Origin of the sequence: Microcystis sp. LE19-8.1F, assembly GCF_027531715.1 — a bacterium.
Lineage (GTDB): Bacteria > Cyanobacteriota > Cyanobacteriia > Cyanobacteriales > Microcystaceae > Microcystis > Microcystis wesenbergii_A.
The window spans coordinates 1-57,671 of sequence record NZ_JAPZSO010000084.1; the positions used below are offsets into that span (position 1 = coordinate 1).

The following is a 57,671-nucleotide window of genomic DNA, read 5'->3' on the forward strand; positions in this document are numbered from 1 at the left end:
ACCCCACACCCCACACACCACACGCCAGACGCCAGACCCCCCACTCAACACCACACTTCCCCATCTCCCCACACCCCACATCCCCATCACCCCACACCCCACACCCCATAACCCCATCACCCCATCACCCCACACCCCACACCCCACTTCCCTCAATTGACTGATCACTGAATTGGTCCGTCGATACTGCCGGTAAAAAATTGCTTGAGTACGGGGATTTCGGAGTGATAAGCCTCTTGAGTCGGTCCAACCCATTGAAATTGACCTTTATAGAGAAAAACGATGCGATCGGTGGTATTTTCGATGGTGCTGTGGACGTGGGTGACAATGAGATGGGCCCCACAGGCTTTTTTTACCTTGAGAAGTTCCATAATTACCGTCTGGATGCGGGTAGAAGCGACGGGATCCAGTCCGGCAGTGGGTTCATCGTAAAGGAGAATATTCGATCGATCGGCGGCGATCGAGGGATCGCTGATAATTGCTCTGGCTAAACTGACCCGTTTTCGCATCCCTCCGGATATTTCAGAGGGATAGAGGTCGTAGGAACCGGACATACCCACTAAATCGAGTTTTTCTTCCACTAAATCGCGGATTTCGGCTCGTTTTAGCTTTGAGTTGCGATAGAGAGCAAAACCGACATTTTCCCCGACGGTGAGGGAGTCAAAAAGGGCCGATTGCTGGAAAACTAGACCAACACCGAGGGGATCTTCCCCCTGTTCTACGGTTCTCTGGCGTTTTGTGCCGTAGATGTACACTTCTCCCCGATCGGGGGCCAGTAATCCGGCGACTAAGCGTAAAATCGTCGATTTTCCCGTCCCGGACGGACCGATCACGCCGATCGCTTCCCCTTCGTACACTTTCAGATCGACGTTATTTAAGATTACTTTCTTGCCGAAAGCTTTGGTTACTCCCCTTAATTCGACGATCGGTTCGCGCATCACCATCTAGAATATCTTTACAAAAATGCCCTTTTATTGTAGGGCAATGACCCGATCTTTCTTTTTTTTCTTTTCTGGTTTTATGGTTCGCGACTCTATCTGCATTTCGGGAATCTCTCGCAATTCTTCGGCATCTAAACGATATTGTTCGCAGACAAGACTGAGACGAATACCGGAACAGCTAACGGGATTAACTGAATGGGTGAGATCTCCTTGAAAGAGGATCAGGGTGTTAGCACAAGGACGAATCTGGGCCACGGAACGATTGCCTGTTGCTAGTACCAGTTCCCCCCCTTGAATATCCCTAGGAACCTGCACATAAAGGACGCTAACTAGGAGCGGAGGATCGATTGTTTTACAATAGGAGCGCAGGGAGCGATCGATATGGGGATCGACGCGTGAACCGGTTTGTAGGAGTAAGGGGTTAAGATAAAAAGCGTTGCAGTCAGCTTGTAAACTGCGATCAAGATAGGGTTTAAAATAGGGAAACATTCGTTCGACTTCGCTGATTTGTGTGCGTCGAAAAGCGATGGAAAAGCCTTTGGTTTTAACGAAATCTCGATTTAAATTGTTAACTGTGAAGTGGGGACAAGCGAGAATCTGTCCTTGTAGTTCGCTCAGATAACTGGGAGTGAAAGCGTCGGGATATTGGGAATAGTAAGGCACGGATAGAATCGCAACGGGATGGCAATCTTTAGGATAGCTTGTTTTTAGGGGAGATGGGGATAATTTCGATAGCAGCTATTCAATTATCTTTTTTTTCTCAAAGTCCGATAATTTGCTCAAGGAAATTTTTAATAAGCTTGATGCTCTCTAATTCTAGGGTTTGCTTATCTAGCCAGCGATTATCTTGTAGGGAAACTTGTAGGGCTTTACCCGGTCTTAATATACTACTAATACTGGATATAATTGCTTTCTTTTCACCTGCTGGTTTATCAAAATATTTGAGGTCTTTTTTAGTTAACTGATTCCTGTCAATACTTTCTATGTAGGTTTGAGAAAGATTGAGTAAATTAGGATAATTTATCCTAGCACATTCGAGAAGAATATCTTCTAAAGTTCCTTGCTCACGATTGTTAGGAGCGATGAAAATACCACAGCGAGGAGAATAATGGGTAACTTCGCCAAGTAGGGCAGGCGTTCGTAAGTTTGACAAATCAAGAGATGATAAGCAAGCAATTAGTTTATTGAACCTTTCTTGGGGGGTTTCATTATCATCAGCATCTAAAAAAATCCCCACACTAAAAAGCCGTGCAACTTGAATAAACTTTAGACTTTCTTCGATGGTTTGCGCTATGCGTGTAATGCCGATAGAACTATGTAAAGCGATTGATAGTTGCTCATTTTGAACAAAAGATGGTACTGGTACTCGTTTGGTTAAATCACCGTCTAGTGGATAAGCTGTCGGGATAAGTGTTTCCCAAAATTTATCCAATGAAGATAAATGAATAACTCGCTTTAAGTCATAAAATTTAAGTAAACCAATTAAGAATTCGACATCCTGCGGACCTTCGACAACAATATAGCAGTATCTCACCATCTTTACCTCACATCTAACCCACGTTCCCAACGCAATCTATGCAATAAATCGCCCGAAAATCTTTGAGGTTTTTCCCTTGGAGAATTTAATCGAAAAGCTACCATGTCTTCTATGGCCTTTTCTGACCGTAGCATGGCATCAACTGCTTCTAAACTATGGGTAGTTACAAAAAGTTGAATTCTTCTTTGATTACAGGTGTTAATTAACCAAGAAAATACACGACTTAAGGCAGAAATATGAATAGATGTCTCGATTTCATCAATTAGAAGTACCCCATCGGTAATTGTCAACAAACTAAGCACCATAACTAAGGTTCTTTTAAATCCGTCACCAAACACATAGAGAGGAGCAAAACCAAGCTGTTTATGTTCTATATAAAGAGTTGGTCTATTGTTGGGTGAAAGTATTTGTAGGTCGGTGATTTCCTCGTCAAATAACCGAATTAAATCTAGGATGTCATCTTTGTTATTTTCTTCCTTTAGGATGATTTGTGAGAGTCTATCTAGAATTGGTTCCGAGGACAAATAAGCAGGAAATATGGTGGCATTTTTCACCAGTATTTTTTGTCGTTTCCTTTGAATAAAACGCTCTTTTTCCCAAAACTGAAATACTTGTTCCTTATCTATCCCAAGCAGACTGCCTTGCTCTAAAATATGGGCGGTAACACTTAATTCTAACCCATTGATAACCAGATCGGTTTCCGAATCGGTGGAATCATCATTGAACTTTTCTGGGTTGCCTTTTTCGTTGCTCGCACCGTAAATATCGGTGAGATTAGCTGCTAGATTTTTAATCGGTGAATTTCCAGTACACTTGATCGAAATTTGTCCTTGATAGGATGCGTTACTAGCAAGATTATTCTGACGAAAGAAAACCCATTTAATTGCTTCCAAATCCGGTCGCATTAAAGATGTTCTGCCTAGATATAATCGACGTTGAGCCACTTCTAGCCACTGAAAGGGATCGAGGGGATTACAAACAATTGAAACAGCTTCGAGAATGCTAGTTTTGCCAGAATTATTATTACCGACAAAAATGTTCACCTGTCCTAGAGAAGACAGTTCTATTTGTTCAAAACCACGATAACCACTGATTTGTAAACTTTCAAAAAGCCGAGTCATTTTTACTGGCTCCTACAATATTGCCGATAACAACTGAAATAGCTAGGATCAAAGATAAAATTTGCAATTTTTACGATAAAACCCTTGTATTATAACTCATTTGTGGCTCTTTTTTTGACTAGCAATCATTTTCCTGCCAACCCAGTCGCGGTGACAACCCACCGTTTACAATAGTTAAGAACCAACGGCAAGCAAGAATTAACGATGCGGATTTCGATCAACTGGTTACGAGAATTAGTCAAAATTGTCCAATCTCCCCAAGAATTAGCCGAATTATTGACAATTGCGGGAATAGAAGTGGAAGAGATCGAGGATCGCCGAGAATGGGCAAAGGGTGTGGTTATTGGTAAAATTATCGATCGCCAACCCCATCCCAATGCGGATAAATTAAGTGTCTGTCAGGTGGATATCGGTCAGGAAAACCCTAGTACAATTGTCTGTGGTGCGCCCAATGCTAGGGCTGATATTCTAGTTCCTGTGGCTACTTTGGGAACTCATTTACCAAAAATCAATTTAACGATTAAACCGGCTAAATTGCGCGGGGTAAAATCGGAAGGGATGATCTGTTCCCTCGCAGAATTAGGATTAACTAAAGATTCTGAAGGAATCCACATTTTTAGTCAGGAAAATCTCCCTTTAGGTACAGATGTTCGTCCCCTTTTAGGACTCGATGAGGTGATTTTAGATATTTCTCCCACCGCTAACCGTGCCGATGCTTTGAGTATGATCGGAGTCGCGCGGGAAGTGGCGGCTTTGACAGGAGGAGAATTAAGCCTACCAAAAGTCAAATTACAGGAATTTTCCCCTAAAAAAGATTTAACGCTGGAAATATCAGAAAATACAGCCTGTCCTGCTTATATTGGTACGGTGATCGAGGGGGTAAAAATTGGCCCATCTCCGCTATGGTTGCAACAGCGTTTACAGGCTGCCGGATTGCGATCGATCAATAATGTGGTCGATATTACTAATTATGTCCTCTTGGAGTGGGGACAACCCTTACACGCTTTCGATCGCGATCGTTTACAAAGTTTTGCCGGAGGTAAATCCGTTACTATTGGGGTCCGTTTTGCCGAGGAAGGGGAAAAAATCATTACCCTTGATGGTCAGGAAAGAAGCTTAAAAGAGCTTAATTTATTAATTACTGCCAATAATCAGCCTGTAGCTTTAGCGGGGGTGATGGGAGGTCAAGATACAGAAGTTAACGAGGAAACCGTTAATCTTGTGCTAGAGTCGGCTTTATTCGATCCGATCGCCATCCGTCGTTCCTCAAAAGCGCAGGGTTTACGCAGCGAATCTTCTGGACGCTATGAACGCGGTGTTAATCCCGCCGCTTTGGAATATGCTTGTCAAAGGGCGATCGATTTAATTCTAGAGTTAGCTGGGGGAACTGTCAGCAGTCAGGTTAAAGCTGATTATCGTGCCGATCAGTCCAGTCGTTCGATCGAATTGCGTTTAGAACGTTTACAGCAGCTACTGGGTCAAGTTACCCTAGATGATGGTGCGATCGGTGAAATTCTCGCCGAAGATGTGGAGCGGATTTTAGGCAATTTAGGCTGTGAATTGCAGTTAACCTCGAAAAATCCTGTTCTGTGGACTGTAACAGTGCCAGACTACCGTTATCGGGATTTAGAACGGGAAATTGACTTAATTGAAGAAGTGGCGCGACTGTACGGATATGATCGCTTTGTCGATACTTTGCCGGCAAAAACCGCAGCCGGAGGATTATCCTTTGAGGAAACTATACAGCGTCGAGTGCGGGAAGCTTTTCGCGCAGTGGGTTTGACGGAATTAGTCCAGTATTCCCTAGTTAAACCGGAATTAGCGGAAGTTGTCCTCGCTAATCCCCTTTTTGTCGAGTATTCTGCTTTGCGGACTAATCTCCTAGACGGTTTAATCGAAGCGTTTGAGTATAATCAGTCTCAGGGTAACGGTTCCTTAAATGGCTTCGAGATCGGGCGAGTTTTCCGCTTAGAATCGGATAATATCAACGAATACGATGCAATTGCTGGTATTTTCGGCGGTGATTTCTTCCCTGCCGGACGTTGGCTGCGATCGGGTAAAGAGGTGGCCATGACTTGGTATGAAGCAAAAGGCATTTTAGAAGCAGTATTTGATCGCCTTTCGCTGACAGTAAGCTACGAAAAATATGCCGAAGATGCGCGTTTTCATCCCGGACGAACAGCCTCTTTATGGATTGGTAAACAACGCCTAGGTATATTCGGTCAACTACACCCGCAATTGCGTCAGCAAAAGGGATTAATTGAGGCAGTTTATGCCTTTGAAATCCAGTTCCCGATCCTGTTAGCAACTCTTAGCGATAGTGCCAAAATTACCCCGCGTTTACAGGTCTATTCTACCTATCCGGGGGCGGCGCGAGATATCGCCTTCTTTGTTTCCACAGATATACCCGTAGATAGATTGACAAAAACTATCAAAAATGCTGGAGGTAATCTCTTAGAAAAAGTCGAATTATTTGATCGCTATCAGGGGCAGAATGTGCCAGAAAATCATTGTAGTTTGGCCTTTAGTTTAGTCTATCGTGCCAGCGATCGAACTTTGACCGATGAAGAGGTGGAACCCTTAATGACAAAAGTGCGAGAAGCTTTAGTTAAACAGTTCCAAGTTTCTTTAAGAAGTTAAATTCAGCGAGCAATTATCAGTTATCAGACATCGACCTTATATTATCTCAAGACTAAAAGTCGGCGTTGCTGAATCAAGATAAGTAGTCATGCAAAATAAATTTCCTAGTGAAGATAGGCAAGAGGCAAGAGGCAAGAGGCAAAAGCTTTGTCGAAATGTGTAATTAATTTTGCTCAGGTACTTATGAATAGTAATTGTGCATCGTATCGACAACAAACGCTTATTAGATAGACTGGGAATATAGAGATAAAAAAGAGGAAAACTGATGATTACTATACGCAAAGCTGAGGAAAGAGGCCACGCTAACTATGGTTGGTTGGATACCTATCATACTTTTTCTTTTGCCCAATATTATGATCCCCAACAGATTAATTTTAGGAGTCTCAGAGTTATTAACGAGGATAAAGTGATTGGGGGAAAAGGATTTCACACCCACGCACACCATGATATGGAGATTTTAACCTATGTTTTGCAGGGAGAACTAGAACACCAAGACAGTCTCGGCACGGGTTCCGTGATTCGACACGGTGAAATTCAACGGATGAGCGCGGGAACAGGGATAAAACACAGTGAATTTAATCATTCTGCCACTAATCCCCTCCATCTTCTGCAAATTTGGATTATTCCCGACCAAAAAAATCTAGAACCCGGTTATGAACAAAAAGCGATCGAATTTTCTCCCCATACCCTACAATTAATCGCCTCTCCCACCGGTGCTGGCAACGCGGTTAAAGTCCATCAAGACGTTAATCTCTACGCGGGAATTTTGCCCCTAGGCCAGTCCCTCACCCATTCCTTAGCCACTGGTCGTTATGGCTGGTTACAGGTGGCTAGAGGGCAAATAAACCTAAATGGCGTGCATTTACGAGCGGGGGATGGAGCGGCAATTAGCGAGGAAACTTCTTTGGCTATTCAATCTCTAGAAGACTCGGAAATTTTGCTTTTTGACCTAGGGTAAGCTAAGACGCATCTTAACCGCCTATCCTTAGATTAGCCCACCCCCCTTGCCCCCCCGACCCCCCCGATGTCGGGGGGCAGGGGGGGCTTGCCTCTTGCAAGAGTGCCTTTTGCCTCGTCTCAACAAGCAATTTAAATGCGCGGGCAGCTTAGTGGGTTTGAGTGTTAGGAACCCTAGGGGCTAAGTTTTGCCGCCAATTCCCCGTCCGACTTTTAGCCATCAATACTGTCCACCACGCTCAGAAAATCGTTGTGGATTAGCTCGGCGATAAAATTCTCCGGATCGGTGATCGGAACAGTAACGCCTTGACTGGCCACCATCTGTGCGGCCATCCGAGTCATGAAGTCCTGTCTTGTTTCGGTCATTCTACCCTGACATTGTTGCAATTTTTCCACCAACTCCAGTGGGGAATCGGCCACCAGTTTATCTCCCTCGCGGGTGACATAAATTGTCATCTTTCCTGCCTCCTAAATGATCGGGAACGAGAATTCGGCACGACTAAACCACTTCTTTTCTCGCTATCATTATTGCCAGTTAGTTAGTCCCATCCTCGTCGGTCTTTCCCTATTTCCATTATTTGTTCTGGCTTGTCGCCGGGTAATTATTATTATCGCCAAAATAAAAGGATAAATTTGTCAATCTTTGTAACGAAAAATCCAGAGAACCTGTTCTCACGGTATCGCCCCGAACCTTTGCGGAGAAATTTGTTACAATGAATACAAGGGGACTCCCCGCACCATATCCCATCCCTAGATAGTAAGAAATTGGCGGGGTGGGGAGCGGAAGCCAATAGTCCCGATAGGGGGGGCATTTGTCAGAGTTTCCCGCTTCCTTTAGTTTTAGGGGGAAAAGCCATGAAATCTGCCACATTATTATCGCCCGATCGACCGCTGCCAGAACTTCTCCGGTCAGCTATCCGAGAACGTTTTCCGGGGAAAGCGATCGATGATCTCAGCATCCGCTACTATGAAAGCGTCGAGGATGTGGGGTGGGAGTATTTTAACGAGAGGGTGTTGCCGGCCTGTAGCGATGAGCCTGTTGTCCGCTATCTCGGCCCGTTTATATCCTACGTCCGCCTAGGAGAAGCCTTGGTTTTGGATCGGCAAGATGGTCTTGTGGTTTACGAAACCGATCGAGATGTTCCCTGCACGGAAACCGGACCTTTCTGGTTGGTGACTCCTAAATCGCTCTGAAAAAGCCAACCCAAGTTAAGCAGCTGAATTGGGAAAACTTAATAGTTAGGGTTGGCTGAATAAGTCTAAAAACCTTGTTGGGTAAAACTTTTAGACTTTTGGGAGGTCAAAAAGTACCGGATATGGGAGTGATCGGGGGGAGAATTAAGGGACTTTTTCCCTGAAAATTGGGTAATTGACCCCCTCAAAATCGGTAAAACCCTACACCCCACACCCCACACCCTGCCCCCACGAAAAACTTTTTGCCGCAAACCCTAGTTGAGACTCGACGGGTGGAGTCGGCAAGCGACAAAACCCGTCGCATTTTTATAACGCCTGCGATCGCAACCAAGCCACGGGTAAATAGAGCATTTTCTTGGGTAAAGGCACGAAGGCACGACGGGCAAAGACATCGTAATTATTTGCTTCAATTACGTCTAAAATGCCTTGATAAAGCAGTAAAGCCGCCCAAACCGGCCAACGGGAATCGGGATTAAGGGCGCGAATCCCCCTTTCGGCGGAATCGTAGTAATAACGGGCGCGCTCAATTTGGAAGCGCATTAACGCCTGCCAACGGTCATCATTAACCCCTTTGAGTAAATCGTCTTCGCTGTAGTTAAAACGCTCTAAATCCTCTAAAGGTAGATAAATCCGCCCACGATGGACATCTTCCCCCACATCCCGCAAAATATTGGTTAATTGATTGGCAATACCCAGATCGATCGCTTCTTCTTGAGGGATATAGACGCTTTGATTGCGTCGCCAAGGAGCCGAGCGATCGCCATCTTCCAATCCTAACACCGCGCTGGACATTAACCCCACCGTCCCCGCTACCCGATAGCAGTACAGTTTTAGTTCATCAAAGGTTTGATAACGACTGCGATAGAGATCCATCTGTTGCCCGGCGATCATATCCCGAAAGGGTTGGATATCCATGGGGAACTTTTCTAGAGTATCCACGAGAGCGACATCGGCATCCTCAAGGGCAACCCCAGAAAAGACTGTTTCTAGCTGTTTTTCCCATAAATCGAGGGTTTCAGAGGTAGTTAACCGGGCTTGGGGGCCATCGACCAGTTCATCGGTACGACGACACCAGACATAAATTGCCCAGATCGCTTGACGTTTTGGTTTCGGCATCAGGAGAGTACCGAGATAAAACGTTTTGGAATACTTCTCTGTAATCCGGCGACAGAGTTCGTAGGACTCCGCAAGGGAGACGAGGGGTTTGGTGGGGTGGGTCGGTTTTGGCAATTGGAGCATTCTGCTGGGGCGGAATGATTGACTTAGATTAACGGCGAACTGTGGCTAATGATATAGCATTGTCTCACTCAAGGCCATTTTCGTCATTAGTCCCTAGCCAGAGAATTAACGAGCGCTGGACACTGGTGTAGATTGGGTTTTATTCGGGTTTAGCGGTGCTGCGGGGTGATCTTTGCTGATCACTGCTGCCGCTAATTTCCCCGATAAAACCGCTCCTTCCATGCTTCCTAAATATTTTTGCATGGTATAGTCACCGGCGAGATAAAAATTCTCGATCGGAGTTTTTTGAGAAGGTCGATAAGCTTGTCGGCCAGGGGTGGCTTTATAAACCGATCGGGGAGTTTTCACCAGATGATATTTTAACAATTGACTGGGATTATCGCCAGTAAAATGTTGGGGAAAGAGTTTTTCTAGTTCTTTCATCGTGGCGGCGATAATTTCTTCATCGGATTTAGTAATCCAATCGTGAGCGGGAGCGAGAACTAATTCTAACATCGAGCGATCGGGGTTAGCGTATTCTTTACAGGTGTTGCTCATGTCAGCATAAACACTGAGTAAGGGCGAACGGGAGAATAATAAATGATCGATGTCGGTTAGTTTGCGATCAAACCAGAGGTGTAAATTAATAACAGGAACCCCTTCTAATCCTTCTAATTTTTGAAAGAATTTATCCTCTTGCCAAGGCTTAGGCAGTAAAACTTTTAAAGGATCTACAGGCATCGCAGAAACATAAATATCGGCTTCAAAAAGATAATCTTCCCCACCGTCTAAACCGCGCATTAAGAAGGCTTTAACCGTGCCATCTTCATTTAAGAGAATCTCTTTTAACGGGGCATTTAAGCGCACTTCGCCACCTCTAGCGCTGATGTAATCGACTAAAGGTTGGCAAAGTCTTTCTGTAGGTGAACCATCGAGAAAAGCCATTTTTGAGCCGTTTTTCTCCTGTAAAAAGCGGTTGAGGGCTGTTAGTAGAATCGTGGCGGAAATCTCGTTAGGATCGATAAAGTTTAGGGCTTTCGACATAGCGATAAACACTTCTTTTTCTACCCTAGGGGGGATGTTTTGTTTCTCTAACCATTCCGACCAAGAATATTTATCCATCTCCTCGACGTAACTTTGTCCTTTAACAATGGCAGGGATTAAACCGAGTCCAAATTTAATTTTTTCCTCCCAAGTTAACATATCGTTATTGCGGAGAATGGCAACAATACCGTTAATTGGGGCGGGAATATCAGGGAAGTCAAACCGCGAATAGGTCCCAGGTTTTTCCGGCTGATTGAAGATCATCGAGTGTTCTTTCCACTGTAGGCGATCCTCTATGCCTAATTCTTGGAATAATTGCAGCATATTGGGATAAGCGCCAAAGAAGATATGTAAACCGGTTTCGTACCAGTCCCCATCGGCATCTTTCCAAGCGGCAATTTTTCCCCCTAATACATCGCGACGTTCCAGTACGATGGGCGTATGTCCCGCATCGACAAGGTATTTCGCACAAGATAATCCGGCTAGTCCCGCACCAGCGATCGCAACTCGCATCGTTTCCTATCTACTCTCTAATGTCTTGTCTTTATCACATTCGCTATTATACTTCACATTTCGTTACATTTTTTTCAGATTGTCGAGAAGGCAAAAGGCAGGAGGCAAAAGGCAGGAGGCAAAAGGCAGGAGGCAAAAGGCAGGAGTCAGGAGGCAAAAGGCAAAAGGCAAAAGGCAGGAGGCAGGAGGCAAAAGGCAGGAGGCAAAAGGCAGGAGGCAAAAGGCAGGAGGCAGGAGATTATTTTTATTTATTCTCCCCCTGCAACGCGCACAAAGTGGTCTCCCCACTTCCTTGATAACTGCTGACTGCTTACTGATAACTGCTCACTGATAACTGCTCACTGATAACTGTTTGCTGGTCACTGATAACTGATAACTGATATTGTGATATGTAATTAGCTTAATTCGCTTACCTTTTTAGTTCACGCGTACACCCTCTTCAATCGATCGCTATGACTTTTCCCACTACGTCACCCCAAGTCTCGGAAATAGAGAATAATCGTGCTTGGCATAATTTAACTGGCGAACAAACCCTAGAAATACTGAGAACCAATGGGGAAACCGGCTTAATCGAGGCTGAAATTGTTAAAAGAAAGGATATTTTCGGGTTAAATGAACTAAAAGAAACGGGGGGACGTAGCCCGTTAATGATTCTCTGGGAACAGTTTACTAACATTATGTTAGTGATGCTGATTGCCGTGGCGGTGGTTTCGGCGGTTTTGGACCTGAAAAAAGGGGAATTTCCCAAAGATGCGATCGCTATTTTTACGATTGTTATTTTAAACGGTATTTTAGGATATTTACAGGAAAGTCGGGCAGAAAAGGCATTAGCCGCCCTTAAGCAGTTATCCTCGCCGAAAGTCCGGGTTATCCGTAATGGTAGCACCTTTGAAGTGGCGGCCAAGGAACTCGTACCCGGGGATATCATGTTACTGGAAGCGGGGGTACAAATTGCCGCCGATGGCAGATTATTAGAAGCACAAAACCTGCAAATCCGCGAAGCTGCCCTCACGGGGGAAGCGGAATCGGTGAATAAACAAGCACAAAAGGTTTTACCGGAAGATGCCTCTTTAGGCGATCGCATTAACCTCGTCTATCAGGGTACGGAAGTAGTACAAGGGCGCGGGAAAGTGGCGATTACCAGGACGGGAATGGATACGGAAATCGGTAAAATCGCCGCTTTGTTGCAAGGAGTAGAAAGTGAACCAACTCCCCTACAGCAGCGAATGTCGCAGTTAGGTAACGTTTTAGTGAGTAGTTCCCTAGCTTTAGTGGCTGTAGTCGTGCTTGGGGGCGTAATTCGCTTTGGTTGGCAGTTTTTTGAATCATTCCTCGAAACTTCCCTCAGTATGGCTGTGGCCGTTGTTCCCGAAGGTTTACCGGCAGTGGTAACGGTGACCTTGGCAATTGGAACCCAAAGAATGGTGAGAAGACAAGCTTTAATCCGTAAATTGCCAGCAGTGGAAACCTTAGGCTCGGTAACGACGATTTGCTCCGATAAAACCGGAACTTTAACTCAAAATAAAATGGTGGTGCAGAAAGTCAATACTTGCCACCATGTCATTACTGTCGCGGGGGAAGGTTACGCGCCCATCGGTGAGTTTAGTGGTGCTAGTGAAAGTGATCCCGAACTACAGGCAATTTTAACGGCTTGTGTGCTGTGTAATGATGCACTTTTGCAGAATAAAGAGCAAGAATGGTCAATTTTAGGCGATCCCACCGAAGGAGCTTTACTGACGTTAGCGGGTAAAGGAGGACTATATCGGGAAGCATTGGAACCAAAAAGCCCTCGTTTAGGCGAATTTCCCTTTTCTTCCGAACGAAAGAGAATGTCAGTAATCTGTGAGAATGCCCAGTTAGGTTTGGGGGATTCTGCCTATTTAATGTTTACCAAAGGCTCACCGGAATTAATTCTCGAACGTTGTTCTCTGATCCAAGTTGGGGCGGAAAGTCAACCCTTAACAGCAGCACAAAGAAGCCGTATTTTGGCACAAAATGACGAAATGGCGGGTAATGGCCTACGAGTCTTAGGTTTTTCCTATAAACCGATGACAGAAGTGCCGGAAGCGGAAAGAGAAGATAGTGAGGAACAATCCCTGGTTTGGTTGGGATTGGTGGGAATGCTCGATGCACCCCGCAAAGAAGTTAAAGAAGCGGTTGCCCTCTGTCGTCAAGCGGGAATTCGTCCGATTATGATTACTGGAGATCACCAATTAACGGCCAAGGCGATCGCCATTGAATTGGGCATTGCGGCTGCTGGGGAGCGAGTAATCACCGGTAAAGAATTAGAAAAAATGTCTCAGAATGACCTAGAGGGAGAGGTAGATGGTGTTAGCGTCTATGCTCGTGTTTCTCCCGAACATAAGCTGAGAATCGTCCAAGCTTTGCAAAAACGGGGCAAATTCGTCGCCATGACGGGGGACGGGGTGAACGATGCTCCGGCACTAAAACAAGCGGATATCGGTATCGCCATGGGCATTACCGGAACCGATGTCAGCAAAGAAGCCAGCGATATGATTTTGCTGGATGATAATTTTGCCACCATCGTCGCCGCCACCGAAGAAGGGCGCGTGGTTTACAGTAACATTCGGCGCTTTATTAAATACATTCTCGGCAGTAATATTGGCGAGGTTTTAACGATTGCAGCGGCTCCTCTGCTCGGTTTAGGCGGTGTACCCCTTTCTCCCTTGCAAATCCTCTGGATGAACCTTGTCACCGACGGTTTACCGGCTCTTGCTCTGGCAATGGAACCCGCCGAACCTAATGTGATGAAACGTCCACCTTTTAGCCCCCGGGAAAGCATTTTCGCCCGCGGTTTGGGTTGGTATATGATTCGCATCGGCATCGTCTTTGCCATTCTCACCATTATTATGATGTACTGGGCTTACCGATATACTCAAGCAACCCCCGAAATCGGAGATCCCGGACGTTGGAAAACCATGGTATTTACTACCCTCTGTTTAGCACAAATGGGTCATGCTTTGGCGGTGCGTTCCCATACCCAGTTAGCTGTGCAAATGAATCCCTTCTCTAATCCTTACATTATCGCCGCCGTGGGTTTGACAACGATCCTACAATTGTTGTTAATTTATGCTCCTCCTCTACAAAACTTCTTCGGTACTCAATGGATTAGTGGCACGGAATTATTAATCTGTTTTGGATTTAGCGCCTTAATGTTTGTTTGGATTGAGTTAGAGAAGTTATTTATTCGCTGGTTCATGACGAAAAAATAAATCAATGCCAACACCAATTATTCTGACTTTAACGGTTTTAGTCGTTGCTTTAGTCGCTTTCGTGGCGGAATGGCTACCAGTAGATTTAACCGCTTTATGCGTGGCGATTGTCCTCATTCTCTTGGGTTTAGTTACTCCCGAAGAAGGTATCGCCGGATTTAGTAATTCTGCCACGGTGACAGTGATGGCGATGTTTGTGCTTAGTGCCGGAATTACCCGCACGGGAGTGATTCAAGTAATTCGCGATCGCTTGCTGGTTTGGGGTGGCAAAAGTCCCCACCAACAGGTATTTGTCCTAGGGGCATTAGTGGGGCCGATTAGTGCTTTTATTAATAACACGGCAGTGGTGGCGATCTTTTTACCCATCGTTGAAGATTGGTGTAAAAAACAAAAAATTTCTCCTTCTAAGTTATTAATTCCCCTTTCCTACGCCACAGTTTTAGCGGGGATGATTACCGTGGTGGGAACTTCTACTAACATTCTCGCTAGTGGTATTTCTGCCAAGCTGGGTTATGGGGAATTTAGCTTATTTCAATTTACTGCTTTAGGATTAGTCACTTTTTTAGCAGGTTTGATTTATTTAACAATTTTTGCCCCAAAATTACTACCCGATCGCAAATCTTCCGCAGGGGAATTTTTAGACGATGATTATGGTTCTAAAGTATATCTGAGTGAGGTAATTATTACCCCTCGTTCTAATCTTATCGGTCAAACTTTATCCCAAAGTGGACTACAAAGAAAGTTTGATTTTGATGTGTTGGAATTAATCAGAAATAAGGTACATTTACCCCAACCTTTAGCCGATAAAGTTCTCAATGCTGGCGATATTTTAATCGTTCATAGTAGTCGGGAAGAACTATTAAAAATTAAAGATGAACGAGGCTTAGAAATCTTTGCCGATGTCAAATTTCAGAAAGGAGATATTGAATCGACAATTACTACAGGTGAGGAAAAATTAGCCGAGGTTTTGATTCTATCTAATTCCCGTTTAATTGGGACAACTTTAAAAGATCTAAAATTCCGTCAGCGTTATAATGCAACAGTTCTAGCGATTCGGCGTGGTTCGGAATTACTACAAGGAAGATTAGGGAAAATTCCTTTAAAATTTGGCGACTTGCTCTTAGTTCAGGGACCAAAACAGAGTTTTGTGGGGTTACAAACCACGCGAGAATTATTAGTTTTAGAAGAAAAAGAGCTTGAATCATTGCGACAGGATAAAGGCATTATTGCTTTAATGATTACTTTGTTAGTGATTATTATTGCCGCTTTTGATATTCAACCGATTCTTGTCACCAGTTTAGTCGGGGTGGTTTTAATGGTAATTACTGGCTGTCTAAAACCGGGAGAAGTCTATGGTTCCATTCGTTGGGATATTATCTTTTTATTAGCGGGTTTAATTCCCCTGGGTACTGCCATGGATAACTCGGGAACGACTAAATGGTTGGCAGATAATTTAGTGGCTATCGGCGGTCATCTTTCGGGGTTTTGGATCTTAGTTTTCTTCTATCTAATTACCTCAGTTTTAACTGAAATCCTCTCTAATAACGCCGCCGTGGTGTTAATGATTCCCGTCGCCGTGGAAGTAGCGAAAACGTTGGGTTTAAATCCTTTGGCATTTATGTATGCTGTCACCTTTGCTGCTTCTAATAGTTATCTAACACCGATTGGCTATCAAACTAATACCATGGTTTATGCACCAGGCGGCTATAAATTCCTCGATTTTACCCGTTTGGGTGCGCCCCTAAATTTAATTTTGACGATTTTAACCCCTAGTTTAATTGTCTTGTTTTATGGCTTGAAATAAAGAAAGAAAGAGATCGAAGAATCTTCGATCTCTAAAAAGAATTTGATAGTAGTCAAAACTATTTCGATTCGGCGAAGCGTTTACGCAGGGATTCGGCTCGCTTTTTCGCTACGGTATTGTTAGGATCAAATTTGAGAGTTTCTTCGTAGGTTTCGAGAGCTTTTTTAGCCATCTGTTTCTTTTCGTAAACATTGCCAAGATTATTGAGAGCGATCGAGTATTGAGGATAAAGTTTAATTGCTTCTTTGTAGTTACGAATCGCTAATTCTAATTGTTCTTGGGCAAAATAGGAAAAACCGAGCGCATTGTAGATTAGAGCTTGATTTTCTGGTTCGATGTTTTCTTCCTCAGAGATTTTTAAAGCCTTTTGTAGTAAACTCAATGCTTGAACATAGAGTTTTTTATCGAGATACAGACTCCCTAATTCATAGTATTCTTTAGCTGTACCTTTTTCTTTTTGCAATTTCTTTTGTAGCTTGTTAAAGGTTCCTTCCACTCGACGGGTTTTAAAGATTTGCACGATGACAAAAATTCCTAAACCAATCACGAAAATTAGCAATCCAGAAACGTAAATAAGCGGCAGGGTATCTTCCATAATTAGCGATCGAGCAATCAATATTTTTATACTTATTCCCTCAAATTATAACAGGATTTAGTCAGTGATCAGTGATCAGTTATCAGTGATCACTGATCAGATTTGAGTTTTCAGTTCACTGATTACTGATTACTGTTCACTGTTCACAGCAAAAAAGCACCCTATCTCCCCATTTCCCGAATTCTCAGGGGTAAGCCCCAATAGTTCACCCGTTCTGCTAACCAGCCGGTGGATTCTAGCCGCTCGATCGCTTGGTTGACGCGTTCTCGGAGACTTTGGTACTGTAAACCTTTAGGGAGAACGACTCCTAGAGCGATCGCGCCCAACTGGATCGGTAATTGACGATAATTGGGGAATTGCCGCACCCAACCGGTTAAAAGACTATTATCAGCCGCAAAAGCGTCTATTTCCCCCGTTTCCAGTAAATTAAAAGCTTCTTGATAGGAAGCAACCCCGCGCAGGATAGCGTTAGGCAAATTGGAACGCACAAGGGCGATTGTCGTCGAACCGTTGAGTACGGCGATTCTAGAGTTAGCTAGGTCTTCTAAACGCTGAAATTGCTGGTTTTTCGTCACAAAACCGCTGCTATCGAGGTAATAAAAGGGGCTAAAATCCACTAAGCGCTGACGTGCAGGAGTAATCGCCACACGAGCGATCGCCAAATCCACCCGATCATCAATAACCACCTGTAAACGTTCTTGATTACTAACGGGTTGGAGAATAATAGCACTGTCAGAACCGAGAATTTCTGCGGCTAGACGTTTAGCGATGTCGATTTCCAATCCTTGCAGATTCCCCTGAGAATCAAGGAAAGCGAGGGGAGGGAGATTATTTTTGACAGCGACAATTAATTTTCCCCGGCGTATAATCGTATCGAGATCGGTGCTAAAACTTGGAGCTACACCTAAGAGCAAAAAACCAAGAATAAATAACAAATTTTTCATACTGTTTTACCTAAACTAACTCGATTTCTACCTTGATTTTTAGCGGCGAACATGGCATGATCAGCCCGCTCGATCACCGCTTCTAGATTATTATCTTCAGGGCTAAATGTTGCGAAACCGAGATCAAAGCAAAACTACTGCCAAAAAGAAAATCTAGTCTCAAAAATAAATGCAGGTAAAAATAATTGCCCAAATAGCCTAAAATAATTGATATAACCAACAGGGGCAATGATTTGTTACCCAATCTGGGCAGGTGCTTTAATGCCATGGCGAGCTAGTGGTGATAGAAAAAAAGTCATTCATTATAACCATTGTAAAGGTCAATCCGCCTCTAGTTTCTAGAAGTCCGCTTTTTTCGACTAGAATAAAAAAAGCCAGTCAGAATAGCCACAATTAAGAAAATTTCTCCTCTTAGACTTGACGTGAAAGAGTCCCTCAACCCTACTTCTTTGGATCTCAAAACCATTTTTCCCTTTAAACTCGACGACTTCCAGCAATCGGCGATCGCATCTCTCGCTGCCGGTAAATCAGTGGTTGTCTGCGCTCCCACGGGTTCCGGCAAAACTTTAATCGGAGAATACGCTATCTATCGCGCCCTAGAAAGGGGCAAACGGGTTTTCTACACCACTCCCCTGAAAGCTCTTTCTAACCAAAAATTCCGGGATTTTCAAGAAAAATTCGGTCGCACCCCCACCGATGGCGATGAGGATTCCCCGCTGCTGTTTGCGGAAGTGGGATTAATTACCGGCGATGTGGTGATCAATCCCTCAGCATTAATTGTAGTCATGACTACAGAAATTTTTCGCAATATGCTGTATAGGACTCCGATCGGTCAGGTAGGCACTTCCCTAGAAAACGTGGAAACCCTGGTTCTCGATGAATGTCACTATATCAGCGATCGAGGTCGCGGCACCGTTTGGGAAGAATCAATTATCTACTGTCCCCCTAGTATCCAATTAGTGGCCCTCTCCGCCACCATCGGCAACCCGGGGGAACTCACCGACTGGATTAACTGGGTGCGGCAACTGCCCCAATCCGGCGACAATAAACAGACCTCCAGCTGCGAGCTAATTAACTCCGATTTTCGCCCCGTCCCCCTGCGCTTTTATTTCGCCAATAAAGAGGGATTATTCCCGCTGCTCGACCCAAAACAGAGCAAAGTTAACCCGAAACTACACTCAAAAGTCGGCCACGGCAAACCCCGACGCTTAAAACGAGAAGATTGTCCCACCATCGCCTCGATTGTCACCACTCTGCGGGACAAGGATATGCTCCCGGCCATTTACGTCATTTTCAGCCGTAAAGGTTGCGATCAGGCGATTCGAGAGCTAAAAAACCTCAATCTCGTTAATCCAGAAGAAGCTAGAGCCATTTACTACCGTTTACTCATTTTCTTCCTGGAAGATAATCCCAATCTGCAAGAACTCGCCCTTTCCTTCTTTGCCGTCGAAAATCCGCCTCTACACCAAAAATTACTGGCTTTTTTCGCGAATAACCCCCAGTCCGACGAGCAACTCCTCAGCCTCTTAACCGCCGACCCCGAGACGAAAAATCAACTGTTTGAATTCCTGGCCAGTGCTTCCCAATTGGTGCGCGCCGACCAAGTGGAACCCCTCACCCGGGGCTGTGGTGTTCACCATGCGGGGGTTTTACCCCTCTGGAAAGAGTTAGTCGAACAACTCTTTGAAGCCGGTTTAATTAAGGTGGTTTTTGCCACCGCTACTCTCTCGGCCGGGATTAATATGCCCGCCCGCACCACCGTTATCTCGGCCCTCTCCAAACGCACCGATGATGGCCATAGTATGCTGACTCCCTCGGAATTTGTCCAGATTGCCGGCCGGGCCGGTCGCCGGGGAATGGACGCGGTGGGCCATGTGGTGACAGTACAAACGCCCTTTGAAGGGGCAAAAGAAGCGGCTTTTCTGGCCACCGCCCAACCGGAACCTCTGCAAAGCTGTTTTGCGCCCAGTTACGGCATGGTCTTAAATCTCCTGCAAAAACACAGTCTAGAGGAGGCCAAAGACCTCTTAGAGCGCAGTTTCGCCGAATATCTCGCTCGTTTGAAGTTAAGCCCCGAACGACAACAGATTACCGCCTTAACCACCGAATTAGCTAAGTTGGATATGGAATTAGCCGGGATCGAGCGGGAGCAGGTCTTCAGTTACGAAAAGCTACGGGAAAGACTGCGGGAGGAAGAAAGACTGTATAAAATCCTCGCTAGTCAGTCAGAGGCACAGAAAAGACAGGAAATACATCTAAAATTGCCGAATATTCCCGTCGGAACTATCCTCCATCTCAAGGGCAAACACATTAAGGTTCCCGTCCCCGTCCCCGCTATCTTTGTCAATACCCTGCACGGAGCCGGTCAAGTGCGAACCCTTGTTTGTTTAGGCAGTGATAATCGCTGGTATTTAGCCGCCTATGCCGATATTAGCGAGATCGATCGAGGTTTTCTCTCTCCTGCGGAATTAGGCGAACTGATACCCCCTTCTCTAGCAGCAGTCTCCCTAGGGGGTTGGCGCAAGGGTGAGGAAAATACTCAGGCGATCGCCGATTTAATCCCCCAACAAGTGCAGGGCATCCCACCGGTGACGGAACTGGCAACACAAGCACAAAGAATTGAAATTGTCAATAGTCAAATTGCCGCTCATCCCCTGCAAAAACGCAAAAATCCAGGGCGATTGATGAAATTATACTACGATCGAGAGATTGCTCGCGATAAGTTACACAAAGCCCAGATTAAATACCAGAAACAACAATCGCGCAAATCCTACTACTGGGAAGAATTTCTGAATCTAATCGAGATTTTGCGAGAATTCCAAGCATTAGAGGGTTATTTGCCCACTCCCCTCGGAGAAGCGGCGGCCACTATTCGCGGGGAAAATGAACTCTGGTTAGGATTAGCGATGATGTCCGGAGATTTGGACAGATTGACTCCTAGCCAACTAGCCGCCGCCATCAGCGCCATGATTACGGAACCCCCTCGCCCCGATACTTGGTGCAATTACCCACCTGTGCCAGAAGTTATCGATATTTTGCGGCAAGGAGAAGGAAATTCCCCCGGTCTGCGAGAAGTTCGCCGTTTACTCTATCAAGCTCAATCTCGCTACGATATCACCATTCCCGTCTGGTTAGAAACCCAACTGATGGGGATTGCCTCCCGTTGGGCCCAGGGGACATCCTGGCCGGAATTGTGCGAAAATACTAGCCTCGATGAGGGAGATCTAGTGCGATTATTACGGCGCACCGTCGATGTTCTCTGGCAAATTCCCCAAATTCCCCGGGTTTCCCAAGTTCTTAAAGATAATGCCCGTCTCGCCGTCACAGCCATGAAGCGCTTTCCTTTATAATAGACCTCTTGTAGAAATCAAAAATCGTTGTTAGGGTTAGGAGCCAGTAGCCAGTAGTCAGTAGTCAGGAGAATTAAAAATAAGCATTAATCAATTAAATGGTATATTTACAGATTTTATGCCATTTAATCCTTATTTTTGACGTTTTTGAACCCTGAAAAATTAATTATGCAAGAGGTCTAATATTGATCGCTCTTTTAAACAATGGGAGATGGTAAGGAAAGTAACTGTTGGTGGATCTGCTCGATGAGGGCGAGGATTTGCTGATAATTGTGGTGCAATCCCTGATGATAGAGGTGATTTGCTCCTTGATTTAAATCCGCTAAAGCTGATTGATAATAACCCAATTGATGCCGCAGTAATCCCCTTCTAATATAAGCATCGGCATAAAAAGGATCGATGGCAATCGCCCGATTTAAATCGGCGATCGAGCGGTCGTATTCACCTAATTGGTGAGCGGTACAAGCTAGATTATAGTAGGCTGAGGCGTTATTTTTATTTAACCGGAGAGCTTGATTAAAATCCGCCTTGGCTGAGGTAAAATTGTGGAGGGCTAAATGAGATAAACCTCGATCATTATAAATAGTGGCTAAAGTGTCGGGTTGCCAGTTAGTAATTTGACGCAAGGATTGATTAAAATCGGCTAGGGCAAGGGGATAATTTTTCATGGCCGCCTGAACTAAACCCCGATTATAGTAGGCTTGATAATAGGTGGGTTTTAACCGGATAGTCTGGTTATAATCGGTCAGCGCCTGTGAATAATCTCCCAAACGATAAAAAGCTAAACCCCGATGGAAATAGGCTAGATAATTATCGGATTGCTGTTGTAAAGAGCGGGTGCAGTCTTGCCAAGCGTGCAGATAATCCTGCAAATAAATCTGAGTTAAACAGCGATTACTGTAGGCTAGGGCCAAGTTATTTTCCTGTTCCAGCGACTGATTGAAATCCTGCAAAGCTTGCTGATAATTACCTGCCTCTAGTTGTTCAATTCCCGATCGCAACCAGTAGGATAAATGTACTGATTGAGCCGCTTTTCCCTGCCGAGGCCATCCCCCCAGCACAAGCGAGCAGAGCAGTGCAACCATAACCAATCCACCGAGGCGAGGAAGAAAATTTTTCAAAACCGTTGACATAGGAGTATCTTTGTGCATATACTCCCAATTCTGAGGAAACTTTCTCGATCGATCAACAGACAGCCTGTCAAACTAAATCCGTTGAATATAGACTACATATTAGGACAGGCAAAAGGCAAGAGGCAAGAGGCAAGAGGCAAGAGGCAAGAGGCAAGAGGCAAGAGGCAAGAGGCAAGAGGCAAGAGGCAGCTTTGTTCTCCCCACACCCTACACCCCACACCCTACACCCCACACCCCACACCCCACACCCTACACCCTACACCCCAAAGTCTAGGACTGGTCTATGTCTCTAGAGGCGAGGGCTGCGATAAGCTAATAAAGGAAAGATTGTCACCGAGCAATTATGGTGGCGTTACTCGCTAACGCAGTTGACACCCGATAAATGATACAGGAGTTATCTATGGAAACTATTTTTATCCCCCACCTCCTCAAATCTCCTGATCGACAAAGAGTGATCATCATCGATAATTTTATCCCCGGTCTAGAAACCTTGACACCGGTGCGGGGGACCTTGCTGGTTAGACATGGGGGGAATTTTTTGGAAGTATCGGTGAAAGCAGAAACCATCGTCACCTTAACCTGCGATCGCTGTTTACAGCAATATAATCATCGTCTGCAATTAAACACTTCCGAATTAATCTGGCTAGACAAAAATAAAGACTACGATCACTCCTATCCTCTAGAGCGAGAAATAGCCTACGAAGACCTCTCGGAAACCCTCGATCCTAACGGGGATTTTGACCCGCAAATGTGGTTATACGAGCAGTTGTGTCTAACTTTGCCCCCCCGTCAACTCTGCGGAGCCAATTGTCAACCACCCGATTTTTTTCTTCCAGAAAATACTGCCATCGATGGTCGTTGGGCCTCCCTAGAATCCTTGAAAAGTCAGTTATCTCAATCGCAAAATTGAGCCTTGATGCCGATTTTTTTCGGGTTTCGAGCCACGAGAAAAGCGATCGAAACCCGATTCTTTACCGGCCCCAAATCTTTTTCAGGACAGTTTCGGGAGTAATATCGGCGACTTTTCCCGTATTAGCTTCAATATATCGATGAAGCTCTCCCCCACTCGGTAAAACTCTCTTAGGCAACGAAGGAAGCAGCAGAGAGAGGGTATAGGTTCCCACGGCCACGGCTAACTGTAAAGGGACACTTTCGGTAGCTAACAATAAATTAGCACCGGCGATCATGGCCGCCATTTTACCGATATCGGCCGTTCTGGACACTTTTAAGTTATTATCCATGGCTTTGAGGGCTAAAACCCAATCTTCATCCAGTTCTCCCTGGATTGCGACAATTGGCAAATCCGGTTGTTGATGGCGAATACCTTGGATAATTTCTAGCCAACTCTCTAGGGGATAAACCGTTTCTAGTCCTTGGCTGATGCTGAGATCGCTACCGCCGGCGTAGAGGAGAATATAGCCGCTATCCTTGATATTGAGGCGTTGCTGCTCCATTTGGGCCCAATCGATATCATCGCGATTCAAGGTTAGTTTTAAAGGTGGACAGGGTGGAGCAATCTTTAACCCTTTGACCAGTGCGTGATAATTATCCGCTAGATAGCCTTCCGTTGGCCGGGGTACTTGTTCCGATAAGAACCAGCTGCCATTATTTTCATAGCCTATACGGTTAGGAACACCATTTAACCAGAGTAAAAGGTTGATAGCAGGACGATTAGTGAGACTAATGGCGATTTCGTACTCCCGGTCTCGAATTACTCCCAAAATATTTAAATAATCCGCTAATCCGTACTGATCTCGATAGTCAAATAAAAGCACTTCCCTAACCTGGGGACAGAGACGATAGGCAGCTTTTGCCCTAGGTTCGACCAAAACATCAATGCTGCTTTGGGGGTAAGTTTGCCGGAGGGTTTCTAGAGTGGGAAAAAACAGCAGTTGATCGCTAATTCCTCCCGGTACAAGGGTTAATATTCGCATTTTATCTGGATATACCTGAATCGATCAGCTTAATTCTAGCAGTGTCCCTCGTTATTCACTAAATCCGGGCAGCGATGTTTTTTCTCCACAGAATGCGATCGCAGATTCTCTAATTTCCCCTTCCTCTTAACTATTACCCGAAGGATTAGAACCGTACATAGCATTTAAAACCAAAGCGGGGTCAACGTATTGATTGCCGTACATCAGTCCCCAGTGCAGGTGTGGTCCGGTGGTGCGTCCGCTCATTCCCACTCTAGCCATACGGGCCCCTGCCGGTATATCCTGACCGAGAGTAAGGACGATTCCTCCTGACCTGTCAATCAAAAAAGTACCACGGCTATCGGATTGAACCGAACCCATGAGATGACAATAAATATGCGTCCATTGACCGGATTGCATCTTAATCATGGTGCCACAGCCTGTATTATCCGATAATTCGACGATTCTGCCGGTCCACCAATTGCGAATATAACTGCCCAAGGGTGCGGCCATATCTAACCCGGCATGAAATTGTTGACTGCCATCCATGGGAGAGAAACGATAACCGAAACCGGAGGTATAGGTTTGAAAGTTTTCCACGGGGAAGGAGGCCCCGGCCCAAGCATTTTGAGCTATGAGAGTGGGATTAGCTTTAACGGGGTGTAAACGGTCAAATCCTAGAGAAATTAACGTGACAAGACAGCTAATTGCTAAAAAACGCAGGAATTTAACAGGCAGATATTTGAGCATGAGACTTACTCCAGACACCAAAATTAAATATACCCCAGTTTCCGCTGCCGCTAATTTTACCGGCGGCTTTTAACCGATATTTTAGTTAAGTTTTGAGTTATATTGAGCATTGGTTAGCGGTTGACAACATTTCCCCTCAGGCTGCCGATTCCCCGACTCCCCCACTTACTTTTTACTTTTTACTGACTCGTACCATGTTAGACCTAAAGCAAATTAGAGAAAATCCAGAGGAAGTACAGAAACGCTTAGATAGTCGGGGAGGTAGTTATGATATTGCCCCTATTATCCAGTTAAATCAACAACAGAAGGCTTTAGAGTTGGAACGCAGCAGTTTACAGGCCCGGGGGAACGAAATCGGTAAACTGGTGGGACAAAAAGTTAAAAGTGGCAGCGATGTCAACAGTCCCGAAATTTTGGCAATGAAAACAGAAGGAAACGAGATTAAAAGTAAACTAGCTCAATTAGAACCGCAGGAAAAAGAGATTAAAGCGGCCATTGACCAAAAAATCTTAGATTTACCCAATTTACCCAGTGAAACCACTCCCATTGGTAAGGATGAACGGGAAAATGTGGAAGTTAGACGCTGGGGAGAAGAATATAAACCCACCAACCCGAATATTTTGCCTCACTGGGAAATTGGGGAAAAATTGGGCATTTTAGACTTTGAACGGGCAGTAAAGATCGCCCAGAGTCGTTTTGTTAATCTTATCGCCCTCGGGGCAGCCCTAGAAAGAGCTTTAATTAATTTTATGCTCGATCGCCATATTGTCGCCGGTTATACAGAAGTTTTACCGCCAATTCTGATTAATAGTGACTCCCTGCGCGGGACGGGACAACTGCCAAAATTTGCGGAAGAAAGCTTTAAATGTCGAGATGATGAGCTTTGGTTAGCACCAACGGCAGAAGTACCCGTTACTAACCTTTATCGCGATGAAATCCTCTCATCGGAGCAATTACCGATCAAACACTGTGCCTATACCCCTTGTTTTCGTCGGGAAGCGGGCAGCTATGGCAAGGATACGAGGGGCTTGATCCGTTTGCATCAATTTAATAAGGTGGAAATGGTCAAAATCGTCCATCCTGACGCTTCTGCTCAGGAACATGAAAGTTTAGTCGCTAATGCGGAGGCAATCCTGCAAGCTTTACAGTTGCCCTATCGGGTGATTGAATTGTGTAGCGGTGACTTGGGTTTTTCGGCGGCCAAATGTTATGACTTAGAAGTGTGGCTACCTTCGGCTAATACCTATCGGGAAATTTCCAGTTGTTCTAATTTTAGAGACTTTCAGGCACGACGGGCAAATATTCGCTTTAAAGAAAAAGGGCAAAAAGGCACTAATTTTGTCCACACCCTCAACGGTTCGGGATTAGCGATCGGTCGTACTATGGCCGCTGTCCTAGAAAATTATCAACAGGCAGACGGGACGGTAAAAGTGCCGGAAGTGCTGCAACCCTATCTAAAACGGGAAGTTATTTGTTAAATTTTCTAAAAATGCTTGACAAAATGTCTTTATAGTGAATTTGAAAAAGTTGCTCTTAACCCCACTCTACAATTGCCTGTTTTAAGGCTCCTTCTGGCAAATTGGCCGGATCAAAGGACTCACCCGCTTCTATTCTCTCTAAAGCTTCAAAAAAAGCCCTCACACCACTGGCCGGTCCCGATGGGTGGTCCATAATTCCGGTTCCCGCATTGAGGATAACATTACGTCCGTAATCCCCAAGGACCTGGGGAACAATACCTGGACGAATACCGGCCGAGGGAACTGGAAAAACGTTTCTATCGCGCAAAATATCGCGAATTTTGCCTTCCTCCCGGGGATCGAAGGGTAAACTACCGTAAGCGGCGGGATATAGCACCGCATCGGCTCCTGCGTGGGCCATCATCGTCCCCAAAACCACAGAATAGGCTAATCCCGTATCGCTACCGGCACACATCGCTCCAGCAAAGGCAGGATGGGCGAAAATAGGCACATCGATCGCTGGATCACTGGCTAAAGCTTCTAAAACGGAAAAACCGTAGGTAAGAACGTTTAATAACAGGGCATTAGCGCCATGTTTCACCAATAAACGGGCTTTTCTCTGCAATTCGTCCGCTTTTCCAGTGACATTGACAGCATAGAGAACATTTCTACCGGTTTGCTGCCGCACTTCCTCCAAAACTCGGCGACAACAATCTAGGCGCTCGTGGGTGGGAGCCACGGGAAGATCCGCCATGATTTCATCATCTTTAATCACGTCTAAGCCAGCAAAAGCCACTTCTCGCAGGATATCGGCGTGATCTTGGGCCGATAGTCCTAAAGCGGGTTTAAAAATTGCCATTACTAGAGGTCGATCATAAACCCCCAAACGTTGCCTAATTCCTGTGATTCCCAGCTTGGCTTTCGTGCCGTAGCTTTCGGGGAGATACACCCCCACCACTTTTCCGGCTCCAGCCATGGAATATTTGCCGAAAATCATGGTTAAAAGACTGGCGATGTCATTTTCAACGTTTATCTGGGGAAAACGCACCCTAGCCACCTTATAACCGTCGGCTTCCTCCCTGATCCCCACCACTTCCGCTAGGTGTTGTTGCAGCTGCTGTTGACGATGACTGTGGCGATCGCTCCAAGTGCCAGCGGTTTGACCGATAGCGATCGTTTTTGCCTGTTTTTCGGCATTAATAGCGGTAGGAAAGCGATAATCGACAATGATAGTCATGAAAAGTCAAAAGCTAAAAAAGGGAGTGGGAATTATCAATTGTAAATTATCAATTATGAATTGGGGAGGTGGGGAGATGGGCAGAAAACGCTGCCTCTTGCTTATCCTAATTAAGGGGTTCATTTTGTCCGATTACTTAATAACTGGTATATTTTGAGCATTGCCTAAAATATAAGCTATTTGGTTCTTCGTTACTTGGTATGGTTCGATAGGGGGGCATAAATCGACTAAATCCTTATCTGGTAAGAGACTTAATTGATTAGTTCGCTCTAGATCAAAAACAATTGACAAAAATCGCTAAATGCCTTTCTATATAAGGGTTACATCCCTTATAACCCCCGTCGATTGCATAACACAAACCGAAGAGCCAGCTATTTGAGGTTATAATCCAATAGTTTAGGCTCTCTTATTGTTGGTGTGATAAGTTTAAATTATATAAGAGCGATCAATCTTTGTGTCCTTTGTGTCTTTGTGGTTCGTTCCACTCGCTCGCCAGCAGGACTGTATCTTAGAATACATTTTACCCACCAAAACCAAGAGAGCCTAATTTACTTAAAATTAATTAATCAATTGGATGATGTCTAGAAAACTGGCGAACAAAATCCTTAAATTAGCTAATTCCCTATCTAGGTCATCGAAGCGATCTCTTTTAATTGTCACCGATTGCCTTATTTTTTGTCTGACCATCTATCTAGCCTTCTCTCTCAGGTTTAATCTTAGCCTCGAATATCAGCAAATTAGACCTTTTTTCGGGGAAATATTCAGCTTAATTGCCATTAAACTTCTAGTTTTCTATCTTAAAGGTATTTACCGTCCCGTAGTACGTTATACAGGATTAGAGTTTCTTTCCTCCGTACTGCAAGCGGTTCTCTATAGTTCAGGGGTTTTAATCAGTCTTGCCTACTTTCAAAGGGATGCCTTTTTGCCGCGTTCAGTCCTGATTATCGACGCATTGTTAACCCTAGTATTGGTTATTGGGGTGAGACTGTTGATTCGTTCTGTCTTTCACCGTCTGAATATTTACGTCAGTAGTGTCGATAGGGAACCGACAATTGTTATCTATGGTGCCGGGGTTGTGGGTTGTCAATTGGCACGTTCCCTACAAAATGACCCCCACTATCGTTTATTGGCCTTTGTTGATGATAATCCCGATTTGCAGCAGCGAGTTATCCAAGGCATTAGGGTTTATCCCCCCTCTCAATTGGCACTACTGCACCAAAAACGGGCCTTTGACTGGGTTATTCTCGCTATTCCGAATGCAGACAATACCAGAAAGCGGCAAATCATCGAAAGTCTAGAAACTTTACCCATCGTCATTAAAACCGTCCCTCCCCTCTCAAAAATTTTATCGGGAGAAGCGGCCATCAATCAGATTCGCAGTGTCGATGTCTCGGAATTATTAGGACGGGAAGAAATTCTACCCCATCCCGAACTTTTGGGAAAAAATGTCACGGGTAAAGCGGTGTTAGTCACCGGGGGTGGCGGTTCCATCGGTTCGGAATTATGCCGACAAATCGCCCTCCTCAAGCCAAAATGCTTGGTAATCTACGAATTAAACGAGTTTTCCCTCTACAAAATCGATCTCGATTTAAGCGAAAATTATGCCGATTTAGCCAAGTATGCCTATCTAGGCAATGTTCTTGACCGCAATCATCTAGACCGGGTCATCCAACAACACCAGATTGAGACAATTTATCACACTGCCGCCTATAAGCACGTTCCCCTTGTGGAAGCCAATGCTAGTCAAGGGATTTACACTAATGTTTGGGGGACTTTAAATGTCGCTCAGATCGCGATCGAGAATTCAGTTAGTAATTTAGTTCTCATTTCCACCGATAAGGCCGTCAGACCGACTAACATTATGGGGGCCAGCAAACGCTGTGCTGAGTTAGTCGTGCAAGCTTTGGCCGCTTTACCCCATACTTCCACCTGTTGCGCTATCGTCCGCTTTGGCAATGTTCTTGATAGTAGCGGTTCCGTGGTGCCGCGTTTCCGGGAACAAATCGCCCAACGTAAGAATATTACCCTCACCCATCCCGATATTATTCGCTATTTTATGTCTATTCCAGAGGCGGTGCGTTTGGTTATACAAGCGGGAGCCATGGCCCGAGGGGGTGAGGTATTCCTGTTAGATATGGGTGAACCGGTAAGAATTTACGATTTGGCCCTACAGATGATTCGTTTAAGTGGCTTGGAATTAGGGCAAGATATCGATATTGAAATCACAGGATTAAGACCGGGGGAAAAACTCTACGAAGAATTATTAATCGATACCGATAAAGCTCGTCCCACCGCTCACCCAAAGATTTTTTGCGCTCATGAACACTTTCTTGCTTGGGACAAATTGCGAATCAAATTAGAGCAACTGCTTAATTATATTCAAGTTAATGACCGTCAGGGCTTAGTTAAGTCCCTACAAGATTTAGTTCCCGAATATCAGCCGGCGCAGCAAATAGCCAGTAATTTGTCAAGTAAAAAGTGAAAGAAAGGAGTTTTAGCGAGTGCATCCCACATTTGCAGAAATACCGACAATTAGCAATTATCAGTGACTCTTAAATTAGTACAAAAATATGAACAATCGCGTGTAAGCATCCCACCGAAAAACTAATGCGCTCCGGGGTTTGGGCCCCAACGGGGGGTTTGGGTAGGGTTGATTCATGAATCAACCCTACTATCACTCAACCCTAGGGTTGAGTGATAAAACCGAAAGTAACGCCCAATTTTAGGAGAAAGTTTCCCCTTAAAAATCCCAAATTAGTAGATTTACAAAAATGAGATGCACCCGTTTTAGATATCCTCTTGTTGCCAAAATTTATTAATCTAATTGAACCGAATGCTCTTGTTTTAATTGCTTTTGGATAGTTTTTACCGTCTGCTCAATTTTATTGATTCCGCGAGAAGAAGGCCGATTTACTCTATCAGCTAGAGGAGAAGTTTGTTGAATAGCAATGCTTAAATAAAGAGGAAAAGCGAGGGTAAAGGCTAAAAAAAGACGTTGTAACATGATCCACTCCCACAAAAGTTTTTCAGCGATTATTTAGCCGGCTGAAACTTCTAACAGAATAACGACTAACTAGGAAAATTTCAGCTAGTTTGTGACAGTCCGGCAATTGGTGGGGCAATCCTAAAGAATTAGCGCTGAAACCCTCAACCCTAGACCGAGAGTCTGATAGATTGATCTAGAAACATGATCGATCGCTCTATCTATGCACAAAATTCCAGTTACTGTGATCACGGGTTTTCTGGGTGCGGGAAAAACTACCCTCATCCGTCATCTACTGCAAAATAATCAAGGCCGACGGGTGGCCGTTATGGTCAATGAATTCGGAGAAGTGGGAATTGATGGTGATTTATTGAAAAGTTGTCAGACCTGCGACGACAACCCCAACGATAATATTGTGGAACTGACCAACGGTTGTCTGTGCTGTACAGTACAGGAAGAATTTCTCCCCACCATGCAGAAATTGCTGGAGCGACGGCAACAGTTGGATTGTATGCTGATCGAAACTTCGGGGTTAGCTTTACCTAAACCTCTGGTTCAAGCTTTTCGCTGGCCGGAAATCCGCAACGGTGCGACGGTGGACGGAGTAATCACCGTGGTGGATGGTTTTGCTGTCGCTAGGGGTCGTCTGGTGGCGGATTTGGACGCTTTAACGGCACAAAGGCAAGCAGACCCCAATTTAGAACACGAAACGCCCATTGAGGAGTTATTTGAGGATCAGTTAGCCTGCGCTGACCTGGTACTCTTAACTAAAACCGATCTCATCAGCGAAATCGAATTAGAAAAAATTATTAATTGGCTGAAAACACAACTGCGATCAACGGTAAAAATAGTTACTTGTGCCGATGGACAAATTAGCCCCGATGTGCTATTGGGATTTAATGCCGCCGTCGAGGATAATTTAGCTAGTCGTCCTAGTCATCATGATCACGAGGAAGAACACGATCACGATGAGGAGATCAATTCCGTGCAGTTTTGCCTCGATTCTCCTGTAGATGCCCGAATTTTGACCCAACGGCTCAAAGAATTGGTGGCCCAAGAAGAAATCTATCGGGTCAAGGGATTTGTTAACGTGGCTAATAAACCGATGCGTATGGTGTTACAGGGAGTCGGCGATCGCTTTGATTCTTTCTTCGACCGACCCTGGCAATCCACGGAAATGCGGCAAACCCGCTTGGTCTTTATCGGCCGCTCCCTCGATAGTCAGAGAATCGAGCAGGCCTTAACTAGGGTTTGCTGAAGAAGTTTTTCCTAGGGACAGGGTGTGGGGTAGGGAGATTATTTTTATTTATTCTCCCCTCTCCCTTCTCCTTTCTCCCCCTCTACAATAATTAGGGTTTGCTGAATAAATCTAAAAACCTTGTTGGATAGGGTTTTTAGACTTGTTTTCCCTCAAAAAGTGCCGACCTTTGGAGTGATTGGGGGGAAAATTCAGGTACTTTTTCCCTGAAAATTAGGTAATTGACCACCTGAAAATGGGTAAAACCCCACACCCCACACCCTGCCCCCACGAAAAACTTTTTCAGCAGCCCCTAATTACTCGCAGCCAGAAATACGTTGGGGATTATCATACTTTGTGCTTTTTGTCAAAAAAACTTTTTTTTTGCAATAAAACTACACAAAAAAAAGATCATCGTTGCTGGTGAAATTGACTGATTTGACCGTCTTAATTAGGATCACCTTCTAGGTGTGGCAAGGGTTTCAAGCGTTGCTGCCCAAAAAAGCACAGAGTAACCCATTATGAAATTCTATCAAATCGCTGTAACCCTTGTAACATCGTTGTTAAATAAAAATCTTTCTCAATTAATTCTTAAGAATTTGTAAATATTGCGGAATGTTAATTTAAATATTCTCAAGTTTTTGCAGTCAATAAATAATTTTTGCTTATCTTTGATCAACAGAGGCAGTCCCAATGAAAAAATTTTCACCCCCACAGATGAAAGAGGTTTCTTTCCCTACACCCCACACCCTACACCCCACACCCCACACCCCACACCCCACACCCCACACCCCACTGAAAAAGCTCCGGCGTTCGATCGCCCGGATAGATGGTCGGGGATTTGGGTTAGGGTAGTAAAAGATACAGATTACTCACCCTTCCAGACCAAAAATTATGACGAACACCAGTAACCCGCTGCTTGCCGGTCAAGGATTACCGGCTTTTGACCAAATCCAACCCGGCCTGATTGTCCCTGGGATGACGCAACTTTTGCAGGAACTGGCCGGAGAATTAACCGATCTAGAAGCGCAGATTGCCCCCACTTGGGAAAAATTAGTCGAACCCCTCACCCGGATCGAAGAACGTTTAAGCTGGAGTTGGGGGATTATCGGTCATCTGATGGGGGTAAAAAATAGCCCAGAATTGCGTCAAGCTTACGAAACCGTACAACCGCAGGTAGTCGAGTTTATTAGCCGTTTAAGCCAAAGTAAACCCATTTATGAGGCATTCTCGTCCCTGCGTCAAGGGGAAAGCTGGGGGCAATTAGACGAGGCACAACAGCGCATTGTCGAAGCTTCCCTGCGGGATGCTCAATTGGCCGGGGTGGGATTAGCAGGGGAGAAAAAAGACAGATTTAACGCGATTCAACTGGAATTAGCGGAAATCACCACGAAATTTTCTAATAACATCCTCGATGCCACCAAAGCTTTTCAACTGAAACTAACAACCCCAGAAGATATCGCCGGTTTACCCCCTAGTCTCCTCAGTTTAGCCGCCCAAACCGCCCGCACCCAAGGAGAAACTAACGCCACCCCCGAAACCGGCACCTGGGTGATTACCCTCGATTTTCCCAGTTATTTCCCCTTTATGAAGTACAGCGATAATCGGGAATTGCGCGAAAAACTCTATAAAGCCTACGTTAGTCGGGCCGATCTGGGAGAATTGGATAATAATCCCTTAATTGATCGCATTTTGCAACTTCGTCAGGAACAGGCCCATCTTTTAGGTTATAGTACCTACGCCGAGGTCAGTCTTGCCAGGAAAATGGCCAATTCTGTGGATGAAATCGAGAAATTGCTTGACAATTTGCGCCAAGTCAGCTATGAAGCGGCAAAACAGGATTTAGAGGCCTTAAAAACTTTTGCGGGAACCGAGGATCTCAAGCATTGGGATATAGCCTATTGGTCAGAAAAACAGCGTCAGGCCAAGTTTAACTTTAGTGCCGAGGAATTACGCCCCTATTTCCCCCTACCACGGGTTTTAGAAGGCATATTTAGCCTCGCTAAACGGATTTTTGGGGTAGAAATTATCGCTGCCGACGGTAAAGCACCTATCTGGCATCCCGATGTGCGTTATTTCCAGATTAACGACGAAAAGGGCGAAAAAATCGCCTATTTCTACCTCGATGCCTACAGTCGTCCCGCCGAAAAACGCGGCGGCGCTTGGATGGATGTCTGTATCGGTCGCGCCAAAACTGGTGCCGAGGTGCGTTTACCTGTGGCTTATTTAATCTGCAATCAAACGCCTCCAGTGGACGGAAACCCCAGTTTAATGACCTTTGAGGAGGTAACTACCCTATTTCACGAATTTGGCCACGGTTTACAGCATATGTTAACCACTGTGGATTATTCTGGCGCAGCGGGTATTAATAACGTTGAGTGGGACGCGGTGGAATTGCCCAGTCAATTTATGGAAAATTGGTGTTATGATCGCCCTACTTTAATGAGTATGGCCAAACACTACGAAACCGGTGAAACTCTCCCCGAACATTACTACCAAAAACTGCTTCTAGCTAAGAATTATATGAGCGGTTCGGCTATGCTGCGTCAGTTACATTTGTCTTTAGTAGATTTGGAATTACACCATCGTTATCAACCCAATGGCGGCGAAACTCCTAAACAAGTCAGACAGCGTTTAGCGGCAACGACGACGATAATTCCTCCCCTACCAGAAGATGCTTTCTTGTGTTCTTTTGGGCATATTTTCGCCGGCGGTTATGCGGCGGGTTACTATAGTTATAAATGGGCAGAAGTTCTCAGCGCCGATGCTTTTGCCGCTTTCGAGGAAGTGGGACTAGATAACGAAGAAGCAGTGAAAGCGATCGGTCGTCGTTTTCGCGATACTGTTTTAGCTATGGGGGGAAGTTCTCATCCTATGAATGTTTTTAAAGCTTTCCGCGGTCGCGAACCTAGTACCGAGCCTCTCCTCCGTCATAGCGGCTTATAAAAGTAGTCAAACACTTTTCTTTGTGGTGCGTTACGGTAATATTTAGCTCTTGATTTTTTCCCTGAAAACAAGGGATTGTCTAACGCACCCTACTTGACTACTTAACATTTTTTCATAAATAGGCTCTCAAACTTGCTGTAAAAATAGAAATGATAAGTTACAATACTATTGTTCTATACATCACCAATCTAGCCTTTGATAAAATTTATGGAATCATCTACTCTACCGATTCATAATCCAGCCGAACGTTTATTAATTATCCTACAAAGATGTTCTCCAGACGAAACTGACGAATCAGTTCAAGCAGTTTTAGCAAGAGCAATGGAAGTGAAAAATGACACTGATTCTGTTCAGAAAGGGTTGATTCAATTACTACAGCTTATTTATCACATAGAAGATCAACTACAATATTTTCCTTCAAGAAAACAGTCTTCCTATAAAGAACTTATGAAACAAATTAAGGATGAATTAATTAGTGTATTTTCAAGACTTGAAATGTCTTGGTCAAATTCTTTCTTACAGCCATTAAACTCTCCTGACTGGTACGCTCTACATTGGCTTCCTTCTTGTGTAGAAGATTTTGAGGAAATATATTTAAGCAAAGAGGATTTGAACAGGTTAAGGGAAGAAATCTTAGGTTTAATTCAAATGATTGAAGATAGCAAAATTACGCAAGAGTTTAAACAATTTCTGCTGATTAAATTAAATGAAGTCCTAGAAGCTCTTAACAAATTTTACATCGTTGGCTATACTGGTCTTCGCAAGGAAATTTTGGCTACTCTGGCTGAGTTGAGAATTAATGAAGTCGAAGGCGAAGATAGAGAAACTAAGAAAAATGTATGGCAAAAATTACATGAATTTTTAACAAAAATAGTTCCAGAAAAAGCACAAAAGATTAATCCGTTAATTAGTCTCCCTGTCAATGTTTATAAGCTGGCAGAAATGATCACCAATCATAATATTTTGCCTCCAGGTAATTAACAAAAAAGGGTTGCTATCATATTTAAATCTTAGATTTTGGTGTGTTACGCTTCGCTAACACACCCTACTGTATATTTTTATTAAGAATCATCTGTCCCTTGTAACATTAACTCTTAATTCTTAACAAATTACCATAGATTCTCAGAGAAAAACTGATTATAATAAAGGGAACTGAACAGAACTGCTCGATCGATAGATAACTGATTAATTAAAGTTTTATTACTTTTGATGGCCTGGGATTAAGAGAAGTAAATTTATTCTCGATCGCCCCCTGAAAGTGAGAAGAAATAGTTTTAATAAACAAAGAGTTTTCCACTTGGCAAAAATCCTCTGGGGGCAATACACATGGAAGTTCTAACCGAGACAATTAACCCAACTTCGATCGAACGGGAACCGATCCATCTCTATAACCGAATTCAACCGCACGGGGTGCTTTTAGTTCTCAGCGAACCGGAGCTAAAAGTCAGCCAAACTAGCAGTAATAGCCGCAGTTTATTGGGTATTTCTCCGGGGGAAATTATCGGTAAAACCCTAGAGGAAATCTTCGATCCCTTTCAGATCGATCCTCTGAAATCAGCCATAGAAAATAACGATTTTGATGCTATCAATCCCTCCAAAATTTGGGCGCGGGTTAAAGGGGATGATTTTGCCGTCTTTGATGCTATTTTCCACCGTAACGCCGAACAAATGCTGATTTTAGAGTTAGAACCAGCTATTTCCTATGAAAACATTCCTTTCCTGAGATTCTATCACCTAGCCAAAACTTCGATCGATAAACTTGAAGCCACCCGTAGCCTGAAAGATTTCTGTAATATCATCGTTAAAGAAGTAAGAAAAATGACAGGATTCGATCGAGTTATGTTATACAAATTCGACGAAGAAGATAACGGTGATGTGATAGCAGAAGACAAAATAGAGCAACTAGAACCCTATCTCGGTTTACGTTATCCCGCTTCCGATATCCCTCTCCCGGCACGAAATTTATTAAGTGCTAATTGGATTCGACAGATTCCCGATGCTACCTCTGAACCCGTCGATTTAGTGCCTAGTCTTCACCCCGAAACCCAACAACCCTTAAATTTAACCCTGTCCAGTCTTAGAAGTGCTTCTCCCTGTCATTTAGAATATCTGCATAACATGGGAGTGGGAGCATCTCTAACCATTTCTCTGATTGAAAATAAACGTCTCTGGGGTATTATTGCCTGTCATCACCGCACCCCTAAATATGTACCCTACGAACTCCGTAAAGCTTGTGAGTTCTTAGGAAGAGTAATTTTCTCGGAAATATCGGCACGGGAAGAAACCGAGGATTATGACTATCGAGTGAAATTAACCTTTGTGCAATCGCAATTAATCGATTATATGGCGGAAGCTAATAACTTTATCGATGGATTAATTGCCCATAAACCTAATCTGCTCGATCTAACTAAAGCCACAGGAGCCGCTATTTGTTTAGGCGGCAATTATACCTTAATTGGAGTAACACCGAGCGAAGAAGAACTAAATTATCTGATTACTTGGCTAGAAAAAAACGTCCATGAAGATGTTTACTATACTAATTCCTTACCGCAAATTTATGCCGATGGGGGTAAGTTTAAAGACATTGCCAGTGGTTTACTAGCAATTCCCATTTCTAAACGTAATTATCTCCTCTGGTTTCGTCCAGAAGTAATTCAAACCGTGAACTGGGGTGGTGATCCGGGTAAAGCGATCGAAACGACTGCCATAGATGGTGATATTCGTCTCTGTCCGCGTAAATCTTTCTCCCTCTGGAAAGAAACTGTTCGTCTCAAATCTTTACCCTGGAAAGCAGTAGAAATTAACGCCGCACTAGAATTACGAAAAGCGATCGTCAATATCATCTTAAAACAAGCCGATGAATTGGCCCGTTTAGCGCGGGATTTGGAACTATCAAACGCCGAATTAAAAAAATTCGCCTACGTCGCTTCCCACGATTTACAGGAACCCCTCAATCAAGTCGCCAACTATGTGCAGTTGCTAGAAATGCGCTACACCGAAGAACTGGACGAAGATGCTAAAGAATTTATTACTTTTGCCGTCGAAGGTGTCAGCTTGATGCAAACATTAATAGATGATGTGCTGGCTTACTCAAAAGTGGATATGCAGGCGGTAGAGTTTAATACCATCGATGCTAATCTGGCACTGGAAAAAGCTCTCGCTAACCTGAAAGGGAGAATTCAAGAAAGTCAAGCTATAATCACCGTTGATCCTTTGCCAATTGTTATGGCAGATAAAACCCAGTTAATGCAATTGTTCCAAAATCTTATCGGTAATGCCATTAAATTCCGGGGAAAAGCAACTCCCACTATTCATATTGCTGCCCAACGTCAAGAGGAGGAATGGCTGTTCTCTGTCACCGATAATGGAATTGGTATCGATCCCCGATTTTCCGAACGCATTTTCGTGATTTTCCAACGACTGCACACCCGCGACGAGTACCCCGGCACAGGTATGGGTTTGGCGATTTGCAAGAAAATTATCGAGTGTCATCGCGGACGAATTTGGGTAGAATCCCAATTAGGTAAAGGAGCGGTTTTCTATTTTACAATTCCCCTAGGAGGTAACGAGCGTGAGCGCTGGCGAGGACGTGCCACACAAAATTATCTTATTAGTGGAGGACAGCAAAGCTGATATTCGCCTCATCCAAGAGGCATTAAAAACTAGCACCGTCCCGCACGAATTAGTTATCGTTAGGGATGGTGTCAACGCCATGGATTATCTGCGTCGAGAAGGGGAGTATCTCGATTCTCCCCGTCCTAATCTGATTCTTCTCGATCTGAATTTACCAAGAAAAGACGGACGGGAGGTATTAGCGGAAATAAAAAACGATCCCAGTTTAAAAAGAATTCCTGTGGTGGTTTTAACCACTTCTCGCAACGAGGAGGATATTTTTTATAGCTATGAACTGCACGTTAATTGTTATATAACCAAGTCACGCAATCTCAACGATTTGTTCAAAATTGTCAAAAATATCGAGGCTTTTTGGTTAGAAACCGCTACTTTACCCGGGGAGTGAATCATTATCAGTGATCAGTTATCAGTGATCAGTTATCAGTTATCAGGAGTCGGTCGTCAGGAGGCAGGAGGCAGGAGGCAGCTTTATTCTCCCCACACCCTACACCCTACACCCTACACCCCACACCCCACTTCCTAACCTCCGAAATCTCTTTAACTCTTGATTAAAAAATGGGACTCTCGCAGGATATAAAAGTTCTTTTAATCGAGGATAATTTAGCCGAAGCTCGATTATTAAAGGAAATTCTTAAGGGTAATGAAAAAAAAGAATTTCATCTGGTTAATGTCTCAAGATTATCCGAGGCTATTTCCCTGTTACAACAAACAAATTTTGATGTAATTTTATTAGATCTAACTTTACCAGATAGTCAGGGTTTGGAATCCTTAGCTCCCCTTTTGATTACGGCTCCGAAATTGCCGATCGTGGTTTTAACTAATACTAATGATGATAATTTAGCTTTGGCAGCACTGCGTCAGGGAGCGCAGGATTATTTAATTAAAAGAGAAGTAAGTTTAGAAATTTTAACTCGATCGCTATGTTATGCGATCGAACGAAAACAGATGGAGGAAGCTTTACGAGAATCGAACGAAGCTTTAAAAATGAGCGTGATTGAACGCACTAATCAACTGGAAAAAGCTCAGGAATTAAATCAGTTAAAAACTGAATTTGTTTCCATGTTATCCCACGATTTTCGCAATCCTTTAAATAAAATTTTACTCTCGGCTGGATTATTAGAAGAAAGTCGCGATCGGTTGACAAAAGATCAGCAAGTTAGCTATTTTCGCATGATTCGATCGGCCATTAAAGACATGGATCAATTGCTCACAGAAGTGTTATTAATTGGCCGGGCCGATTCTGGGAGATTATACTGTCAATTTGATCTGGTGGATTTGCTGGATTATTGTCAGAAATTGGTAGAATCTTTTACTGTTAAGCCGGAGCCGCAATTAGCAATTATTTTCCAAATTGAGGGCAGCTTAGAAAGAGGACTTTGGGATATAAATTTAATTAAACATATCTTGACAAATTTACTAGGAAATGCTCTCAAATATTCACCCCAAGGAAACCCCGTAGAATTTAAGATTATTGTCGAATCCGAGCAGGTAGTCTTTAAAATTGTCGATCGAGGAATTGGTATTCCCAGCAAAGATCAAGAACATTTATTTAAACCTTTTTATCGCGGTAGCAATGTCGATAATATTCAAGGAACGGGATTAGGATTAGCCATTGTCGGACGCTGTGTGGAAGCGCACAAAGGACAAATTCACTTGGAAAGTGAGGAAGGAAAAGGCACAAAGATCACGGTAATTTTACCGATTATTACCGACATTGAACACCTAAATTGAGATGAACGATAGGGTGGCACCACAATTTTTTTTCTGCTGCCCCTCTGCCCTAGGGTTGATTCATAGTAGGGTTGATTCATGAATCAACCCTACCTCTCCCCTCTCCCCACTCCCCTTCCATAGGATCGAGGATCACCCTGAGCGTTCATCCGATCGAGTGATTTTCGGGAAAAGTGTTAAAAAAGATTGCTGTTTGTAAAGACAACTGTTACCGTAGGTTCAAGAGTGCGCTTTGAAGGAGGAAAAATCCCATGCACCCTAACCTATCCATCTATCCCCCGATTGCTTCACTACTTATGTAGGGCATAGATGCACAAATCAAAGATTTCAGAAGCAAAACCAATAAATTTCTGTACTGTTGCTTAAAACAGGAGTTTGATCATGAAATTACAGGGAAAAACAGCCCTAGTCACGGGGGCATCCCGGGGCATTGGACGAGCGATCGCCTTAGAATTGGCCCGACAAGGTTTAAGCAGAATTGTGATTGTTGCCAGAGATCAAGAGCGATTAGAAAAACTAGCCAAAGAAATTGAGTCCCTAGGGGTCATTGCCACACCTTTAGCCCTAGATTTAACCGAAAATGACCTTGTTAGTCCTTCAATTATCCGCGTTTGGCAAGAATGCCGCGGCATCGATATCCTCGTTAACTGTGCCGGTATTGCCCATCAAACCCCCTTTCTACGCTCGCAATTTTCGCAAGTGCAAGCAGAAATATCTTTAAATCTGATGGCCCTGTACACGGTTACTCGCTTAATTGCCCGCCGGATGGCAATTCGGGGACAGGGAACGATTGTCAATGTTTCCAGCATGATGGGTAAAATTGCCGCTCCTAGCTTCGCTACCTACTCGGCCACCAAATTTGCCATTTTGGGTTTTAGTCAAGCTCTCAGGTCGGAATTACGGGAACACAACATCAAAGTTATCACCCTCTTACCCTCTTTAACCGATACGGATATGGTGCGAGAATTGCAGTTATTTCGATGGTTAAAACCGATGAGCGCCGAAGAAGTCGCCCAAACCCTAATTACCGGGTTAAATAGGGACAAAACGGAAATTGTCGTCGGTTGGCAAAGTCATCTAGCTCTTTGGTGTCAAAAATTGGCCCCGAAACTGCTCGAGAAAATTGTCGATTTAGCCTCTCCCTTACGTCAAGGCAAAGGAAAGCGAGGATGGCGAGAAGTGTTTAACTAGGGTTTAATTAGGGTCTGGTGAAAAAGTTTTTCCTGGGGGTAGGGTGTGGGGTGTGGGGTGTGGGGTGTGGGGTTTTACTCATTTTCATGTGGTCAATTACCTAATTTTCAGGAAAAAAGTCCAGGGATTTTCCCCCCAATCACTCCAAAGGTCGGCACTTTTTGAGGCAAAAAAAGTCTAAAAGCGTTATCCAACAAGGTTTTTAGATTTATTCAGCAAACCCTAATTAAATCCATCAGGGTGAGCCATGCTCACCCTAATCACCTTAACCGACAGGCAATTAAACGGCTGTCAGGGTTTTTTCTAGAAGTTGTCGGGGAGCTTGAAGCAAACCACGACAGTGGATTTCGGCAGAATTATTGGGACTTTCAATCAGTTTAACTTTATCCAATTCGGCTCCTAATTGGCGGATCCGTTCCCCTAATAGTTGAGCGATGTGTAAGGCAATATTTTCCGCGGTGGGAACCACTTCGGCAAAGTAGGGAATATCCTTATTTAAAAAAGTATGATCGAAGGGTTCTACTACCAATTCATCGATCGCTTTTTGTAAATCCCCTAGATCTACAATCATACCGGTGCGGGGATCGATTTCTCCCGCCACGGATACTTCTAGGTGATAATTATGACCATGACCGTTTACCCTGGCGCATTTGCCGTAGATTTCCGAGTTTTGTTCCAGGGTTAATTGCGGTAAAGCCAAACGATGAGCGGCACTAAAATGGGTTTTGATAGTTAAAGTTGCTTCCATATCTTTTCCTTGATATTCTGCCCACAATTCGGGGTGTTCAAATAGTTGAATTTTGACTAATGGTAAATAGGGTGCTAATCTTTGCCAGATAACTCTGGCGATATTTTCTGTGGTGGGTAGGGTTTGCTGAAATTCCGGCCAGACTTGATTGAGATAGGAGTAGTCTAATTGACTGGTTATCTCTCGTTTAATTACCTGTTTAACGGTGGAGAGATTCTCCACCATGCCATAAGGATTGAGTTCTTTGTATAGGGAGACATATAATTCGTAATTGTGACCATGACCGGGAAAACGGCTACCAAGACCAAAACGTCTTTGATTTTCGGCTTCGTCCCATTCTGGCAGATAATAGCGATGGCTGGCTGAAAACCGCGCTCGACGATTGATGATGCAATCCATAAATGTGGGCGATCGATGACTTTGTAAAGTTACGTTAAGAGTAACTTTTTCTAGCATAAACCAGTTTTGTCTCCTCCGGCTTGCGGACCGGAGAAAGTTATCCCTCAATTCCGGCAGAATGCGATCGCTGTGAGTCGATAAGTAGTCGTGCAAAATTAATTTCCTAGTCGAGACAGGAGACTCCGAGACAGGAGACAGGAGACGGGAGACGGGATACAGCTATTAGGGATCGGATTTGAGTTTTCAGTTCACTGTTTCCTCACATCAGAAGTCTGACGGAGTAGTGGCTTAGATGTGTAATTAATTTTGCTTAGTTACTTAGTGAGAAAATTTATCTTTGAGAAGGCAAAGGAATTGCTTTTTTACCACTAAAATAAACTTTCTAGCTTCTTCAATATTAATCATCACTTCCTCTAAAGTTTCCCCCTGAGTAATACAACCATCTAAATCTGGAATTAACGCGGTGTATCCGCTCTCTTCTTCGGGATAAATTGAAATCGGATATTTAAGAGATAAAAAGTATTCTAATATTGGTGTTCCATCGATAGGTCTAAATAGGTTTGACTAAATCGCCAACTTGAGCATTATCAAAAGGTTTTAATTCATCGGATTCTACCACTTCAGATTTATAACTCCTCAATCCCAAAGAAGAATTTTCTATTCTTTTTCTATAAGTTTTTTTCTGATCGGTTTCAATTATAGATATTTTATCTTGAACGAAAATAATTCTTCCCGTACCTCTTACTAATTCGAGAAACCCTAAAGATTCGCCAGTATGGGGATCTAATATTTCTTCGTCATCGATACGATAAACCATCATTCTTTGACCTTCTCGAATTCCGTTCTGTTCACCTCTATTCATTACTAATTTATAGTCGTCAATAACCTTAACGACAGTGGCAGGAAAAGTTCCTTTGGGGGATAAAAGGGGAGTTTCTGTGACGTTTTCCATATTTTCCTCTACAGGTTTAATTATTTTTTATAAATACTCGGTTTGACTTTGATTCTTTGAATAATTGTATCGTCGTTATTAGCTAATCCGTCTAAAACATTTTGATAGCCCGCTTCTGGCTGGTCGAGAACTGTCTGTATTTTTTGATCGCTTTGTACATTTTTAACAACCCCCTCACCGATTAATACTTCAAACCCATCTTCGTCCGTATAGTAAAACGATATCATTAGTTGAGCGGCAAATAAATTGGAGGCTTCGAGTAAGCATTGAATATTATTATTTGCGTCCTTTTGAACTCGTAGGATTTTCGGAATAATATTTTGCTTGACTCTTTGATATTCTTCTAGTGCCGTTTGTAACGCTGTAATTAGAGTTGCTATAACTAATATAGCTATCGTGATTATAACAAAAAGAACCACTAGAGGAATAGGTGTCTGCCCAGCAAATGCCCACGCAAGTAAACTAGCGACAAAACCCAGGAATCCCAGCACCAATGACTGAATTCCTAAAAAACTAGACCAAATTAACCCCCAAAAGTTATTTTTCATCTTTGTTCAAAACTCAAGAGACCGGTGATTAGCCAGTCTCTCAAGTCTTATCTATCTATTCTACTCGATTCCTTCGATACGGTCCTCCACTTCTTGATAAAGTTCCTGTAAGCGGTCTAAATTCTCTTGAGAAGTTTCCCAGTAACCGCGACCATTAACTTCTAACAGGGTTCCCACCATCTTGCGGAAAGAATTAGGATTGAGATTCATCAGACGCTGACACATTTCCTCATCTTGAATAAAAGTGGTGTTGACATCTTCATACACCCAATTATCCACCGCGTCAGCAGTTGCAGACCAACCCATCGTATTAACCAAACGCTTCGATAATTCTCGGACTCCTTCGTAACCGTGACTTAACATTCCCTCGTACCATTTGGGATTGAGTAACTTGGTGCGGGTATCCAAGCGCACGGTTTCCGATAAAGTACGCACCTGAGCATTAGCGGTGGTAGTATCAGCAATATAGGCCGCCGGTTTTTTGCCATCATCCCGTAAACTAGCGACAACTTTGGTGGGATCCGAGTCGAAATAGTGGGAAACATCGGTTAAACTAATCTCGCTAGAATCCAAGTTTTGGAAAGTTGCCTCCGCAGTTTTTAAAGATGCTTCAAACAACTGACGATTATCGGCCATCATCCCCGGATTATCGGAGTCGAAAGCAAAACCCTTGCGGTTGAGATACATATTCTGTAACTCTTTTTCGTCTTCCCAACTGCTATTTTCCACCGCAAGATTGATGTTAGAAGAATAGGAACCGGAAGCATTAGAAAAGATGCGGGTGGCTGCCTGTCGAACCGTTAAACCCATTTCTTTTGCTTGTTCCATAGCGTGTTTGCGGACATAATTCATCTCCATCGGTTCATTTGCCTCCGCAGCCATTTTTACGCCTTGGTCAAGCAAATTCATCTGATTGATAAATAAATCCCGGAAGACACCAGAACAGTTGACCACCACATCAATGCGCGGTCTTCCTAACTCCTCTAGGGGAATCAATTCCAGTTTATTCACCCGTCCCAAAGCATCGGGAAGAGGACGAACCCCCACCATCCAGAGAATTTGTGCTAGGGATTCCCCATAAGTTTTGATATTATCCGTTCCCCAGAGAACACAAGCGATGGTTTCGGGATATTTACCGCCATTATCCAGTTTTTGCCGTTCTAACAGACGATCCACCACGATTTTAGCCGATTTGACCGCCGCTAGGGTCGGGATAGACTGGGGATCTAAAGCATGGATATTTTTACCCGTCGGTAAAACTCCGGGGTTGCGGATGGGGTCGCCACCAGGACCGGGAAGAACGTATTCCCCTTCCAATGCTTTTAATAGCGCCCCCAATTCATTATCGGCACAGACCTGTTCTAAACAGAATTCTAGGTATTCAAACAGGGGTTTTAACGCCACTGGATCAACTTGTGGATAACCCATCTCATGTAAAGTTTCCAGCCAAGGCGATCTTTTGCCTATATTCAAGAAATTCAGCTTAGAAAGCATCGATACCCGACCTTCTGGGTCAGTTTGGGACTTGACTAAAGCAGCAACAGCAGCGCGAGTCGCTAGGGTGATGTTTTGCAGTAATTCCACATCCTCCAGCACACCTCGATCGCTATTGCGATAAACTTCCTCTAGATCCCGGCCGATGCTGTTGGCAATAATCCGGGGTAAGGAAAGTAAATCGTCCTCTTCCCGGTCTAAACTGGCAATATTGACCAAAGTTGCCACCGCCTCTTCCGCCGAGGGGGGTTTCCCAATAACATGAAGTCCGCAGGGAAGCAAGCGCGATTCAATTTCCATCAGTTTACGATAGACGGAACCGACAATATTATCCCGTTCCTCTTGACTGAGATGGGCAGTGTCACCATCAGGTAAACTTATATCTTTGTCGAGATTGACCAATAAACATTTATCGACAATAGTATTGACAATTTGCACCCCACGCCCACTATCCTTCAGAGTTTGGTAGGAACCGATCAACTCGCTTAGTTCTTTTAACCCTTTGTAGAGTCCGGCATTTTCTGCGGGGGGAGTGAGATAGGAAATAGTTTCCGCATAACTGCGACGTTTAGCGATCGTCGCTTCGCTGGGGTTATTAGCGGCATAATAGTAGAGATTGGGAATCATCCCGATGAGGTTATCGGGGTAGCATTCCCCAGACATTCCCATCTGTTTCCCCGGCATAAATTCTAGAGAACCGTGGGTGCCAAAATGAAGAACCGCATCTGCTTTCCAGACTTGATTGAGATAGGTATAGTAGGCTGCAAAACCGTGGTGGGGACTAGCAGAACGAGAAAAGAGCAGACGCATGGGGTCCCCCTCATAACCGAAGGTGGGTTGAACCCCAATAAAAACATTACCGAACTCTTTGCCGTAGATTAACAGATTTTGTCCATCACTGTTGAGATGTCCAGGTGGTGGTCCCCAATTTTCCTCCAAACGGACGGAATAGGGGGTTAAACGCTCGTATTCAGGTACAGACATCCGATAGGCGATATTTAGCTCCGGACTATGGTACTGTGCTTGAGCATCATGGATTACCGCTTCCATCAGTTCTTTCGGAGATGCGGGTAAGTCCTGCAAGTCATAACCATTATTTTGTAACGCTTTCATCACCTCGTAGATAGAACCGAACACATCTAGATAGGCTGCAGTTCCCACATTCCCCTTATCGGGGGGGAAACTAAAGACGGTGATGGCGACTTTTTTATTGAGTTTCGGTTTCTTTCTTAAATTGGCCCATTTTAGCGCCCGTTGAGCGATCGCTTCCACCCGATCCTGTAAAGCGATCGCTTTACCCGTGGCCCCATCCCGGCCCGATAATATAATAGGTTCGATCGCACCGTCTAATTCCGGAATAGCAATCTGTAGCGCCACTTGAATCGGGTGTAACCCCAAATCGCTTTCTTCCCATTCCTGAGTGGTTTGAAAAACTAGCGGTAACGCGCACATATAGGGACGATTGAGACGTTTTAAGGATTCTATCGCTTTCGGATGATCTTGTCGCGCTGGACCTCCCACTAAAGCAAATCCCGTCAGCGAAATTACCGTATCAACAATAGCAACCGCTTCCACTCCTTTTAAGCTTTTATCCCAGAAGTATTCTTCTACCGGTTTAGAAAAATCTAATCCCCCAGCAAAAACAGGAAGAACTCGCGCACCCATAGACTCGAATTCCTGCACGAGAGCGACATAATGAGCGTCATCACCAGTAACGAGGTGAGTTCTCTGTAAAATTAAGCCAACACAGGGAGCTAAGGGGTCTTTCAGGTCATCAGCAATATCACTGCGGTTATTGTACCAAGCGAAGTATTCTTTGACATCCTCGAACATTTTCAGGGATAAAGGATGCCAGATACCCATATCTGGATAAACTACTGGTTCCTTATAAACTACACTGTCATCCTTGTTATCAAAGACGTACTTATCGGCCAACATTAACAGAAAATTCTCTAAATTTTCTGCGGAACCTCCCAGCCAATACTGGAAACTTAACATAAAGTTGCGTGCGTCCTGAGCTTTTTCCATGGGGAGGTATTTCAGGACTTGCGGTAAAGTTCGCAATAACTTTAACATCGCATCTTGGAAACCAGCGCCGGAGTTTTCCCTGCGCTTTTTCATAAAGTTAGCGATGACACTCTTAGACTGTCCCAATTGGGCCATGGAAAAGCTGCCCAACTTATTTAAGCGCATTACCTGGGGCATAGAGGGAAAGATGATCGCCGCGTCTAATTGATCCCGATGGGGACTGACAGCGGCCACAACTTTATCGGCTAAATCTTCGATAAAGATGAGAGATGCAATGAAAATATTAGCTTTGGCTACATCCTCCTGAAAATTGCGATAATTTTCCCCATCGCGCAGTTCTTCGATTAAATAACCACTAATTTCGATCGCTAGTTTCCGGTTGTTAGCGTTGATTTCCCTGACCGCACTACTCAGCGCACTTTGGTACTGAGGTTCTAGCACGACATAGACCACCTTGACCAGCGATCGACCATTCAACCCGTCGGGAACTATGTGACGAATGGTGGACTTGACGTGAGTGAACATATATGATGGTTCTCCTTATGATTGCTGAGTCTGGTTTTGAGGGATTTTCGTCATCAGATGACGATCGCCCTTTGTTTAAGGTATTTGGATATATATGTTTCTGTTTTGTATCAGAAAATGTCACCCAAGTGAGTATTTACTCTGGGTTTTGACACAATTCGATAAATATCTTGCCATATTTTGTAACAGATGGTAAAGAGCTTTTTGAGTAACTACTCAGGCTTTTCTTTACAAAAATTAATATTTAATCTATTGACTTTTAATTACAAAAGTGTTATTAATCAGCACCTCAGACGAGATGTCCCTGTTCAAACATGATCAGGGTTAGGATTCGAGATCATCTCATAGACATCTGCAAGTGCTATAACTCAATCAAGATGAGCTTTTTGTCCTTGTCCTAGACCTCTGGTAAAAATCAAAAATTGTTGTTAGGGTTAGGATTCAGTAGCCGGTAAGCTGTACTGGATTTAAACTGAGTAGGGGAAATTTTAGTACAAATGCTCGAACTGGCAACTCTGGCACTCTGGTGCAGTCTTAAGGAGTAATTTAGATAGTCAACAGCTTAATTATAGTGAGGAAATCAGGCAATAGTTTCAGAAAATTTGGCAAGTTTAGGTTAAAAAATCAAAAATGAAGTAAAGTTCTTAGAGTTTCGTTATGGTGGTAGAATTTGTTTATGGCTAAAAAGTTTTTATTTGATTCGATACATCTATGACCGAGTTATTTGCTAGTGCAGCGGGACGACATTTGCAAGATGCCAAAATTTTGCTGTCTAAAAAACGTTGGGACAATGCCATTTACCTAGCTGGTTATGTAGTAGAATGCGCTTTTAAGCTTTTAGTAGAACAGTATTTTAAAAATGATCAAAGAGCGGCTAAAAAATTCGGACATGATCTCGAGGAATTAGAAGGTAAAGCGAGGGAAAGATTAGGAATTCTCTATCCTATTTTAGAGCAACAGTTACCAGTTTCTCGCATCCGGGGAACTGTCCTAGGGCAAAATCACCCAGAAAGAAGATATTATCAATCTGGATATTGGACTGAAGATCAGGCTAACTCGGCCGTTGAATGTGCTGAAGAAATTTATCGAGATATTATTCCCAGATTAGTGCTAAACGGTTATATTTCTAGTAAGGATATTTAAGATTCTGATGATTAGTTTTAGTGAAACTTTTACTAGAGTAAGGGAATGCTTTCAGGATTCCAGTCTTGGTTCTCTTGTAGCCAAACTAGAATCCGTGACTATTATTCGTGATGTTGAGGGAAAAATTCGCTTATTTCTAGAGTTAAAACAGGAAAACAACATAGAATCAAACGAAGAAAACCATCTATCTACACTCCTGTCTGAAAAACTTGAGTATTACTATGGCCATGATATTTGGTGGCCAAAAGGAGAAGGAGATGCTTATAAAGCCCTGATTGATCTTATCATAGCTGAAAGAGTTCAGGCACCTTGGTTCGATGAATCGGCAAGCTTGAAATGGTATATTCTAGAACGTCATCTGGCTAAACAAGCATGGACAGAGAATAAAATTGGGCAGCAATTGCCCTGGGATTTTGAAAAAGTTGAAAAAGGATATAAACCAGCTATTGTCTCCTTTTTTTCCTTCAAAGGAGGAGTTGGTCGCACCACTACTATTGCCGCTACTGCCTTAACTTTAGCGCGGAATGGTCATCGAGTCGCTATAGTTGATCTTGATTTAGAAGCTCCCGGTCTGGCCACAATTTTTTCTGAGGATTTTGCCGATAATTCTGGTGTCATGGACTATTTGCTAGAAAAGAAAGTTCAAAAAGACAAATGGAAACTGAGTTTAAAAACTATTACTGACTTGTATTTGTTAGGAGATGAAGGTGAAATATTAAAATTGCTACCAGCAGGAAATGTGGATCAAGATTATTTAGAAAAATTGGCTCGTTTAGACTTTCAAAATATTGTCAATGGTCAACTACAAGGCATTTTAAAACAAATGCTAGAAGAAATAGAAAGGTTAAGCAGACCACTGGATTTTATTCTCATGGATGCAAGAGCAGGTTTTCATGATATTGGTGGTTTAGCTATTACTTATTTTTCCCATGCAGTGGTTATTTTTGGTACGGAATCTCGACAAAGTTGGGCAGGATTAACCCAAGTTATCCAACATTTAGCCCTATCTAACCCTGAGGATCCTTTACCATTAATTTTAGTTCATGCTCTCGCTCCATCTTTAGGAACAGTTGGCCGAGAAATAGAGTTACGAAAGTTTCGAGAAACCGCCTATACAATTTTCCAAGAAAAGTATGATAATTATACTGGTGAATCATTTGTCCCGATAATTGTCCCTTACGATAATAGTCTGCGGGGGGATATTGCCCTCTTGAATCGTGACTCAACTCCAGAAGAAAAAGAGAGATTAGCAAATCTCGTGAAAGTTATGACCGATTCTCCTTATCAAAATATTGCTGAAAAGCTTTGTCAATTATTTGGACGTGATGTGATTATAAACAATCGGTAAAAAATTATGGCTGAATTCGATAAAAAAAAGTTACTGGAATTAATGAGAGAAATTGCTCCTGGAAAAGCAGCAGCCGAACAGGAAAGTGATAATGAAGAAGTATTTCTCAAAAATTTCTTGCCTGTGGTTGATTATAAACGGGCATTGGAACCAAGCATTTTATTAATTCAAGGTGGTCGGGGTGTGGGTAAAACAGAATTATTTCGTTTACTAGCCATTCCTTCTGGACGAGAAGCTTTAGTTAATAGTTTAAATATTCGAGGTCTTGCTCCTTTAAATCAGACCAGATGGATGGCAGGATTTGGTCGCACTCTCAAAACTGAAAAACGATTTCCGATACCAGAAATTATAGAAGAAGAAATGCAAAACGCTACTAATCTTGAATGGCGTAGTTTCTGGTTAGGATTGATTTTAGGTGTCATTTTACAGGAAAAAGAATCTGATATTGCCAGCATTATAGGTCAAGAATTAGATTCAAATATTACTACTATTCTTCAAAATAGGTTATCGCTTTTATCAGAATGGAGAATTTTAGTTAAAGATAATTTTGAACATCTAAATTATGTTCTTGACAAATTAGACGAACGATTAATTACTTCTGACCACTGGCTATTTATTACTTATGATGAATTAGATCGGTTATTGACTACTTATAATGCTCTAGCTAATCCGATTAGAGAATTATTAGCTTTTTGGCTCGATCGCTCTCGTCGTTGGGAGAGAATTCGACCAAAAATATTTCTTCGTACCGACCTATTTAGAGAGGAATTTTTGGGATTTCCTGATGCTTCTAAATTACAATCCCATCGGCTAGAATGGCGACCTTCTTGGCTCTATCAACTCTGGATTAAACGGTTAGCTAATTCGGCTCAAGAAATGAGAGACTATTTACAGATTATCCCTAATTTAATTTATGAAAGCTCAACCCAACTAGGATGGAATGTTAGAAGTGATGAACAATTATTTCAAGAATTAATCGAAATAATGATCGGTAAATATATGGGAGCTAGTCCTAAAAAAGGCATTACCTACCGATGGATACCTAATCATCTTCAGGATGCTGGGGGTAGAATTGCTCCTCGCTCTTTTCTAAAATTATTCGACAAAGCGGCAGCCAAAAGATTAGAACATTTTGAAAGTTTTGAACAACTGACCGAGCTATACCTTCTACAACCCTCTGATCTCCAGAGTGCTTTAATGGATACTTCAGAGGATAGAATTAAAGAATTAGCACAGGAAGAATATCCTTGGTTAGAATCTCTAAAAACTAAGTTAAAAGGGTTAGAAGCTCCTATATTAAAAGAAACTTTTTTAGAGGCTGTGCGCTCAACTCACTGGAGTCCTGAAAAACAACCTCCTGTTAAGGAACCTGAAGAAATTATGCAATATCTAATACAATTGGGTGTGGTGGAAAGTCTCCTCGATGGTCGAATTAATATACCTGAAATTTATCTATATGGGTTTCAAGTTAAACGTCGTGGTGGGGTTAAACGTCCTCAATAACTTGAGGATATCGACAATAATTTTATGTAGAATAAATAGTAAAATACATGAAGCAATAATAACTAACATTGGCAGATTTTAACAGTTGATAACTCCGATAGTTAATGTGTATTAGTCGGTGATAAACCCTTATTATTTTCAGTAATCGATCGAAAATGTTTTTTAATTGGATAACTTTACCCTATTTATTAATTAATCCTGTTTTAATTCCCTTGAGTATAGCTCGATCGGAAACTATTCTTGCTCAAGAAGTCAGCGATCCTAATTATCAAAAACTGGTGCAGTACGCCCAAAATACACAACTCGATCGCTTACCCATGGCCGATATAATCCAGAATATCGCCGCTCAATTTTTAGGAGCAAAATATCAAGCAGGATTACTCGATCGCTCGGCAACAGAAAAATTATTTATCTCTTTAAAAGAGTTTGATTGTGTCCTCTTTGTGGAAACAGTTCTCGCTTTGAGTCACAATTTTGCTTTAAAAAATTATCAGTATTCTGCTTTTAGTCAACAGGTTTTAAATCAGCGTTATCGCCACGGTATTCTCGACGGTTATTGTAGTCGTCTTCACTACTTTTCCGATTGGATTAATGACAACCAAAAACGAGGCAATCTAGAAAATCTTACTCACAAATTAGGAGGAATTACTCTTGACAAAAAGCTCAACTTTATCAGCAAAAACCGCCATCTATATCCCCAGTTAAAAACTCAAAGTAATTACGATTGTATTCAACAGTTAGAACGGCAATTAGAAAGCTTATCCTTAACCTATATTCCCACCGCTAAGATTAAAGATATTTATCCACAACTGCAAGCTGGCGATATTATCGGTGTCGTGACTAATATCCCTGGTTTAGATACCACCCATACCGGTCTAGTTTATCGCTTTGCCGATGGCAAAATTGGCTTAATTCATGCCTCTCCTGCTGGTCAAGTTACCATTGCTAAAGACCTAGAAAAATATATCACTAAAGTGGACAAAGCCATCGGTATTTTTGTCGTTCGTTCCCTTGATCCAAGAAATAATTAACCCTGAATTGCTTTAGCTAATTGAATGTGCAGTTTATGACTAGCTTTAAAAGCCATGTAATGAGCGGTGGGAATGTTTCCCAGTAAACTTAAATCACCAATTAAGTCCAATAATTTATGTCTTGCTGGCTCATTATCAAAGCGTAAAGGAGGATTTAACCATTGATTTTGATCGCAGACTAAAGCATTTTCTAAACTGCCTCCTTTAATTAAACCAGCCTTTTGCAGATACTCAATTTGATCGGCAAAACCGAAAGTACGGGCATCTGCGATCGCATCTCGAAAACTTTCTTGATCAGGACTCCAACTATACCATTGATTACCGATCGGTTTATAGGTAAAATCGATCCCGTAGGTAAAACGTAATTCAGGGGAAGGAATCGCCGCCACAAAAGCATCTCCTTCGTACAACCAAATCGGTTGAGAAATAGTTAAATCCGATCGAGAAAAAGAGTTATCTAAACCGGCATTTTCGATCGCTTCTACCCAGATTTTGGCCGAACCATCGAGGAGGGGAATTTCCGCACCATCCACCTCAATGCGAGCATCCTCTACCCCCAAAGCGGTTAAGGCTGCTAATAAATGCTCAACGGTTCTAACCTTGGCTTCTCCTTGTCCCAATTCCGTTGATAAAGTCGTTTGGTAAACCGAAGAAACTAGAGCGGGAATAATCGGTTGATTGGTTAAATCTCTGCGGACAAAATAACGTCCTTCTCCGGGATTGGCCCCACAGACGCGCACCCGTGTTATTTCCCCCGAATGCAGGCCAATTCCCGATAATTCAAATTGTTTAGGGATAGTAGAAACCATAATTATTAAGTAATAAAGCTTTTATCAGTGAACAGCAAAAAGAACTAAATTTATCGATAACTGATAACTGATAACTGATAACTGATAACTGATAACTGATAACTGATAACTGATAACTGATAACTGATTAGAATCGTTCCCCGATCCCGAAATGGAGACGAGAACCACCATCGACATTAAAACCGAAGTCAACCCGAATTTGGCCGACGGGAGATTGTACCCGAACACCCAAACCGTAACCGAGACCGGTACCGGGTAAATCCCGGACAATCCCTGGTTGACCAGGGACATCCCCTTGGGAACCAACAGTAGTGCCGAAATCGACAAATAAAGCCCCCCCGATAATGGCGACAATGGGAAAACGATATTCGGCCGTCGCTTGGAAATAACTGCGACCGCTACCCACTTCTCCCTCGGCGTAACCCCGTACAGAGTTACTACCCCCAACGATAAAAGCATCGTAGGGGGGTAAATCGCCTAATACTGTCCCTGCTTGCACATTAAAAGCGAGGGATTGCTGACCTTTAAAAATATCGGTTTCAAAGAGATTAAAGGAATTAATCAACCGAACGGGGATAAAGTAACTGTAACTACCCCGAACACGAGTGCCGAAAATACTGCCAGAACCGACCGGAATAGTTTGTTCTAAACCTAGACGCAGGAAAGAACCACTGGTGGGTTGCAGGGGATTGTCGCGAAAATCTTGAATAGCGCCAATATTTAGGGAAAGTAGATCATCGATCCCAGAGGAACTAAAAGCCAGTTGTTGACTGCCAAAACCATTGAGAGGTGCAGACAGAGGGGAGATGTCACCATTGGCATTTTGCACCTGTACCTGTTGATAGTTAAAGCCTAGGGAAACCACCCATTTTGGTTTCGTAAACACATCAGGGGCCAAAGGACGGACAAAAGTAATACCGCCACCCGTCCGGACGATACGGGGACTATCATTATCGTTAAGAGTCCGAATTGAGGAATTTTCCCCATCATAAACCAGAGAAATCGACTGTCGCCGGAAAACGTTGACCGTGTAGGAAGTGCGGAAATTATCCTTGGCAATCCAAGGATCGGAAAAACTCAGATCAAATAACAATTCCCGTTCCCCTAACTGGACTTCTGCCCCTAAAGTTTGGTTATTACCGCCAAAATTGCGCTGTTGATAGCTAACAGTCCCGAATAAGCCCGCATTCGAGCTAATACCACCCCCAGCGGCCAGGGAACCGGTATTACCTTCCACCACATCGACGTTAACGACCACCTCCCTTGGGTCGCTGCCAGGGGAAAAAGACAGACGCACATCCTCGAATAAACCGAGACCGAAAACACGCTGTAAATCCTGTTGGGCTGTATTGCGGTTAAAAATATCCCCCGCTTTTAGGCGCATTTCCCTAGTAATGATAAATTCTCTGGTTTTACCCTTGACCGGTTCCTGTTCGACGTTAAAGTAGCGTACTTGAATTTTTTCGATTAAACCTTCGGAAATGACCAGAATCACCCTACCATCGGGAGTGACTTGCGGCGCACCGATCACCTGGGCCAGATCATAGCCGTTTTTGCTGTACCAGTCATTGATTTTTTTGACCCCCGCCTGTAATTCCCGCAAATTCAGGGTTTTGCCGTATTGACTGGCGAAAATTTCCTCGACCACCCCGGCAGGTAAAATCGATTTGTCCACGGTTTCTGGGGCGATTTGAATCTGTACACCCTGAAAAACGGGGTTAGGTTGCACCTCGAAGGTGACTCGCACCCCTAGGGGCGTATCTTGAGGAACTGCCCGCACATCGGCAAAAAAGCCCGTGGCAAAAACGGCGTTAATATCTTCTTGTAGTTGCGATCGAGTCGTGCTGCGTCCGGGTCGGGTACGAATGGTATTATAAACTAGATTTTCTAATTCTCGATCAGCCCCCTGTACTACCACTTCAGCCACCAAGACCCGCGACTCCTCGGCCTGCGCTGGTGGGGGTGTTGTGGGAGTTTCTGGAGGGGTTGGGGTTTCCGGCGGCGGTAGCACGGGTGGAGTAGTTTCTCCCGTCGCGGGAGGCGACTGTACTAGCTGCTCGACCCGGGGAAAAACCGTCTCTGGGGGTTCTTCTTCGGCCATTACCGTCCCGTGAAATAATCCGAAAATAGCCAGCAGCAAGGCCAGCGAGGAATATCGCCTCGAAAAATTGAGATTTTTAAGCACTTCCACACACCCAGTAACACCATTATGGTTTTGTTTGTTTTCTCTGCCCGAGAAATTTAACGAACGTTAAAACTCTAGCAGATCGCTTACTCTCAGTAAATCCCAGCTTGACCAGTGACTAAAGAGACACTGCCTCAGGTCTGATACTGGTCAGCCGTTAGCATTAAGTTTTTATCTTGCCATATCTTAGCTTTTTTCGGTTTGGCTCTATCCCCACTTCACCCTCTAGGATTATTGCCACCTCGGTTGGTGAACAATTAATTACGCTAGCGCCGACATCAACCTTTCTTTTGTAATAACTGTACCAGCTGCGAGACCTGTTGGCGATTGAACATTTGCAGCAGGGTACTAGCTACTAATTCCGGTTCCAGGGGGATCAGGATTTGTGGTAATTTGGCGGTGGCTAATAATTGCAATTCTTGACTGACGGTGATTTCTTCCCCGCGACCCCATTCTAATAAATCATTAGCTTGTTTTAATTCTTTAATAATAACCGGGGCGAGAGTACGATAGGAATGTTTGGGGTTAGCCAGGGCTGATTGGGCATTTTTAACTAAATATTGCCATTTTGGCTGTTCTGAAGCCAATTGAAGAGATAAAGTTAATTTTTGTAATTGCTGACGGGAAGCACTGGTTTCTTCCTGTTTGAACAGTTGTAACATCTGTTTGAGGATATCTCTGACGCGGATGGAGATAGAAGAGGCTGCCGCCATAGCTGGGTTAGATTTTCCTTGGCCGAGAAGATAGTTAAGATGGGCCTGTAATTCGGCAAAAGTCGGTTCACCTTTTTTAACGATAGCGTTAGCTTCCTCGGCTTGCAAACCTAAGGGACTCTGCAGCTTATTGATCAATATCTTAAGCAGATCATAACCCTTGAGGAACAAAGATTCTAATTTTTGATCGACTTGTATGGGATTTTCTTTCAGTATTTTAAAAGCATCCTCAAGACGGTGAGCAGTTTTTTGGATACTGCTATAACCTAATATGGCCGCCCCCCCCTTGATGGAATGGGCGGCACGAAACATCTCGTTAATCTGTTCAGTGTCGTTCACGAGATTGCCTAAGTCTAAAATCCCCCGCTCCAAAGTTTGCAGGTGTTCTTTTGCTTCTTCGATGAATATACCGAGAATTTTCCGAGCGTTAGCGTAGTCCAAGGTCTTATCCCCCTTATCAAGATGCTGTCCAATCCTAGATTGCCCAGTTTTTCAGGAAATATATCAGTTATTAGGCAATGGCTAGGAAAACTGGCCCAGACGGACACAAGCTAAGTTCAAAAGCCTGCCCACAAAAGTTCTCAGCTTCTCTTGCTCAAAATAGATCGAGCAACGGCAGGCAAAAAGCTAAGGAAAGAATCGGGGATGGGAGCAAGCTGACTAGAAATTATTATTGATCCGTGGCAGCTAGTCAACAACTGAGGTAATTAGAGTTAGATGGACTGATTCACTGAGAAGTTTATCCAGAAATTCCTCCTAAAGTTGCATATTCTTTAACCGCTTTCGGAGAAACCCTGAAACCGATTATTCTGCCAATGCACCAATTAGGAATTGAGAAAAATGCCAGACTTTAAGGTTTTAAATTTCCTCCTCGAATAAACCAAGTAATTGTGGCACTGGTAAAAGCAGTGATAGCGACAATAGCTATTTGTTTCCAGTTTTT

46 protein-coding genes and 1 pseudogene (1 of these 47 running past the window's edge) are annotated in these 57,671 nt (G+C 43.6%); 23 read left to right on the forward strand and 24 right to left on the reverse strand.

Annotation, left to right across the window (positions count from 1 at the left end):
* Positions 1-164: 164 nt before the first annotated feature.
* The 4 genes from O9334_RS08750 to O9334_RS08765 all read right to left on the reverse strand — a co-directional run bounded on the left by O9334_RS08750 (position 165) and on the right by O9334_RS08765 (position 3,599).
* A complete protein-coding gene (locus O9334_RS08750) occupies positions 165-944 on the reverse strand; it encodes an ABC transporter ATP-binding protein (protein ID WP_287730670.1) in 780 nt (259 codons plus the stop codon).
* Positions 945-971: 27 nt separating this feature from the next.
* The gene (locus O9334_RS08755; RefSeq protein ID WP_190380842.1) at positions 972-1,604 is read right to left on the reverse strand and encodes a 2OG-Fe(II) oxygenase; all 633 of its coding nucleotides are present in this window, start codon (positions 1,602-1,604) and stop codon (positions 972-974) included.
* A 97-nt stretch (positions 1,605-1,701) separates the two neighbouring features.
* A complete protein-coding gene (locus O9334_RS08760; protein ID WP_045362520.1) occupies positions 1,702-2,478 on the reverse strand; it encodes a DUF3226 domain-containing protein in 777 nt (258 codons plus the stop codon).
* Positions 2,479-2,480: 2 nt separating this feature from the next.
* Positions 2,481-3,599, reverse strand: a complete 1,119-nt coding sequence (locus tag O9334_RS08765; RefSeq protein ID WP_045362523.1) for an AAA family ATPase — start codon at positions 3,597-3,599, stop codon at positions 2,481-2,483.
* A gap of 204 nt (positions 3,600-3,803) precedes the next feature.
* Between O9334_RS08765 and pheT the strand changes: the two genes are divergently transcribed.
* Both pheT and O9334_RS08775 read left to right on the forward strand, forming a co-directional pair.
* Positions 3,804-6,239: a phenylalanine--tRNA ligase subunit beta gene (pheT, locus tag O9334_RS08770; protein WP_287999862.1), complete on the forward strand. Its 2,436-nt coding sequence runs from the start codon at positions 3,804-3,806 to the stop codon at positions 6,237-6,239.
* Between the two features lie 265 nt (positions 6,240-6,504).
* Positions 6,505-7,197 (forward strand): pirin family protein, encoded by a 693-nt coding sequence (locus O9334_RS08775; protein WP_045362529.1) that lies wholly within the window; start codon positions 6,505-6,507, stop codon positions 7,195-7,197.
* Positions 7,198-7,409: 212 nt separating this feature from the next.
* On the opposite strand, the gene O9334_RS08780 is transcribed toward O9334_RS08775, so the two are convergent.
* Complete coding sequence (locus tag O9334_RS08780) at positions 7,410-7,652, reverse strand: hypothetical protein (RefSeq protein WP_002740673.1); 243 nt, start codon at positions 7,650-7,652, stop codon at positions 7,410-7,412.
* A gap of 257 nt (positions 7,653-7,909) precedes the next feature.
* Here O9334_RS08780 and O9334_RS08785 point away from each other — a divergent pair.
* A pseudogene (locus tag O9334_RS08785) lies at positions 7,910-8,390 on the forward strand (hypothetical protein).
* Positions 8,391-8,696: 306 nt separating this feature from the next.
* Here O9334_RS08785 and crtB read toward each other — a convergent pair.
* Together crtB and pds are read right to left on the reverse strand one after the other, a co-directional pair.
* The gene (gene crtB, locus O9334_RS08790; protein ID WP_190380845.1) at positions 8,697-9,629 is read right to left on the reverse strand and encodes a 15-cis-phytoene synthase CrtB; all 933 of its coding nucleotides are present in this window, start codon (positions 9,627-9,629) and stop codon (positions 8,697-8,699) included.
* A 105-nt stretch (positions 9,630-9,734) separates the two neighbouring features.
* Complete coding sequence (pds, locus tag O9334_RS08795; RefSeq protein ID WP_190380846.1) at positions 9,735-11,165, reverse strand: 15-cis-phytoene desaturase; 1,431 nt, start codon at positions 11,163-11,165, stop codon at positions 9,735-9,737.
* Positions 11,166-11,617: 452 nt separating this feature from the next.
* Between pds and O9334_RS08800 the strand changes: the two genes are divergently transcribed.
* A complete protein-coding gene (locus O9334_RS08800) occupies positions 11,618-14,398 on the forward strand; it encodes a cation-translocating P-type ATPase (RefSeq protein WP_287999866.1) in 2,781 nt (926 codons plus the stop codon).
* Positions 14,399-14,402: 4 nt separating this feature from the next.
* Positions 14,403-16,202, forward strand: a complete 1,800-nt coding sequence (locus O9334_RS08805) for an SLC13 family permease (RefSeq protein ID WP_287999868.1) — start codon at positions 14,403-14,405, stop codon at positions 16,200-16,202.
* Between the two features lie 58 nt (positions 16,203-16,260).
* Here the strand turns inward: O9334_RS08805 and O9334_RS08810 are convergent, their stop codons facing one another.
* The 3 genes from O9334_RS08810 to O9334_RS08820 form a co-directional block, all read right to left on the reverse strand.
* Entirely contained in the window at positions 16,261-16,797 is a 537-nt protein-coding gene (locus tag O9334_RS08810; RefSeq protein WP_045362547.1) for a tetratricopeptide repeat protein, read from the reverse strand.
* A 161-nt stretch (positions 16,798-16,958) separates the two neighbouring features.
* On the reverse strand, positions 16,959-17,741 hold the full coding sequence (locus tag O9334_RS08815; RefSeq protein ID WP_045362550.1) for a transporter substrate-binding domain-containing protein: 783 nt from the start codon (positions 17,739-17,741) through the stop codon (positions 16,959-16,961).
* The gene (locus O9334_RS08820) at positions 17,738-17,818 is read right to left on the reverse strand and encodes a hypothetical protein (protein ID WP_223210873.1); all 81 of its coding nucleotides are present in this window, start codon (positions 17,816-17,818) and stop codon (positions 17,738-17,740) included. Before O9334_RS08820 ends, O9334_RS08815 begins: the two co-directional genes overlap by 4 nt.
* A 345-nt stretch (positions 17,819-18,163) precedes the next feature.
* Between O9334_RS08820 and O9334_RS08825 the strand changes: the two genes are divergently transcribed.
* The gene (locus O9334_RS08825) at positions 18,164-21,091 is read left to right on the forward strand and encodes a DEAD/DEAH box helicase (RefSeq protein WP_287999871.1); all 2,928 of its coding nucleotides are present in this window, start codon (positions 18,164-18,166) and stop codon (positions 21,089-21,091) included.
* Between the two features lie 197 nt (positions 21,092-21,288).
* Here O9334_RS08825 and O9334_RS08830 read toward each other — a convergent pair whose 3' ends face one another.
* The gene (locus tag O9334_RS08830) at positions 21,289-22,242 is read right to left on the reverse strand and encodes a tetratricopeptide repeat protein (RefSeq protein WP_287999873.1); all 954 of its coding nucleotides are present in this window, start codon (positions 22,240-22,242) and stop codon (positions 21,289-21,291) included.
* Positions 22,243-22,305: 63 nt separating this feature from the next.
* Here O9334_RS08830 and O9334_RS08835 point away from each other — a divergent pair, with 63 nt between their 5' ends.
* Positions 22,306-22,587: a hypothetical protein gene (locus O9334_RS08835; RefSeq protein WP_287999875.1), complete on the forward strand. Its 282-nt coding sequence runs from the start codon at positions 22,306-22,308 to the stop codon at positions 22,585-22,587.
* A gap of 37 nt (positions 22,588-22,624) precedes the next feature.
* Positions 22,625-23,134, forward strand: a complete 510-nt coding sequence (locus tag O9334_RS08840) for a YceD family protein (RefSeq protein ID WP_002795530.1) — start codon at positions 22,625-22,627, stop codon at positions 23,132-23,134.
* 61 nt (positions 23,135-23,195) lie between these two features.
* On the opposite strand, the gene O9334_RS08845 is transcribed toward O9334_RS08840, so the two are convergent.
* Both O9334_RS08845 and O9334_RS08850 read right to left on the reverse strand, forming a co-directional pair.
* Positions 23,196-24,158: a glycosyltransferase family 9 protein gene (locus O9334_RS08845; protein ID WP_045362561.1), complete on the reverse strand. Its 963-nt coding sequence runs from the start codon at positions 24,156-24,158 to the stop codon at positions 23,196-23,198.
* 126 nt (positions 24,159-24,284) lie between these two features.
* Positions 24,285-24,887: a M23 family metallopeptidase gene (locus O9334_RS08850; protein WP_287999878.1), complete on the reverse strand. Its 603-nt coding sequence runs from the start codon at positions 24,885-24,887 to the stop codon at positions 24,285-24,287.
* Between the two features lie 194 nt (positions 24,888-25,081).
* Between O9334_RS08850 and serS the strand changes: the two genes are divergently transcribed.
* Positions 25,082-26,365, forward strand: a complete 1,284-nt coding sequence (gene serS, locus O9334_RS08855) for a serine--tRNA ligase (protein ID WP_287999941.1) — start codon at positions 25,082-25,084, stop codon at positions 26,363-26,365.
* 55 nt (positions 26,366-26,420) lie between these two features.
* Here serS and O9334_RS08860 read toward each other — a convergent pair whose 3' ends face one another.
* Entirely contained in the window at positions 26,421-27,581 is a 1,161-nt protein-coding gene (locus O9334_RS08860; RefSeq protein WP_287999880.1) for a 2,3-diketo-5-methylthiopentyl-1-phosphate enolase, read from the reverse strand.
* A 577-nt stretch (positions 27,582-28,158) separates the two neighbouring features.
* Between O9334_RS08860 and O9334_RS08865 the strand changes: the two genes are divergently transcribed.
* Positions 28,159-30,063 (forward strand): polysaccharide biosynthesis protein, encoded by a 1,905-nt coding sequence (locus tag O9334_RS08865; RefSeq protein WP_287999882.1) that lies wholly within the window; start codon positions 28,159-28,161, stop codon positions 30,061-30,063.
* Between the two features lie 333 nt (positions 30,064-30,396).
* Here the strand turns inward: O9334_RS08865 and O9334_RS08870 are convergent, their stop codons facing one another.
* On the reverse strand, positions 30,397-30,585 hold the full coding sequence (locus O9334_RS08870; RefSeq protein ID WP_002784873.1) for a hypothetical protein: 189 nt from the start codon (positions 30,583-30,585) through the stop codon (positions 30,397-30,399).
* Positions 30,586-30,787: 202 nt separating this feature from the next.
* On the opposite strand from O9334_RS08870, the gene cobW reads away from it, so the two are divergent.
* The 8 genes from cobW (at position 30,788) to O9334_RS08910 (ending at position 41,302) form a co-directional block, all read left to right on the forward strand.
* Complete coding sequence (gene cobW, locus O9334_RS08875) at positions 30,788-31,822, forward strand: cobalamin biosynthesis protein CobW (RefSeq protein ID WP_287999884.1); 1,035 nt, start codon at positions 30,788-30,790, stop codon at positions 31,820-31,822.
* 672 nt (positions 31,823-32,494) lie between these two features.
* Complete coding sequence (locus tag O9334_RS08880; protein WP_287999886.1) at positions 32,495-32,656, forward strand: hypothetical protein; 162 nt, start codon at positions 32,495-32,497, stop codon at positions 32,654-32,656.
* A gap of 39 nt (positions 32,657-32,695) precedes the next feature.
* The gene (locus O9334_RS08885) at positions 32,696-34,747 is read left to right on the forward strand and encodes a M3 family metallopeptidase (protein WP_287999888.1); all 2,052 of its coding nucleotides are present in this window, start codon (positions 32,696-32,698) and stop codon (positions 34,745-34,747) included.
* 207 nt (positions 34,748-34,954) lie between these two features.
* Positions 34,955-35,728, forward strand: coding sequence for a hypothetical protein (locus tag O9334_RS08890; protein WP_287999890.1), 774 nt, complete (start codon positions 34,955-34,957; stop codon positions 35,726-35,728).
* 345 nt (positions 35,729-36,073) lie between these two features.
* Positions 36,074-38,380 (forward strand): sensor histidine kinase, encoded by a 2,307-nt coding sequence (locus tag O9334_RS08895; RefSeq protein WP_045362584.1) that lies wholly within the window; start codon positions 36,074-36,076, stop codon positions 38,378-38,380.
* Positions 38,319-38,765: a response regulator gene (locus tag O9334_RS08900; protein WP_002758488.1), complete on the forward strand. Its 447-nt coding sequence runs from the start codon at positions 38,319-38,321 to the stop codon at positions 38,763-38,765. The genes O9334_RS08895 and O9334_RS08900 overlap by 62 nt, the downstream gene beginning before the upstream one ends.
* Positions 38,766-38,935: 170 nt before the next feature.
* Positions 38,936-40,111, forward strand: coding sequence for a hybrid sensor histidine kinase/response regulator (locus O9334_RS08905; protein ID WP_045362586.1), 1,176 nt, complete (start codon positions 38,936-38,938; stop codon positions 40,109-40,111).
* A gap of 381 nt (positions 40,112-40,492) precedes the next feature.
* Positions 40,493-41,302, forward strand: coding sequence for an SDR family NAD(P)-dependent oxidoreductase (locus tag O9334_RS08910; RefSeq protein ID WP_287999893.1), 810 nt, complete (start codon positions 40,493-40,495; stop codon positions 41,300-41,302).
* A 280-nt stretch (positions 41,303-41,582) separates the two neighbouring features.
* Here the strand turns inward: O9334_RS08910 and O9334_RS08915 are convergent, their stop codons facing one another.
* The 5 genes from O9334_RS08915 to O9334_RS08935 form a co-directional block, all read right to left on the reverse strand.
* Complete coding sequence (locus O9334_RS08915) at positions 41,583-42,449, reverse strand: 6-pyruvoyl trahydropterin synthase family protein (protein ID WP_287999943.1); 867 nt, start codon at positions 42,447-42,449, stop codon at positions 41,583-41,585.
* Positions 42,450-42,767: 318 nt separating this feature from the next.
* Positions 42,768-42,995: a type II toxin-antitoxin system HicB family antitoxin gene (locus O9334_RS22855; RefSeq protein ID WP_353738119.1), complete on the reverse strand. Its 228-nt coding sequence runs from the start codon at positions 42,993-42,995 to the stop codon at positions 42,768-42,770.
* A gap of 4 nt (positions 42,996-42,999) precedes the next feature.
* Positions 43,000-43,401 carry a hypothetical protein gene (locus tag O9334_RS08925; protein ID WP_287730986.1) on the reverse strand — a complete coding sequence of 134 codons (402 nt, stop codon included), beginning with the start codon at positions 43,399-43,401 and terminating at the stop codon, positions 43,000-43,002.
* A 20-nt stretch (positions 43,402-43,421) separates the two neighbouring features.
* Complete coding sequence (locus O9334_RS08930; RefSeq protein WP_287999895.1) at positions 43,422-43,949, reverse strand: hypothetical protein; 528 nt, start codon at positions 43,947-43,949, stop codon at positions 43,422-43,424.
* 60 nt (positions 43,950-44,009) lie between these two features.
* Positions 44,010-47,996 carry a magnesium chelatase subunit H gene (locus O9334_RS08935; RefSeq protein WP_287999897.1) on the reverse strand — a complete coding sequence of 1,329 codons (3,987 nt, stop codon included), beginning with the start codon at positions 47,994-47,996 and terminating at the stop codon, positions 44,010-44,012.
* A gap of 711 nt (positions 47,997-48,707) precedes the next feature.
* On the opposite strand from O9334_RS08935, the gene O9334_RS08940 reads away from it, so the two are divergent.
* From O9334_RS08940 to O9334_RS08955, 4 genes are all read left to right on the forward strand, one after another.
* Complete coding sequence (locus O9334_RS08940; RefSeq protein ID WP_287999899.1) at positions 48,708-49,139, forward strand: HEPN domain-containing protein; 432 nt, start codon at positions 48,708-48,710, stop codon at positions 49,137-49,139.
* A 7-nt stretch (positions 49,140-49,146) separates the two neighbouring features.
* Positions 49,147-50,487, forward strand: a complete 1,341-nt coding sequence (locus tag O9334_RS08945) for a KGGVGR-motif variant AAA ATPase (protein WP_287999901.1) — start codon at positions 49,147-49,149, stop codon at positions 50,485-50,487.
* Between the two features lie 6 nt (positions 50,488-50,493).
* The gene (locus tag O9334_RS08950; RefSeq protein ID WP_287999903.1) at positions 50,494-51,990 is read left to right on the forward strand and encodes a P-loop ATPase, Sll1717 family; all 1,497 of its coding nucleotides are present in this window, start codon (positions 50,494-50,496) and stop codon (positions 51,988-51,990) included.
* Between the two features lie 155 nt (positions 51,991-52,145).
* Positions 52,146-53,021 (forward strand): N-acetylmuramoyl-L-alanine amidase-like domain-containing protein, encoded by an 876-nt coding sequence (locus O9334_RS08955; RefSeq protein WP_287999905.1) that lies wholly within the window; start codon positions 52,146-52,148, stop codon positions 53,019-53,021.
* On the opposite strand, the gene lpxC is transcribed toward O9334_RS08955, so the two are convergent.
* From lpxC to O9334_RS08970, 3 genes are all read right to left on the reverse strand, one after another.
* Entirely contained in the window at positions 53,018-53,830 is an 813-nt protein-coding gene (gene lpxC / locus O9334_RS08960; protein WP_287999907.1) for a UDP-3-O-acyl-N-acetylglucosamine deacetylase, read from the reverse strand. The genes O9334_RS08955 and lpxC overlap by 4 nt on opposite strands.
* 127 nt (positions 53,831-53,957) lie before the next feature.
* A complete protein-coding gene (locus O9334_RS08965) occupies positions 53,958-55,931 on the reverse strand; it encodes a BamA/TamA family outer membrane protein (protein ID WP_287999947.1) in 1,974 nt (657 codons plus the stop codon).
* Positions 55,932-56,293: 362 nt separating this feature from the next.
* A complete protein-coding gene (locus tag O9334_RS08970; RefSeq protein ID WP_045362617.1) occupies positions 56,294-57,169 on the reverse strand; it encodes an Hpt domain-containing protein in 876 nt (291 codons plus the stop codon).
* 308 nt (positions 57,170-57,477) lie between these two features.
* On the opposite strand from O9334_RS08970, the gene O9334_RS08975 reads away from it, so the two are divergent.
* Positions 57,478-57,582, forward strand: coding sequence for a winged helix-turn-helix transcriptional regulator (locus tag O9334_RS08975; RefSeq protein WP_238567912.1), 105 nt, complete (start codon positions 57,478-57,480; stop codon positions 57,580-57,582).
* On the opposite strand, the gene O9334_RS08980 is transcribed toward O9334_RS08975, so the two are convergent.
* Positions 57,553-57,671, reverse strand: the 3' end of a protein-coding gene (locus tag O9334_RS08980) for a hypothetical protein (RefSeq protein ID WP_238567909.1). 304 nt of this gene lie beyond the right edge of the window; the window shows 119 of its 423 coding nt (coding positions 305-423); its start codon lies beyond the right edge, outside the window; the stop codon is at positions 57,553-57,555. The genes O9334_RS08975 and O9334_RS08980 overlap by 30 nt on opposite strands.

Bases quoted from the DNA above. Each gene is read 5' to 3' on its own strand.
- O9334_RS08750 (WP_287730670.1), bottom strand. From the start codon at position 944: ATGGTGATGCGCGAACCGATCGTCGAATTAAGGGGAGTAACCAAAGCT.
- O9334_RS08760 (WP_045362520.1), bottom strand. From the start codon at position 2,478: ATGGTGAGATACTGCTATATTGTTGTCGAAGGTCCGCAGGATGTCGAA.
- O9334_RS08765 (WP_045362523.1), bottom strand. From the start codon at position 3,599: ATGACTCGGCTTTTTGAAAGTTTACAAATCAGTGGTTATCGTGGTTTT.
- pheT (WP_287999862.1), top strand. From the start codon at position 3,804: ATGCGGATTTCGATCAACTGGTTACGAGAATTAGTCAAAATTGTCCAA.
- O9334_RS08775 (WP_045362529.1), top strand. From the start codon at position 6,505: ATGATTACTATACGCAAAGCTGAGGAAAGAGGCCACGCTAACTATGGT.
- O9334_RS08780 (WP_002740673.1), bottom strand. From the start codon at position 7,652: ATGACAATTTATGTCACCCGCGAGGGAGATAAACTGGTGGCCGATTCC.
- crtB (WP_190380845.1), bottom strand. From the start codon at position 9,629: ATGCTCCAATTGCCAAAACCGACCCACCCCACCAAACCCCTCGTCTCC.
- pds (WP_190380846.1), bottom strand. From the start codon at position 11,165: ATGCGAGTTGCGATCGCTGGTGCGGGACTAGCCGGATTATCTTGTGCG.
- O9334_RS08800 (WP_287999866.1), top strand. From the start codon at position 11,618: ATGACTTTTCCCACTACGTCACCCCAAGTCTCGGAAATAGAGAATAAT.
- O9334_RS08805 (WP_287999868.1), top strand. From the start codon at position 14,403: ATGCCAACACCAATTATTCTGACTTTAACGGTTTTAGTCGTTGCTTTA.
- O9334_RS08810 (WP_045362547.1), bottom strand. From the start codon at position 16,797: ATGGAAGATACCCTGCCGCTTATTTACGTTTCTGGATTGCTAATTTTC.
- O9334_RS08815 (WP_045362550.1), bottom strand. From the start codon at position 17,741: ATGAAAAATTTGTTATTTATTCTTGGTTTTTTGCTCTTAGGTGTAGCT.
- O9334_RS08830 (WP_287999873.1), bottom strand. From the start codon at position 22,242: ATGCACAAAGATACTCCTATGTCAACGGTTTTGAAAAATTTTCTTCCT.
- O9334_RS08840 (WP_002795530.1), top strand. From the start codon at position 22,625: ATGGAAACTATTTTTATCCCCCACCTCCTCAAATCTCCTGATCGACAA.
- O9334_RS08845 (WP_045362561.1), bottom strand. From the start codon at position 24,158: ATGCGAATATTAACCCTTGTACCGGGAGGAATTAGCGATCAACTGCTG.
- O9334_RS08850 (WP_287999878.1), bottom strand. From the start codon at position 24,887: ATGCTCAAATATCTGCCTGTTAAATTCCTGCGTTTTTTAGCAATTAGC.
- serS (WP_287999941.1), top strand. From the start codon at position 25,082: ATGTTAGACCTAAAGCAAATTAGAGAAAATCCAGAGGAAGTACAGAAA.
- O9334_RS08860 (WP_287999880.1), bottom strand. From the start codon at position 27,581: ATGACTATCATTGTCGATTATCGCTTTCCTACCGCTATTAATGCCGAA.
- O9334_RS08865 (WP_287999882.1), top strand. From the start codon at position 28,159: ATGTCTAGAAAACTGGCGAACAAAATCCTTAAATTAGCTAATTCCCTA.
- O9334_RS08870 (WP_002784873.1), bottom strand. From the start codon at position 30,585: ATGTTACAACGTCTTTTTTTAGCCTTTACCCTCGCTTTTCCTCTTTAT.
- cobW (WP_287999884.1), top strand. From the start codon at position 30,788: ATGCACAAAATTCCAGTTACTGTGATCACGGGTTTTCTGGGTGCGGGA.
- O9334_RS08880 (WP_287999886.1), top strand. From the start codon at position 32,495: ATGAAAAAATTTTCACCCCCACAGATGAAAGAGGTTTCTTTCCCTACA.
- O9334_RS08885 (WP_287999888.1), top strand. From the start codon at position 32,696: ATGACGAACACCAGTAACCCGCTGCTTGCCGGTCAAGGATTACCGGCT.
- O9334_RS08890 (WP_287999890.1), top strand. From the start codon at position 34,955: ATGGAATCATCTACTCTACCGATTCATAATCCAGCCGAACGTTTATTA.
- O9334_RS08895 (WP_045362584.1), top strand. From the start codon at position 36,074: ATGGAAGTTCTAACCGAGACAATTAACCCAACTTCGATCGAACGGGAA.
- O9334_RS08905 (WP_045362586.1), top strand. From the start codon at position 38,936: ATGGGACTCTCGCAGGATATAAAAGTTCTTTTAATCGAGGATAATTTA.
- O9334_RS08910 (WP_287999893.1), top strand. From the start codon at position 40,493: ATGAAATTACAGGGAAAAACAGCCCTAGTCACGGGGGCATCCCGGGGC.
- O9334_RS08915 (WP_287999943.1), bottom strand. From the start codon at position 42,449: ATGGATTGCATCATCAATCGTCGAGCGCGGTTTTCAGCCAGCCATCGC.
- O9334_RS08925 (WP_287730986.1), bottom strand. From the start codon at position 43,401: ATGGAAAACGTCACAGAAACTCCCCTTTTATCCCCCAAAGGAACTTTT.
- O9334_RS08930 (WP_287999895.1), bottom strand. From the start codon at position 43,949: ATGAAAAATAACTTTTGGGGGTTAATTTGGTCTAGTTTTTTAGGAATT.
- O9334_RS08935 (WP_287999897.1), bottom strand. From the start codon at position 47,996: ATGTTCACTCACGTCAAGTCCACCATTCGTCACATAGTTCCCGACGGG.
- O9334_RS08940 (WP_287999899.1), top strand. From the start codon at position 48,708: ATGACCGAGTTATTTGCTAGTGCAGCGGGACGACATTTGCAAGATGCC.
- O9334_RS08945 (WP_287999901.1), top strand. From the start codon at position 49,147: ATGATTAGTTTTAGTGAAACTTTTACTAGAGTAAGGGAATGCTTTCAG.
- O9334_RS08950 (WP_287999903.1), top strand. From the start codon at position 50,494: ATGGCTGAATTCGATAAAAAAAAGTTACTGGAATTAATGAGAGAAATT.
- O9334_RS08955 (WP_287999905.1), top strand. From the start codon at position 52,146: ATGTTTTTTAATTGGATAACTTTACCCTATTTATTAATTAATCCTGTT.
- lpxC (WP_287999907.1), bottom strand. From the start codon at position 53,830: ATGGTTTCTACTATCCCTAAACAATTTGAATTATCGGGAATTGGCCTG.
- O9334_RS08965 (WP_287999947.1), bottom strand. From the start codon at position 55,931: ATGGCCGAAGAAGAACCCCCAGAGACGGTTTTTCCCCGGGTCGAGCAG.